Origin of the sequence: Bartonella sp. AA2SXKL, assembly GCF_042197205.1 — a bacterium.
Taxonomy (GTDB): Bacteria; Pseudomonadota; Alphaproteobacteria; order Rhizobiales; family Rhizobiaceae; genus Bartonella.
Genome location: NZ_JBHIRN010000005.1, coordinates 57,367 through 115,037, shown reverse-complemented (window position 1 = coordinate 115,037; position 57,671 = coordinate 57,367). Strand labels below are relative to the sequence as shown.

At 35.3% G+C, this 57,671-nt stretch carries 46 protein-coding genes and 1 pseudogene (1 of these 47 running past the window's edge); 30 read left to right on the top strand and 17 right to left on the bottom strand.

The annotated features are described in order from the left end of the window. Nucleotides 1–13: 13 nt before the first annotated feature. The 15 genes from nuoI (at nucleotide 14) to ACFINS_RS04865 (ending at nucleotide 19,543) form a co-directional block, all read left to right on the top strand. Nucleotides 14–505: an NADH-quinone oxidoreductase subunit NuoI gene (nuoI, locus tag ACFINS_RS04935; protein WP_273723184.1), complete on the top strand. Its 492-nt coding sequence runs from the start codon at nucleotides 14–16 to the stop codon at nucleotides 503–505. 94 nt (nucleotides 506–599) lie between these two features. Further along, nucleotides 600–1,220, top strand: coding sequence for an NADH-quinone oxidoreductase subunit J (locus tag ACFINS_RS04930; protein WP_375611880.1), 621 nt, complete (start codon nucleotides 600–602; stop codon nucleotides 1,218–1,220). 13 nt (nucleotides 1,221–1,233) lie between these two features. Further along, nucleotides 1,234–1,542, top strand: a complete 309-nt coding sequence (nuoK, locus tag ACFINS_RS04925) for an NADH-quinone oxidoreductase subunit NuoK (RefSeq protein WP_273791275.1) — start codon at nucleotides 1,234–1,236, stop codon at nucleotides 1,540–1,542. Nucleotides 1,543–1,548: 6 nt separating this feature from the next. Continuing rightward, a complete protein-coding gene (gene nuoL, locus ACFINS_RS04920; protein WP_375613453.1) occupies nucleotides 1,549–3,513 on the top strand; it encodes an NADH-quinone oxidoreductase subunit L in 1,965 nt (654 codons plus the stop codon). Next, nucleotides 3,513–4,982, top strand: coding sequence for an NADH-quinone oxidoreductase subunit M (locus ACFINS_RS04915; RefSeq protein ID WP_375611952.1), 1,470 nt, complete (start codon nucleotides 3,513–3,515; stop codon nucleotides 4,980–4,982). Before nuoL ends, ACFINS_RS04915 begins: the two co-directional genes overlap by 1 nt. A 17-nt stretch (nucleotides 4,983–4,999) precedes the next feature. Further along, the gene (nuoN, locus tag ACFINS_RS04910; RefSeq protein ID WP_375621227.1) at nucleotides 5,000–6,454 is read left to right on the top strand and encodes an NADH-quinone oxidoreductase subunit NuoN; all 1,455 of its coding nucleotides are present in this window, start codon (nucleotides 5,000–5,002) and stop codon (nucleotides 6,452–6,454) included. Then, on the top strand, nucleotides 6,454–7,263 hold the full coding sequence (locus ACFINS_RS04905) for a biotin--[acetyl-CoA-carboxylase] ligase (RefSeq protein WP_375705937.1): 810 nt from the start codon (nucleotides 6,454–6,456) through the stop codon (nucleotides 7,261–7,263). The genes nuoN and ACFINS_RS04905 overlap by 1 nt, the downstream gene beginning before the upstream one ends. Before the next feature lie 45 nt (nucleotides 7,264–7,308). Further along, nucleotides 7,309–8,985, top strand: coding sequence for a ribonuclease J (locus ACFINS_RS04900; RefSeq protein WP_375650226.1), 1,677 nt, complete (start codon nucleotides 7,309–7,311; stop codon nucleotides 8,983–8,985). A 203-nt stretch (nucleotides 8,986–9,188) separates the two neighbouring features. After that, the gene (gene proS, locus ACFINS_RS04895) at nucleotides 9,189–10,514 is read left to right on the top strand and encodes a proline--tRNA ligase (protein ID WP_375611884.1); all 1,326 of its coding nucleotides are present in this window, start codon (nucleotides 9,189–9,191) and stop codon (nucleotides 10,512–10,514) included. Nucleotides 10,515–10,525: 11 nt separating this feature from the next. Then, complete coding sequence (locus ACFINS_RS04890; RefSeq protein ID WP_375611885.1) at nucleotides 10,526–11,794, top strand: lipoprotein-releasing ABC transporter permease subunit; 1,269 nt, start codon at nucleotides 10,526–10,528, stop codon at nucleotides 11,792–11,794. Continuing rightward, nucleotides 11,794–12,474: an ABC transporter ATP-binding protein gene (locus tag ACFINS_RS04885; protein WP_375611886.1), complete on the top strand. Its 681-nt coding sequence runs from the start codon at nucleotides 11,794–11,796 to the stop codon at nucleotides 12,472–12,474. The genes ACFINS_RS04890 and ACFINS_RS04885 overlap by 1 nt, the downstream gene beginning before the upstream one ends. 65 nt (nucleotides 12,475–12,539) lie before the next feature. Further along, on the top strand, nucleotides 12,540–12,827 hold the full coding sequence (locus ACFINS_RS04880) for a succinate dehydrogenase assembly factor 2 (protein ID WP_375611887.1): 288 nt from the start codon (nucleotides 12,540–12,542) through the stop codon (nucleotides 12,825–12,827). A gap of 5 nt (nucleotides 12,828–12,832) precedes the next feature. Next, entirely contained in the window at nucleotides 12,833–16,321 is a 3,489-nt protein-coding gene (gene mfd / locus ACFINS_RS04875) for a transcription-repair coupling factor (RefSeq protein WP_375650233.1), read from the top strand. 242 nt (nucleotides 16,322–16,563) lie between these two features. Then, on the top strand, nucleotides 16,564–17,403 hold the full coding sequence (locus tag ACFINS_RS04870; protein WP_375611889.1) for a hypothetical protein: 840 nt from the start codon (nucleotides 16,564–16,566) through the stop codon (nucleotides 17,401–17,403). Between the two features lie 1,528 nt (nucleotides 17,404–18,931). Further along, nucleotides 18,932–19,543, top strand: coding sequence for an invasion associated locus B family protein (locus ACFINS_RS04865; RefSeq protein WP_273791265.1), 612 nt, complete (start codon nucleotides 18,932–18,934; stop codon nucleotides 19,541–19,543). 89 nt (nucleotides 19,544–19,632) lie between these two features. Here the strand turns inward: ACFINS_RS04865 and ACFINS_RS04860 are convergent, their stop codons facing one another. Beyond that, a complete protein-coding gene (locus ACFINS_RS04860) occupies nucleotides 19,633–22,263 on the bottom strand; it encodes a ribonuclease E/G (protein ID WP_375705936.1) in 2,631 nt (876 codons plus the stop codon). Between the two features lie 587 nt (nucleotides 22,264–22,850). Here ACFINS_RS04860 and ACFINS_RS04855 point away from each other — a divergent pair. The 3 genes from ACFINS_RS04855 to prfB all read left to right on the top strand — a co-directional run bounded on the left by ACFINS_RS04855 (nucleotide 22,851) and on the right by prfB (nucleotide 28,013). Continuing rightward, nucleotides 22,851–24,080: an N-acetylmuramoyl-L-alanine amidase gene (locus tag ACFINS_RS04855; RefSeq protein ID WP_375628086.1), complete on the top strand. Its 1,230-nt coding sequence runs from the start codon at nucleotides 22,851–22,853 to the stop codon at nucleotides 24,078–24,080. Nucleotides 24,081–24,248: 168 nt separating this feature from the next. Further along, the gene (locus ACFINS_RS04850; RefSeq protein WP_375650256.1) at nucleotides 24,249–26,714 is read left to right on the top strand and encodes a penicillin-binding protein 1A; all 2,466 of its coding nucleotides are present in this window, start codon (nucleotides 24,249–24,251) and stop codon (nucleotides 26,712–26,714) included. 170 nt (nucleotides 26,715–26,884) lie between these two features. Continuing rightward, nucleotides 26,885–28,013 (top strand): peptide chain release factor 2 gene (gene prfB, locus ACFINS_RS04845; RefSeq protein ID WP_375650261.1). Its coding sequence is split into 2 segments (ribosomal slippage): nucleotides 26,885–26,953 and nucleotides 26,955–28,013, totalling 1,128 coding nucleotides; the frame shifts between segments, so codons are not numbered across the junction. A gap of 338 nt (nucleotides 28,014–28,351) precedes the next feature. Here the strand turns inward: prfB and ACFINS_RS04840 are convergent. The 3 genes from ACFINS_RS04840 to ACFINS_RS04830 all read right to left on the bottom strand — a co-directional run bounded on the left by ACFINS_RS04840 (nucleotide 28,352) and on the right by ACFINS_RS04830 (nucleotide 31,285). Then, nucleotides 28,352–28,837 carry a peroxiredoxin gene (locus ACFINS_RS04840; RefSeq protein WP_375646714.1) on the bottom strand — a complete coding sequence of 162 codons (486 nt, stop codon included), beginning with the start codon at nucleotides 28,835–28,837 and terminating at the stop codon, nucleotides 28,352–28,354. 190 nt (nucleotides 28,838–29,027) lie between these two features. After that, nucleotides 29,028–30,281 (bottom strand): tyrosine--tRNA ligase, encoded by a 1,254-nt coding sequence (tyrS, locus tag ACFINS_RS04835; RefSeq protein WP_375650266.1) that lies wholly within the window; start codon nucleotides 30,279–30,281, stop codon nucleotides 29,028–29,030. A gap of 323 nt (nucleotides 30,282–30,604) precedes the next feature. After that, the gene (locus ACFINS_RS04830; RefSeq protein WP_375611896.1) at nucleotides 30,605–31,285 is read right to left on the bottom strand and encodes an alpha/beta hydrolase; all 681 of its coding nucleotides are present in this window, start codon (nucleotides 31,283–31,285) and stop codon (nucleotides 30,605–30,607) included. 160 nt (nucleotides 31,286–31,445) lie between these two features. Here ACFINS_RS04830 and ACFINS_RS04825 point away from each other — a divergent pair, with 160 nt between their 5' ends. The 9 genes from ACFINS_RS04825 (at nucleotide 31,446) to ACFINS_RS04785 (ending at nucleotide 43,927) form a co-directional block, all read left to right on the top strand. Continuing rightward, nucleotides 31,446–32,621 (top strand): cysteine desulfurase family protein, encoded by a 1,176-nt coding sequence (locus tag ACFINS_RS04825; protein ID WP_375611897.1) that lies wholly within the window; start codon nucleotides 31,446–31,448, stop codon nucleotides 32,619–32,621. A gap of 139 nt (nucleotides 32,622–32,760) precedes the next feature. Further along, nucleotides 32,761–34,272: a Fe-S cluster assembly protein SufB gene (gene sufB / locus ACFINS_RS04820; protein ID WP_375611898.1), complete on the top strand. Its 1,512-nt coding sequence runs from the start codon at nucleotides 32,761–32,763 to the stop codon at nucleotides 34,270–34,272. Nucleotides 34,273–34,431: 159 nt separating this feature from the next. Next, nucleotides 34,432–35,187, top strand: a complete 756-nt coding sequence (gene sufC, locus ACFINS_RS04815; protein WP_375611899.1) for a Fe-S cluster assembly ATPase SufC — start codon at nucleotides 34,432–34,434, stop codon at nucleotides 35,185–35,187. Between the two features lie 11 nt (nucleotides 35,188–35,198). Then, entirely contained in the window at nucleotides 35,199–36,461 is a 1,263-nt protein-coding gene (gene sufD / locus ACFINS_RS04810) for a Fe-S cluster assembly protein SufD (protein ID WP_375611953.1), read from the top strand. Between the two features lie 10 nt (nucleotides 36,462–36,471). Next, on the top strand, nucleotides 36,472–37,716 hold the full coding sequence (locus ACFINS_RS04805) for a cysteine desulfurase (RefSeq protein ID WP_375628099.1): 1,245 nt from the start codon (nucleotides 36,472–36,474) through the stop codon (nucleotides 37,714–37,716). Beyond that, nucleotides 37,709–38,110, top strand: a complete 402-nt coding sequence (locus ACFINS_RS04800; RefSeq protein ID WP_273787976.1) for an SUF system Fe-S cluster assembly protein — start codon at nucleotides 37,709–37,711, stop codon at nucleotides 38,108–38,110. Before ACFINS_RS04805 ends, ACFINS_RS04800 begins: the two co-directional genes overlap by 8 nt. 83 nt (nucleotides 38,111–38,193) lie before the next feature. Beyond that, on the top strand, nucleotides 38,194–39,834 hold the full coding sequence (locus tag ACFINS_RS04795) for a site-specific DNA-methyltransferase (protein WP_375650276.1): 1,641 nt from the start codon (nucleotides 38,194–38,196) through the stop codon (nucleotides 39,832–39,834). A 22-nt stretch (nucleotides 39,835–39,856) separates the two neighbouring features. Beyond that, complete coding sequence (locus ACFINS_RS04790; protein WP_375650280.1) at nucleotides 39,857–42,610, top strand: DEAD/DEAH box helicase; 2,754 nt, start codon at nucleotides 39,857–39,859, stop codon at nucleotides 42,608–42,610. A gap of 378 nt (nucleotides 42,611–42,988) precedes the next feature. Beyond that, complete coding sequence (locus ACFINS_RS04785; RefSeq protein ID WP_375650285.1) at nucleotides 42,989–43,927, top strand: COG2958 family protein; 939 nt, start codon at nucleotides 42,989–42,991, stop codon at nucleotides 43,925–43,927. A gap of 643 nt (nucleotides 43,928–44,570) precedes the next feature. Here the strand turns inward: ACFINS_RS04785 and sodC are convergent. The 4 genes from sodC to ACFINS_RS04765 form a co-directional block, all read right to left on the bottom strand. After that, a complete protein-coding gene (gene sodC, locus ACFINS_RS04780) occupies nucleotides 44,571–45,098 on the bottom strand; it encodes a superoxide dismutase [Cu-Zn] SodC (protein ID WP_375632234.1) in 528 nt (175 codons plus the stop codon). Nucleotides 45,099–45,552: 454 nt separating this feature from the next. Beyond that, complete coding sequence (locus tag ACFINS_RS04775) at nucleotides 45,553–45,861, bottom strand: hypothetical protein (protein ID WP_375611906.1); 309 nt, start codon at nucleotides 45,859–45,861, stop codon at nucleotides 45,553–45,555. Beyond that, nucleotides 45,854–46,198, bottom strand: coding sequence for a hypothetical protein (locus ACFINS_RS04770; RefSeq protein ID WP_375611907.1), 345 nt, complete (start codon nucleotides 46,196–46,198; stop codon nucleotides 45,854–45,856). The genes ACFINS_RS04775 and ACFINS_RS04770 overlap by 8 nt, the downstream gene beginning before the upstream one ends. A gap of 510 nt (nucleotides 46,199–46,708) precedes the next feature. Then, entirely contained in the window at nucleotides 46,709–47,935 is a 1,227-nt protein-coding gene (locus ACFINS_RS04765; protein ID WP_375705935.1) for a UbiH/UbiF family hydroxylase, read from the bottom strand. A gap of 185 nt (nucleotides 47,936–48,120) precedes the next feature. Between ACFINS_RS04765 and pcsA the strand changes: the two genes are divergently transcribed. Genes pcsA through ACFINS_RS04750 form a run of 3 tightly spaced genes read left to right on the top strand, consistent with a single transcriptional unit; the run spans nucleotide 48,121 to nucleotide 50,417 of the window. Next, nucleotides 48,121–48,939, top strand: coding sequence for a phosphatidylcholine synthase (gene pcsA / locus ACFINS_RS04760; protein ID WP_375650291.1), 819 nt, complete (start codon nucleotides 48,121–48,123; stop codon nucleotides 48,937–48,939). 21 nt (nucleotides 48,940–48,960) lie between these two features. After that, nucleotides 48,961–50,007: an enoyl-CoA hydratase/isomerase family protein gene (locus ACFINS_RS04755; RefSeq protein ID WP_375650295.1), complete on the top strand. Its 1,047-nt coding sequence runs from the start codon at nucleotides 48,961–48,963 to the stop codon at nucleotides 50,005–50,007. After that, on the top strand, nucleotides 50,004–50,417 hold the full coding sequence (locus tag ACFINS_RS04750; RefSeq protein WP_375611911.1) for a DUF6163 family protein: 414 nt from the start codon (nucleotides 50,004–50,006) through the stop codon (nucleotides 50,415–50,417). The genes ACFINS_RS04755 and ACFINS_RS04750 overlap by 4 nt, the downstream gene beginning before the upstream one ends. Before the next feature lie 314 nt (nucleotides 50,418–50,731). Here ACFINS_RS04750 and ACFINS_RS04745 read toward each other — a convergent pair whose 3' ends face one another. The 9 genes and pseudogenes from ACFINS_RS04745 to ACFINS_RS04705 all read right to left on the bottom strand — a co-directional run. Then, the gene (locus ACFINS_RS04745; protein WP_375618144.1) at nucleotides 50,732–51,094 is read right to left on the bottom strand and encodes a hypothetical protein; all 363 of its coding nucleotides are present in this window, start codon (nucleotides 51,092–51,094) and stop codon (nucleotides 50,732–50,734) included. Nucleotides 51,095–51,217: 123 nt separating this feature from the next. After that, nucleotides 51,218–51,346: pseudogene (locus ACFINS_RS04740) on the bottom strand (MBL fold metallo-hydrolase); the annotation flags it as partial. A 56-nt stretch (nucleotides 51,347–51,402) separates the two neighbouring features. Next, the gene (locus tag ACFINS_RS04735; RefSeq protein WP_375606871.1) at nucleotides 51,403–51,762 is read right to left on the bottom strand and encodes a hypothetical protein; all 360 of its coding nucleotides are present in this window, start codon (nucleotides 51,760–51,762) and stop codon (nucleotides 51,403–51,405) included. 109 nt (nucleotides 51,763–51,871) lie between these two features. Next, nucleotides 51,872–52,681 (bottom strand): MBL fold metallo-hydrolase, encoded by an 810-nt coding sequence (locus ACFINS_RS04730; protein ID WP_375638402.1) that lies wholly within the window; start codon nucleotides 52,679–52,681, stop codon nucleotides 51,872–51,874. A gap of 10 nt (nucleotides 52,682–52,691) precedes the next feature. Next, nucleotides 52,692–53,465 (bottom strand): TatD family hydrolase, encoded by a 774-nt coding sequence (locus tag ACFINS_RS04725; protein WP_375638403.1) that lies wholly within the window; start codon nucleotides 53,463–53,465, stop codon nucleotides 52,692–52,694. After that, the gene (metG, locus tag ACFINS_RS04720) at nucleotides 53,455–55,014 is read right to left on the bottom strand and encodes a methionine--tRNA ligase (RefSeq protein ID WP_375638404.1); all 1,560 of its coding nucleotides are present in this window, start codon (nucleotides 55,012–55,014) and stop codon (nucleotides 53,455–53,457) included. The genes ACFINS_RS04725 and metG overlap by 11 nt, the downstream gene beginning before the upstream one ends. Nucleotides 55,015–55,090: 76 nt before the next feature. Then, entirely contained in the window at nucleotides 55,091–56,134 is a 1,044-nt protein-coding gene (locus ACFINS_RS04715) for a DNA polymerase III subunit delta' (protein WP_375705934.1), read from the bottom strand. Then, entirely contained in the window at nucleotides 56,131–56,775 is a 645-nt protein-coding gene (gene tmk / locus ACFINS_RS04710) for a dTMP kinase (protein ID WP_375611916.1), read from the bottom strand. Before tmk ends, ACFINS_RS04715 begins: the two co-directional genes overlap by 4 nt. 28 nt (nucleotides 56,776–56,803) lie before the next feature. Beyond that, a protein-coding gene (locus ACFINS_RS04705) for a D-alanyl-D-alanine carboxypeptidase family protein (protein WP_375705933.1) crosses the window boundary here: on the bottom strand, nucleotides 56,804–57,671 show its 3' portion. 296 nt of this gene lie beyond the right edge of the window; 868 of the gene's 1,164 nt are visible here — the last part of the coding sequence; its start codon lies off the right edge, out of view; the stop codon is at nucleotides 56,804–56,806.

The following is a 57,671-nucleotide window of genomic DNA, read 5'->3' as shown; positions in this document are numbered from 1 at the left end:
AGGAGATTTTACGATGTCAGGTTTTATTCAGGCGGCAAAGTCACTTCTTCTATTGGAATTTGTGAGTGCTTTTTTCTTAGCTATGCGTCAATTTTTTTCACCAAAACCCACGATTAATTATCCTTATGAAAAAGGTTTTGTATCTCAGCGTTTTCGTGGTGAGCATGCATTGCGTCGCTATCCAAATGGTGAAGAACGGTGTATTGCTTGTAAATTATGTGAAGCGATTTGTCCTGCTCAAGCGATTACAATTGAAGCTGGTCCACGGCGCAATGATGGTACACGTAGAACTGTCCGTTATGATATAGACATGGTTAAATGTATCTACTGTGGTTTTTGTCAAGAAGCCTGTCCGGTTGAGGCTATTGTCGAAGGTCCAAATTTTGAGTTTGCGACGGAAACACGTGAAGAACTTTATTATGATAAAGAAAAACTTTTATTGAATGGAGATCGCTGGGAGCGAGAAATTGCTCGAAATATATTGATGGATGCGCCTTATCGTTAAGTGTATCGTTAAATGAGGTGTCGGATATTTTTCCGATAAATTGTAATCTGGTATGAAGTTTATACCAATTGTTTGAATAATTAAGGAGAAGCCTATGCTAACAGATCTAGCGGCGGCATTTTTCTATTTGTTTGCTTTTATTATGCTAACAAGTGCAGTTATTGTTATTACAGCACGCAATCCAGTGCATTCTGTTTTGTTTTTAATCCTCGCATTTTTTAATGCAGCAGCTTTGTTTTTACTTGCAGGAGCAGAGTTTTTAGGGCTTATTCTGCTTGTTGTGTATGTTGGAGCTGTCGCTGTTTTATTTTTATTTGTCGTTATGATGCTTGACGTTGATTTTGCTGAGTTAAAGAGTGGAACTCTTCGGTATGCTCCTATTGGAGCTCTTATTGGTGTTATTATCGCTGTAGAATTGATTGTTGTTTTTATGAGTAGCTATTTTTCTCCAGTCTTGAGAACGCATGTTACGCAACCAATGCCAGATTTAGCGCAGCGAACAAATACACAAGCATTAGGTGATATTCTCTATACGGATTATGTTTTCTATTTTCAAATTGCTGGAATGATTTTATTGGTTGCAATGATTGGAGCTATTGTTTTAACACTTCGTCATAAATTAGGAGTAAAGCGGCAATCTATTGCGGAGCAAGTTTCTAGAACGGTAGAAAGTGCCATTGAAATCAAACAAGTTGAATCAGGCAAAGGTATGTAAGGGGGCTATGCAGATGTATATTGATATTACACATTATCTCACTGTTTCTGCTTTGATGTTTACAATTGGTATTGCTGGAATTTTTCTCAACAGAAAAAATGTGATTATTATCTTGATGTCCATTGAGCTTATATTGCTTTCAGTTAATCTCAATTTTGTTGCATTTTCAGCATTTCTTCATGATCTCGTTGGTCAGGTATTCGCTTTATTTGTCTTAACCGTAGCAGCTGCTGAAGCTGCCATTGGTTTAGCAATTCTGGTCGTTTTTTTCCGTAATCGTGGTTCCATTGCGGTTGAAGATGTTAATGTAATGAAAGGCTAACCAGTGATGTATTATACGATTGTCTTTCTTCCGCTTTTGGGTTTTTTAATTGCTGCACTAGGTGGAAAAACGATAGGAGATCGTGCGAGTGAATTGATAACATGTAGCTTTATGGTTGTTGTTGCCATATTATCGTGGATAGCATTTTTCAGTACTGCACTTGGTCATATTCCAGCGATTGATGTATTGGTATTACATTGGATGACTGTTGGTGACTTAAGCTTTAATTGGGCTTTACATGTTGATGCATTAACAGCTGTCATGCTTATTGTTGTGAATAGTGTTTCGGCATTAGTGCATATTTATTCAATTGGTTATATGCACCATGACCCTTCAAGGTCTCGTTTTTTTTCTTATCTTTCTTTGTTTACATTTATGATGCTTATGTTGGTCACATCCAATAATTTGATTCAGATGTTTTTTGGATGGGAAGGTGTCGGACTTGCTTCTTATTTACTCATTGGTTTTTGGTTTCAGCGCGATTCTGCTAATAAGGCCGCAATGAAAGCTTTTGTAGTTAACCGTGTTGGAGACTTTGGTTTTCTCTTAGGAATCTTTAGTATTTTTGTTTTGTTCCAATCGGTTGATTTTGCCTCTATTTTTGCAAAAGCTGCCGACAAGAGCTTTATACAAAATATGACATTTTTAGATTGGCAATTTGATGGGCAGACGGCAATTACCATTACATGTCTTTTATTATTTATTGGTGCGATGGGAAAATCCGCACAATTTCTTTTACATACTTGGCTGCCTGATGCAATGGAAGGGCCAACCCCTGTATCAGCGCTTATTCATGCCGCTACAATGGTAACGGCTGGTGTTTTTATGATTGCGCGTATGTCGCCAATTTTTGAACTTTCTTCAACTGCTTTGACCGTGATTATTATTGTTGGTGCAACAACAGCGTTTTTTGCAGCAACTGTGGGGTTGGTGCAGAATGATATTAAGCGTGTTATTGCTTATTCTACATGCTCTCAACTTGGTTATATGTTTGTGGCATTAGGTGTTGGAGCTTATGGCGCTGCTGTCTTTCATCTTTTTACGCATGCTTTTTTTAAAGCCTTATTGTTTCTTGGTGCAGGTTCTGTGATTCATGCTGTATCTGATGAACAAGATATGCGAAAAATGGGTGGGTTACGCAAACATATAAAGGTCACCTATTGGATGATGATGGTCGGGACCATTGCCTTGACCGGTGTTGGAATTCCAGGAACACTTTTCGGGACTGCAGGTTTTTTCTCAAAAGATGCGATTATAGAGTCTGCTTTTGCATCTCATAATATTGCTTCAGGATATGCTTTTTATCTTCTTGTTTTTGCTGCCTTTTTAACAAGTTTCTATTCATGGCGACTTATCTTTATGACATTCCATGGTAAACCACGGGCAACAGTTGATGTGATGCATCATGTTCATGAATCGCCTCCAGTTATGTTGATTCCACTCTTTCTTTTATCTATTGGAGCAATATTTTCTGGTGTCGTTTTCCAACCTTACTTTTTTGGTGACTTGTATAATGCTTTTTGGAAGGGAGCATTATTTACAAGCAGCCATAATCATATTCTTCATGATGCTCACCATGTTTTTAATTGGGTAAAATGGTCGCCTTTTATAGCAATGATTCTTGGGTTTATGTTGGCTTATTTATTTTATATTGTGGCTCCCTCTCTTCCCAAGAAAATGGCGCGTATTATGCCAGGAGTGTATCACTTTCTTTACCAAAAGTGGTATTTCGATCAATTATATAACTTTTTATTTGTTCGTCCTACCTTTAGAATTGGTTCTTTTCTTTGGAAAGTGGGAGACGGTAAGATTATTGATGGTCTAGGTCCCAATGGTATTGCAGCGCGTGTTGTTGATATTACAAATAGAGTTGTTCGAATGCAAACAGGCTATCTTTACCACTATGCATTTGCAATGCTTATCGGCGTTGCATTGCTCATTACATGGATGATGATCGGGGGCGTAAACTAATGACCGATTGGCCTATTCTTTCTACGGTTACATTTTTGCCGCTTGTTGGTGTTCTTCTGATTTTGTTTATCAAAGATGATAGTGAAGTAGCACGCCATAATATACGTAATGTCGCATTTTTTACGACTCTATTTGTTTTTATTATTTCTTTAATTATTTGGATAGGATTTGATTCTAGCAACCAAAATTTTCAAATGGTTGAAAAATCCAGTTGGTTAGGGGGGGGTATTAGCTATCATATGGGGGTCGATGGTATTTCTATTCTTTTTGTTGTTCTCTCGGCTTTTCTTTTACCTTTCTGTATTTTAGCAAGTTGGGAGAATGTTAAAGAGAGATTAAAAGCCTATATGATTGCGTTTCTTCTTCTAGAAGTTGCGATTATTGGTGTTTTTTGTGCTCTTGATGCAATGCTATTCTATGTTTTTTTTGAAGGCAGCCTCATTCCAATGTTTATCATTATAGGTGTATGGGGAGGAGCACGTCGTGTTTATGCAAGTATAAAGTTTTTCTTATATACTTTACTTGGTTCAGTGCTTATGCTGGTTGCTCTTATGGTTATGTATTGGGAGGCTGGGACACTTGATATACCAACTTTACTCAATTATCAGTTTCCTGCTCATATGCAAATATGGCTATGGCTTGCATTTTTTGCTTCTTTCGCAGTTAAAATGCCAATGTGGCCAGTTCATACATGGCTCCCTGATGCTCACGTAGAAGCACCGACAGCGGGTTCTGTTATTTTAGCTGGTGTCTTACTTAAATTAGGTGGGTATGGTTTTCTTCGTTTTTCTTTGCCTATGTTTCCTATCGCTTCAGCAGATTTTGCGCCTTTTGTTTTCACATTATCGCTTATCGCTATTATTTATACATCACTGGTTGCACTTGTTCAAAGTGACATCAAAAAACTTATTGCATATTCCTCAATAGCGCATATGGGATATGTAACGATGGGTATTTTTGCTGCGAATGAACAGGGGATACAAGGGGCTATTTATCAGATGCTATCCCATGGAATTGTTTCAGCAGCATTGTTTCTTTGTGTTGGGGTTATCTATGATCGCTTGCATACACGTGAAATTTCAGCGTTTGGTGGTTTAGTGAATAATATGCCTAAATATGCTGTTGTTTTCTTAATTTTCACCATGGCAAATGTTGGTTTGCCTGGAAGCTCAGGATTTTTGGGTGAATTTTTAACCTTAATAGGTGTTTTTCAAGTAAATAAATTGGTTGTTGTTTTAGCAACAACAGGTGTTATCTTATCGGCAGCCTATGCCCTTTATCTTTATCGGCGTGTGGTTTTTGGTTCCTTGGATAAAGAGAATTTAAAAGTATTAATAGATCTTTCTTTAAGAGAAAAATTCCTCCTTTATCCATTGGTTATTCTTACAATATTCTTTGGTATCTATCCAACGCCTATTCTTAAGGCAACGGCGTTTTCCGTAGAAACCCTCATCAATAAACTGCACTAGATAAGGGAAGAATGCACATGCAAACTGAAATAATAGCGCAATTAGTCTTAATTCTTCCAGAGCTTTTAATTGCATTAGGAGCTGTCGTGCTGCTTATGATTGGTGTTTATTCCAATACACGTGCTTCTTTAACAGTGACAGGTTTAGCCATAGCAATTCTTGTGGCAACCATTATTATTCTTATAATTTTTCCGAAAAATGGTTCATTTCAAACCAATGCGCTCGTTATCGATTCCTTTAGTCGTTATATGAAAATTTTAATGCTTATTGGTGCACTCTTTTCTCTTATCATGTCTGTTGGTTTTGCCAATGCACAAAAGTTTAATATATTTGAGTTTCCAGTACTTGTTCTTTTAGCAACCCTTGGAATGATGTTTATGATTTCAGCGGGTAATATGCTGTCGCTTTATATGGGGTTAGAGCTGCAATCTTTAGCTTTATATGTTTTAGCAGCGATTAATCGTAATAATGTAAAATCTTCTGAAGCCGGTATAAAATACTTTGTTTTAGGAGCATTATCTTCAGGTTTGCTTCTTTATGGTATTTCTTTGCTTTATGGTTTTACCGGTCAAATTGGTTTTCACGAAATTGCTCTTGCTTTAAAAGGCAAAAATGTACAATTGGGGGTCATTTTTGGAATTGTCTTTATTTTAGCTGGTTTGGCTTTCAAAATTTCTGCTGTTCCGTTTCATATGTGGACACCTGATGTTTATGAAGGAGCGCCCACACCGATTACAGCATTTTTTGCTGGTGCCCCTAAAGTTGCTGCAATGGCTTTAATCATCCGTATTATTGTGGTGACCTTTATTCCCCTAGGGCGTGTTGATAACGTGATGCCTGCATGGCAACAAATTTTGGTGTTCATGGCGATTGCATCAATGATACTGGGTGCTTTTGCTGCAATCGGTCAGAATAATATTAAGCGCTTAATGGCTTATTCGTCGATCAGTCATATGGGTTATGCACTTGTTGGTTTATCTGCTGGAGATATGCTTGGGATAAAAAGCGTTATCCTTTATATGACTATTTATCTTGGAATGACGCTTGGTTCATTTGCCTTTATTCTTGGAATGCGCTCTCAGAATGGAAATGTTGAAAATATTTATGATCTTTCAGGGTTAGCAAAGACGAATCCGTTTATGGCTGTTGTGATGACAATACAGCTTTTCTCTTTAGCCAGTATACCACCTATGGCTGGTTTTTTTGGAAAGTGGTATACCTTTTCTGCTGCTGTCCACGCTGGACTTACGCCACTTGCTGTCGTTGGGATGATAGCGTCTGTCGTTGGGGCTTTTTACTATTTGCGAGTCATTAAAATTATGTGGTTTGATGATGCACAAGCGCATTTTGTTGCTTTATCGAAAGAGCTTCAATTTTGTCTTGGTCTTTCTGTATTCTTTATTTTATTTTACGCGCTTTTTGGAGTTTGGTTCGCTGAGCTAGCAGAAAAAGCAGCAACAGCATTGTTTTAATGAATATGGTTTATACTTTATCAGATTTTGCACAAAAACAGGGATACACTGTTGAAGCGTACGATAGTGTTGATTCAACAAATCTCATTGCGCAACGAAAAGCGCAAACTGGTCATCAAGGTAATCTTTGGATTGTTGCACAAGAACAATCACAGGGAAGAGCAAGAAGAGGGAGGACTTGGTCTAGTCCAAAAGGGAACCTTTATTCTAGTCTTTTATTAATTGATGATATTGTTCATCAAACTGCGGCTCAACTTGGTTTTGTTGCTGGAGTAAGTGTGGCAGAGGCAATAAAACAATTGATAAAAGAGGAAAAGCAGACAAACAATATTGTGAGCTTAAAATGGCCAAACGATATTTTGCTCAGAGGAGAAAAAAGCTCTGGAGTTTTGCTTGAGATTTTAAAATTGTCATCACAACAATATGCCTTGGTTATTGGTATTGGAATAAATGTGAAATATAATTATGAAGATGCGCCCTATTCCACTTCAAGCTTAAAGAATATCGGGTTGCGTATTGATGCAGAACAATTATTTACGGTTTTGACGGAGTGTTTTTCTAAAAATTACCTTCTTTGCAAACAACCAAAAGGATGTGAAATAATCCGAAAAAAATGGCTTTTATATTCCGCTCATCTTGGGAAACATGTCAAAGTGGTGAATGATGAAAAAGTCATTGAGGGTATTTTTGATGGTCTTGATAGTGATTTTAACTGCATCATAAAGCAAAAAGACGGTCAGACAGCCATTATAACAGCTGGGGATGTTCATTTTGGTTTGGCTGATTTTGTTAATGCAGGCCGTTATTGAAAAATTATTTTATCATCAGATACCTTAATGATTTGGGAGATGTTTATGGTTGCAGCCAATAGATGTGAATTTGTTTTTTTACCTCTGGGAGGTGTAGGTGAAATAGGGATGAATTTAGCTGCTTACGGATTTGGTCCCCAATATCTTCGTGAATGGCTGCTGGTTGATATGGGGATTAGTTTTGCTGGTTCTGAATTACCAGGTGTCGATCTTGTTTTGCCTGATATTCGTTTTCTAGAAAGTGAAAAACACAATATACGGGGTCTTGTTTTAACACATGCACATGAAGATCATTATGGGGCCGTTCTTGATTTATGTCCAAAGTTACAAGTGCCGATTTACTGTACGCCTTTTACGGCAGGATTATTAGAAAGTAAAAGGCAAGCAGATTTTGAATCTCAAAAAATTTTACTCAATATTTTTCAAGCTGGTGATTGTTTTCAGGTAGGTTCCTTTGCTGTAGAGGCTATAGCCGTTAACCATTCAATACCAGAATCTGTATCTTTAGCAATTACAACCTCTTTGGGGACTGTGATTCATACTGGTGATTGGAAAATTGATCATACCCCTTCACTCGGGGCTGTAACCGATGAAAAAAGATTTCGTGCTTTAGGCAAAAAAGGTGTTTTAGCATTACTTTGTGATTCCACAAATGCATGTCGGGATGGTATCTCTCCTTCAGAACAGCAAGTTCAAGCCAGTCTTTCAGAGATTATTTCTAAAGCTGAAGGGCGCGTTGCGATAGCAACTTTTTCTTCTAATATTGGTCGGATACGTTCTATTGCTCTTGCAGCTGAAGCTGCTGGACGTAAGGTGCTTGTCATTGGGCGTTCCCTTAAGCGAAGTATTATGGTTGCACAAGAGCTTGGTTATATGAATGGTTTAGCACCATTTGTAACGGAAGATGATTATGGGTACATCTCGCGAAAAGATCTTGTTTTAATTGTCACAGGGAGCCAAGGTGAGCCATGTGCTGCTTTGGCTAAACTGTCACGTGATGGAATGAAAAATATTGCACTTTCCGCTGGTGATACCGTTATTTATTCATCACGAAGTATTCCAGGAAACGAAAAAGCGATTATTGAGGTACAAAATCGTTTCATTGATTTGGGTATTAAAATTATTACGAATGAAGATGCACTTGTTCATGTTTCAGGTCATCCCCGTCGTTCAGAACTTTTACAGATGTATGATTGGATAAAGCCACAAATACTTGTCCCTGTACATGGGGAAGCAATGCATCTTAAGGCTCAGGCAACTTTAGCACGTCAAGCGGGTATTAAAACTGTTATGGATATCAGAAATGGCTATATGTTACGTCTTGCACCAGAGCCTGTAGAAGTTATTGATCAAGTTCCTGTTGGCCGCATCTATAAGGATGGTTGCTTAATTGGAGATGAAGATGAATTAGGGATTCGTGAACGCCGTAAACTAAGTTATGCTGGTCATGTTACTATTTCTCTCCATATAAATAGTAAGCATGAATTATTAGGGGATATAGGTCTAACAACATTCGGGTTACCTGAAAGTAATGGAAAGGGGGAAAGTTTAAAAGATATTCTTTTAGATATCGTAGAAAATACAGTTTATAATATCCCACGCATGAAACAGAAAAATAATGAACTTATTCGAGAGGCAACACGACGTGCAGTAAGAGCGGCTGTTCATGAAATTTGGCAAAAAAAACCTATCTGTACAGTTTTTTTACATCGGTCAAAATAAAAGAACTTTCCTATTACGTTATTTAAAAAGAGAAGAGCATTTTTATTTTATTGCTAAATAAGAAAAATAGAGAATAAAGCACAATAAATTTTTAAATGATAAGATCGTTATATTTGCAAGTATTCAGAATGCGGCTATAGATGAATAGAGGGTGTGATAAATTGTTCCGATATGATAGATCTGATTAGGAGTTAATTATTTCAATGCGTCTTTCTCAATATTTCCTTCCACTTTTAAAAGAGAATCCTAAAGAAGCAGAAATTGTTTCTCATCGCTTCATGTTGCGCGCTGGAATGATTCGACAACAAACATCAGGGATTTATTCTTGGCTTCCTTTGGGAAAAAAAGTGCTTGATAAAGTTTGTAAAATTATTCGTGAAGAGCAAGAACGTGCGGGTGCAATAGAAATATTGATGCCTACAATTCAGTCTGCTGATCTTTGGCGTGAAAGCGGTCGTTATGATGATTATGGTTTGGAAATGCTCCGCATTAAAGATCGTCAAAAGCGTGATTTACTTTACGGTCCAACCAATGAAGAGATGGTAACAGATATTTTTCGCTCTTATGTTCGTTCTTATAAAGATCTTCCGCTTAATTTATACCATATTCAATGGAAATTTCGTGATGAAATTCGTCCACGTTTTGGTGTGATGCGAGCACGAGAATTTTTAATGAAAGATGCTTATTCTTTTGATCTTGATTATGAAGGCTCTGAAACATCTTATAATCGTATGTTTGTTGCTTATTTACGCACTTTTTCTCGCCTTGGCTTAAAAGCAATTCCTATGCGTGCAGATACAGGTCCAATAGGGGGGGAACTCAGTCATGAATTTATCATTTTGGCTGAAACAGGAGAGAGTGCTATCTTCTGTGATAAACAATTTCTTGAACTTACCATTCCTGATAGTTCAATCGATTTTAGTGATAAAGCTGTTTTAGATGATATTGTTAAGCAATGGACATCTTTTTATGCAGCAACGGAAGAAATGCATAATGAAGAGGAGTGGGCTAAAGTTTCTGATCATAATCGTCTTTCAGCGCGTGGTATTGAAGTAGGGCATATTTTCCACTTTGGTACTAAATATTCTGCTCCAATGGGAGCAAAAGTTATGGGACAAGATGGAAAAGAGCATGTGGTCTCTATGGGATCTTATGGTATTGGGCCTTCGCGTCTTGTTGCGGCCGCTATTGAGGCTTCTCATGATGAAAATGGTATTATTTGGCCAAAGTCGATGGCACCGTTTGATTTTGGGATTATCAATATGAAGCCCGATGATGAAAAATGCACACAGGCATGTGAGTTTCTCTATCAGGGATTAAAGAAGGTTGGTTTTGATCCGTTATTAGATGATAGAAATGAACGCCCTGGATCAAAATTTGCAACAATGGATTTGATTGGTTTGCCAACGCAAATCATTGTTGGTCCTAACAGCATTGCACAAAATGAAGTTGAAATTAAAGATCGAAAAACAGGAATAAAAAAATCTCTAAAGGTTGAAGATGTGCTCAGCCAACTTTCTATAATTTAATAGGAAATATTATGAAGAGGCTGAAAAACAAATGCTTTTCATCTTATGAGTGGATGATCGCTTTTCGTTATATGATTCCCAATAAAAAACATGTCGTTGCATCTGTTATTTCAATTATTTCTCTTATTGGGATTATGTTGGGCGTATTTGCTCTGGTTGTTGTTATGGCGGTGATGAATGGCTTTCGTACAGAACTTCTCAATCGTATTCTTGGTATGAATGGGCATCTTATTATTCAAACAGTTGATTCTGGTTTTGCTGATTATAAGACTCTTATTTCTTCTTTAGAAACTACAAATGGCGTGAAGTTTGCTTTGCCTGTTATTGAAGGTCAAGCACTTGTTCAAGGTGAAGTTCAAGGTGGCTCTGGCGCGTTAGTTCGTGGTATGCGCAAACAAGATCTAGAAAAGCTTAAAACAGTCTCTCAAAACATTAAATTAGGATCGATTTCTCGGTTTGATCAAGAAGAAGGTGTTGCAATTGGAAGTGGCTTAGCAGAAAAATTAGGATTAACAGTTGGAAGAGATATTCGTATCATTACTCCAGATGGTGATGAGACTCCTTTTGGCGTTACGCCACGAGTGAAAGCTTATAAAGTCGTTGCTATTTTTGAAGTTGGTATGTCTGAATATGATTCAATATTTGTCTTTATGCCTCTTCATGAAGCACAAATGTTTTTTAATTTAGGCGATAAGGTTCAGTCTTTAGAGTTATTTTTAAATGATCCTGATGCAGTTGATCAAATAAAACCCGTTGTAGAAAAAGCAGTTGATCAACAGGTTTATTTAATTGATTGGCGTACACGTAATCAGGCTTTTTTTTCAGCTTTACAGATTGAACGAAATGTTATGTTTTTCATTCTTTCTCTGATCGTTCTTGTTGCTGCTTTAAATATTATTTCAGGACTGATTATGCTTGTAAAAGATAAAAGTCATGATATTGCAATTTTACGCACGATGGGTGCTCAACAAAGTGCGATTTTGCGTATATTTATCATTACAGGAATGATGATTGGTTTTATTGGAACGATATTGGGCTTAATTTTAGGTGTTATCGCGACCGCGAATATTAATCATATCCAAGATTTTATATCTTGGTTATTTAATGTCGACGTTTTTAATCCTCAACTTTATTTTTTAACAAAATTGCCTGCACAAATTGAGTGGAAACAGACCATCTTGGTTGCTATGATGGCTTTATTCTTGTCATTTCTTGCTGCTCTCATTCCGGCATGGCGTGCTGCTAAGCTAGATCCCGTACAAGCTTTGAGGTATGAATAATGACAGCTATTTTAGAGCTTGTAGAGATTGAAAGACGCTTTTTCGAGGGTCATAAGCCGCTCATTGTTTTAGATAAAGCGAATTTTACTCTTAATCGTGGAGAGCTTGTTGCACTTGTTGCACCATCTGGTGCTGGAAAATCAACACTTCTTCATATTGCTGGATTATTAGAAAAACCAACCGCTGGTGATGTGATGTTACGAGGTGTTTCTTGTGCAAAGCGCTCTGATAGTGAGCGAACAGCTATAAGACGAAATGATATTGGTTTTGTTTATCAATTTCATCATTTACTTCCAGAGTTTACGGCGTTAGAAAATGTCATGATACCGCAAATGATAGCAGGATTAAAAAAATCCATAGCAGAAGATCGTGCACGCAAATTATTGACGTATCTGCGTATTTCTCATCGTGCGAACCATCGTCCCTCAGAGTTATCGGGAGGAGAACAACAACGTGTTGCTATTGCACGTGCAGTAGCAAATGGCCCTTCGGTTCTTTTGGCTGATGAACCTACAGGAAATCTTGATCCAGTAACTTCAGCTTATGTCTTTCAAGCTTTATCTATCCTTGTTCGTCAGTCTGGTCTTTCTGCTCTTATTGCAACACATAATTACGCTTTAGCTAAGCAAATGCATCGTCGAATTACACTTAAAGAACAAAAGATTATAGAACTTCCTTAAAGCAAGGTAAAAATTTTATACGACTAATTGAATAGTTTATATTACTTTATTAAAGGAGATTTTTTATGACAGTTTTTGTCGTTGACAAAAATCAATTAGATGCTCGTCGTCGTCGATTGATTTTTCGTGCATGGCATCGCGGTATTCGTGAAATGGATCTCATTTTTGGACATTATGTCGATGCTCATATTACTGGGATGAATGATAAAACGCTCTCTGAGCTTGAGTATATTATGTCTTTTGATGATCGTGATTTACTCACATGGATTACTGGAGAAATTTTGCCCCCCTCTGAAGTTGATAGTCCACTTTTCCGTGATATTGCCAATTATCGTACTTGCTTAAGTTATTAATCCCGATGCCTATATTTAAAAAAATTGTTATTCCCAAAAATAATTCTGTTCGTATGATTTTAGATGGCGTTACTGATGGATTTGAAGCCTTTGCGCTTGCTAAATTAAGTTCAGAAATTGCACAAGGTAAACCGCTCATCTATGTTGTCCGTGACGGAACAAAAATTGCGCATTTACAACAAGTTTTAAATTTTATTGAACCCAATTTACCCGTACTTCAATTTCCTGCATGGGATTGTTTGCCTTATGATCGCGTATCACCAGGAATTGCTGTTATGGCACGTCGACTATCAACATTGGCACACATAGCAAATTTACGGAAAGATCCATATTCTGCAATTATATTAACAACAGCAAATGCAATTATGCAAAAGTTGCCTCCTCGTGAAATGATAGAAGCTCAGCTTATTCACGCACGTGTTGGCCAGCGCAATAACATGGGAAATCTTATTCAATTTCTAGAAACCAATGGTTTTGAACGCGTTACGGTTGTCCGTGATATTGGTGAGTTTGCTGTAAGAGGAGGAATACTTGATATCTTTTCTCCGATGGATGTTGAACCTTTACGCCTTGATTTTTTTGGAGATAACCTAGAAAGTATCCGCGTATTTGATCCAGAAAGTCAAAGGACAACAGGCCAAAAAACTGAACTTTTATTACAGGCAATGAGTGAGGTTGCTCTTACACCAGAACGTATCAGTCGTTTTAAAAGCAATTATACCCGTACATTTGGTGTATCACAAAAAAATAACATGCTTTATGAAGCAATTTCTCAAGGTCGGCGTTTTGCCGGTATGGAACATTGGCTTCCATTTTTTTATGAAAACCTTGATAGCTTTTTTGATCATTGTGGCAATTTACCGATAGTTTTTGAGCATCTCATAGAAGAAGTTTTCATTGAGCGCTATCGTCTTATTGAAGACTATTATAATGCGCGCAAAGAGCGCGAAAGTGATGAAAAAAATTCTACTTCTTATCATCCAATAGATCCTAGTCTTTTTTATTTAACGCCAGAGCGTGTTTTGGAAGGTGTGCAACAATCTTCACAGCGTATTGATTTTTCTCCTTTTAATGTTCCACAAAGTTTGGAACAAACTGTTATTCACACAAAAGTTAAACAAGGATATGATTTTGTAAAAGAGCGTAATGCGCAGGAAAAAAATGTTTTTTCAAGTGTTATTGATCATATCGCATCTTTACGCGCTGCTGGTAAAAAAGTGCTTTTAGCGTGTTGGAGTGAAGGATCTCTCAATCGTTTGTTACAAGTTCTCGATGAGCATGGATTGAAAAAAATAGATGTTGCAAAATCTTTGCAAACAGTCAAAGCAACACCTCGAGATCGCATATTAGCAGCTGTTATCATGATAGAACATGGTTTTGTGGCTGAAGATTTGGCTATTATAGCAGAGCAAGATATCCTTGGCGATCGTTTTATAAGATCGCCAAAGCGGCGTAAGAATAATACAAATTTTATTTCTGAAATTTCTGCTTTAAATTCTGGTGATATTATTGTGCATATCGACCACGGTATTGGCCAATTTGTTGGTCTTAAAACCATCAGAACCACTGGAATTTTACGAGACTGCCTTGAAATTAGATATGCTGGAGGTGATTTACTCTTTTTACCTGTTGAAAATATTGAGCTTCTCTCACGTTATGGCTCAGAAGGAACAGAGGTAACTTTAGATAAATTAGGAGGTGTTGCTTGGCAAGCACGTAAAGCTCGGCTAAAAAAACATTTATTGGAAATGGCAGGGCAATTAATCCGTATAGCTGCAGAGCGTATGACTCGTGCTGCGCCTGCTTTACTTCCACCAATTGGACCATTTGATGAGTTTGTTGCTTGCTTTCCCTATGAAGAAACGGAAGATCAAATGAATGCAATTGATGCTGTTTTGGACGATCTAGCCTCAGGCAAGCCGATGGATCGCTTGATATGCGGTGATGTTGGTTTTGGAAAAACTGAAGTAGCCATTCGAAGTGCTTTTGTTGCAGCATTAAATGGATATCAGGTTGCTGTTGTTGTACCGACAACTTTGCTTTCACGTCAACATTACAAAACATTTATTTCGCGTTTTCAAGGATTACCGGTTAAAATTGGACATGCTTCGAGGCTTGTAAAAGCGAAAGAACTTGCACGAGTAAAAAAAGGTGTTTCAGATGGTACAATCGATATTGTCATTGGAACCCATGCATTATTAAGTGATGCAGTTAATTTTTTACGGTTAGGTCTTCTTATCATTGATGAGGAACAGCATTTTGGTGTCAAACACAAAGAGCGTTTAAAAGAGCTTAAAAGTGATATTCATGTTCTCACACTGTCAGCAACTCCCATACCACGCACTTTAGGGTTAGCTTTATCGGGTGTACGTGAACTTTCATTGATAACAACCCCCCCCATTGATAGAATGGCGGTTCGTACTTTTATTTCACCCTTTGATGCACTTGTTATACGAGAGACCCTGCTTCGAGAATATTATCGTGGTGGACAAAGTTTCTATGTTTGTCCTCGTATTTCTGATCTGGCTTTTGTAGAAGAATATCTCAAAACACATGTGCCAGAACTGAAATTCGTTGTGGCTCATGGACAAATGCCGGCTGGACAACTTGATGATATCATGAATGCATTTTATGATGGACAATATGATGTGCTGCTCTCAACAACCATTATTGAATCAGGTCTTGATATTCCAACAGCCAATACCCTAATTGTGCATCGTGCTGAGATGTTTGGTCTTTCTGCCCTTTATCAGTTACGTGGTAGGGTAGGACGTTCAAAACAACGTGCGTATGCTCTCTTTACATTTCCTGCTGGTAAAGTTTTAACAATTGCTGCTGATCGCCGTCTTAAAGTGTTACAATCTCTTGACACCTTAGGGGCCGGTTTTCAATTGGCAAGCCATGACATGGATATCCGCGGTTCAGGCAATTTTTTAGGTGAAGAGCAATCGGGGCATATCAAAGAAGTTGGATTTGAACTCTATCAAAAAATGCTTGAAGAAGCTGTTGCTGAATTAAAAGATGGAGAGCTAAATGAAGATAAGCAATGGTCACCTCAAATTTCTCTTGGTACAACAGTGATGATACCAGAAAGTTTCGTGCCTGACTTATCATTACGTATGGGACTTTATCGTCGTTTAACAGAACTTGATGGTTTAGAACAAATTGATGAATTTGCAGCGGAGTTAATTGATCGCTTTGGTCCTTTGCCCCTTGAGGTTCAACATCTTCTTAAAGTCTTTCATATTAAAACATTGTGTCGAAAAGCACATGTAGAAAAATTAGATGTTGGACCAAAGGGGATTGTCATACAGTTTCGTAATAACTATTTCGCAAATAGTGTTGCTCTTGTTCAGTGGGTGGGAAAACAAGGTACAATGGCAAAAATTCGACCAGATCAAAGTATTGCTCTTATTCGTGATTGGTCCTCAGCGGATGAAAGGCTTGTTGGAGCAGCGAATATTATGACACAGCTTGTCGAAATGGCAGAATAACATTCTGTTTAAAAAATTTCTTTATTGTTTCAGAACTGTTACTCATTTTTATAAAATCATTCTGAATAAAATTTAAGTTTATAATAAAGAACCTTTTATATATTTATTTGGTTTTTATTATATACGTATTGATATAATGAAGAAAATAGATTAGACAGTTTAACTGCAATAAATAGCACTTTTAATATAATAAGCTAATAAGCTCCTGTAAATTTTTTAGAAAGAATTTAGGTAAAGATAGCATGCTTTCTTCATTACAAAAGTGTCTAACTATCGTTTTTTTGTTACTCACTTTAATATATGGCGTAAAAAACGCTTATGCTGAGTTATCTTCTGATGAACAATACCAACATTTAAAAAACAAAAGAAAGAATATTAAAGAGAGCATACAATTTATTGAAGAAAGTATATCTCATTTGGATATTTGGGAAAAAAATATTTCTAAAGCAGAATACTATGAGCGTTTACAGGAACGGAATAAGTTATATAAAAAACTGAAAACTCTGAAGGATGAATATTATAATCTTGGTTCGAAATTACAGGATCTAGCTGAAAAAAAACAAAAAATTATCTCTAGAATACATATAGCGAGAGAGTATGAAGTAGGGGAGTATGAAGAAAAGTTGATTAAAGCAAAAGATTATTTAAAAAAAACTCAAACGTTTAATGAATGGGGAATGAATGAGAAAAGTGGAGGTGATGATGAGATAATGAAAAATTATCTCATATTTATTATTGCTTGCAATACGTTAGCGGATATATTGCAAAGTGATATAGGTGCTATTTTGCGCAAAGATTTTGATTGGAAAGATAAAGATTTTAGTTGGGCTAAAGGCGCAAATAATTCAATAAGTCCTAGTTTAGTCAGGGATATTAAAGAATTATTAACAGATGGCTCTTATAGTTATGAAAAACAAATATTTGACGATATAAAAAATAGTCTTACAGAAGATAATTGGTTTGTAAAAAGTGTACCTAAGCTTTGTAATACCATTAAAGAAGTACATAATATAATGCTTCCAAACAAGAAAAAGAATATTATAGATCGTATACGTTTTCATGTTGAAGAATTATTCAATTAAAAATTTACTCATATAAATACAGAGAAATTAAGATTATATACTAAATAATAGTTAAAATATATTTTAATTTTTTGTTTTTAATTATTATTTATAATAAAGTAATTTTATGCACATAAGATATTATCTATTGTTCTTATCATATAAGATTTAATATATATATTAAATAATAAAATCATATATCTTTTTTATGTTTTCTTTTTATGCATAATTTTTTGTGCTTGTAGTTTTTTATTTTTATCTGTTTAATTATTTTAATGACGATACATCTCATATCATAAATCTTGTTTCATTAATATGATAAGAGAGATATTTTATAGCTCTAAGTTGTGTTATATAGAGAAACAAAATGATATTTTAATTCATTTTTTTCTTAAAACTTAAATCATTAACGATTTATATCTTTGATATTATGAAAGATGAAAAGAATTTATCATTTTAGTAGATTCTTTTATTTAAGAAATAACTTAAAAGAAATTGATAAAAGCTATATTTTTTATTCACGTTATAAAACTGAGAGATGATATTTGTACAGAAGTGCAATAATAGATGTTTAATATATGAGCATAAATTTATTATGGCTTTAGGCACGTGAGATGATTCATAGGGAGGGTTTCCTTTGTTCAGTAGTTTATCTATAAAACTAACTCCGCTTGTGATGTACAAGTGGATAAATTTTATTGATTCAACATAAGAGAGGTTTGCGCTATTAGGATCTTTCATACAATATAGAAATAGAAAAAAGATAAATTATTATTATAAATTAATATGTTATTATATTTTAAGAAAGTTTTTTATAAATAAAATATTTTCAGCAGTTATAGATTTTCTCTCTAAGAAAATGTGTTGTTTAATTAAGAAAAAAGCACTTCTTTAGTAGCGTATTTTTAAACTAAACTGTTTAGTTAAACGCTATGGAATATAAAATTTTTATTACAAAAGCGTATCACTATTATTTTGTAAACAAGGGCAGAAAATTGTTCATTAGCAAAAAGCTCTCTTACAATTATGCAGAAATTTTAGACAATCAGTGGTTTTAATTCATTAAATGTTTCAATAATATCGTAGATGATTTTGTTTTTGTGTATCACACAAGGAAAACAGTAAAATTTATCTGATATTTTAGAGCTTCATGCATTGCAACACCTGTTGCAAAGGTTCTATAAGCTTAACATGAAGAGTAATAAATGTAAAAATTTTAATTAGTAAGTTTTTTAGAGTAGTATCAGAGTTTATTTTAATTAATATTGCAATATTGATTCGTTTGTGTAATCTTAGTTTAAATGCACAGAGGTGTTTTATGGATAGATTGCATCAAATACCAATGTGATGAAGAGGGGAAATGATATGAGTGTATAAAAATTAGAATGGCTCGTCGTATTTTTTCTCTAAATTTGACTTTTTTTTTTATATTGAAGTAAAAATAGTAAAATTAATTGTTATTTCATTATAATTTAATAAATTAAGTTGGAATTATATTTAATATTTTTTTTAAGTTACTTAAGAGCGCGTTGAAAGGATTAACTTAATCATGTCGCATAAAAATGTTTATTCTGCTGTTTCAGTATTAGTTGGAGCCGCTGCCCTTTTTCTTATAGCTGGTATTTCTGCAAATGCGCAAACTTTATCACAAGGTTGGTACAAAGTTTGCAGTAAGCAGCATGATGTTGATATTTGTAATACAATGAATACTGTATTATCGAATACGGGACAACCTTTAACGGCTTTTAATCTTGTTGAAATAAAAGGGAAGCAAAATGAGAAACGTATAGGTATTCAAGTGCCTACAGGTCGTTTTTTGCCAGAAGGTGTTCACATTAAAATTGGTGACGAGTTCTCTAAAAAAATTCCTTATATTATTTGTAATGGACCAAGTTGTATTGCTAATGATGTCTTAGATGATAAGCTTATAGCAGCTATGAAAAGTGGTACAAAAATGGTTGTAACCACAGTTAATTTCCGTGGTTCAGCTAATCCTATTGAATTTTCTCTTAATGGGTTTACAGCAGCCTATACCGGTCCTGGTATGGAGGAAAAAGATTTCCAACAAGAACAAATAAAGCTGCAGCAAGCTATTCAATCAAAGCAAAAAGAAATTGAAGAGCGTATGCGGGCTGAGCAAGAAAAAGCGAAACAAAAGTAATAAAACCACACCATAAAAGTTGGTCAAAACGTTTTCTATAATTGTTTATTTGAACCGCCACAGTTTTCTGTGGCGGTTTTTTTTAATCCTTAATTTTTCGAAAGAATTCTGCGTTTCCACCAACCAATACGTTCAGTTTTGGAAGAATCATTAGGCGTTGATGAAATAACAACGGGTTGATTAATTGTTTCTTCAATTTGGGAAGGAGAGGTTTCGATAACTTTCTCCATCTCGATTACAGTTTCTTGCTCTAATATTTTTTGTATTTGCGTTGTCTCTTTAGAAGATGATTTTTTACGTGTTCCACGTGTTGATTTTTTACTCTTTTCAAGAGCTTTATCTTCTACCTCATGAATAGCTTTGTCTGCTTTTTTTGTTTTAGTTTTACGCACCGGACTGGTTGTAGGTTTTTTTTCAAGAGCTTTTTGTTCTGCAATATTTTGATCATTCTCTAAAGAAAGTTGATTTTCTACTACTTTTGAAGAACGTGTTTTACGTTTTTTAGGTTTAATACTTGTATCATTTTTTTCAGATTCACTCTGTTGTTGTATATCTAGAGTTTGTGTATTATTTTTTGTTTCTTCAAGTTCAAAAGATTTAGCAGGTGAAACACGACGTTTGCGATGCGCTGCTTTAATTTCTGCTAAAGCTTGCTTAGCAAAATCTCCCACTGGTTCTGCATAAGGAACGCGAATCTGATGAAAACTATTATCTTGATTGCGTCGACCACCACGACGTCCTCGACGACGTCCTCGACGATAAGAATCATCATTCAAGGTATCTTCTTTTTTATGAACGTTGGAGAGAGAATGATCAGTAATTTCACCGTGACGATTTTTGCGCCGACGCTTTTGATTTGTTTCAATGGGAGAAGGATTTTCAATAGATTCACTCTTTATGAAAACAGAATCTTCAATTTCTTGCTTATTGTCATCTTCCAATGAAGATTGAGAAATTCTCTCTGCTATTGAGCCTTTAGAAATAACAAGATGTTGTGTTCCAATACTATCATCTGCTTCAATACTAATATTAAGTTTAAAGCGAGCTTCTAAATTAACAAGAATATTGCGTTTATGATTTAATACATAAAGCGCTGTTGCTACGGGGGTGCGCACGATAATATTATGTTGCGAATTATGAAGAAGATATTCTTCAATTGAGCGCATGACATGTAACGCAATTGATGATTCAGAACGTATATTTCCTGTTCCTGCGCAATGTGGGCAGGGCTGTGTCGTACTTTCTAAAACCGATATGCGAATACGTTGACGACTCATTTCTAAAAGGCCGAAGTGTGAAATATGACCTACTTGAATACGAGCACGATCGTTTTTTAAACAATCTTTTAATTTTTTTTCGACCAGCTTCACATTGCGTTCTTCAAGCATATCAATAAAATCAATCACAATTAAACCAGCAAGGTCACGCAAGCGTAATTGACGCGCTACTTCTTCAGCAGCTTCAAGGTTAGTTTGTAAGGCTGTCTTTTCGACAGAGAATTCTTTCGTAGAGCGGCCAGAATTTACGTCAATAGCAACAAGTGCTTCTGTTTGATTAATAACAAGATAACCACCAGATTTTAAAGAAACCTGTGGTTGCAACATTTTATCAAGTTGAATTTCAATATTATTTCTTGCAAAAATGGGCGTAGGATCACGGTAAGGTTGCACAACTTTTGCATGACTTGGCATGAGCATACGCATAAAGTCTTTCGCTTCACGATAGCCTTGGTCTCCAGAGACAAGAATTTCACTAATGTTCTTATTATAAAGATCTCGTATAGAACGCTTGATGAGATTGCTTTCTTCATGGACAAGGTATGGTGCCGTTGACTCGAGTGTCAAAGTGCGAATAGTATCCCATAACCGCATAAGATATTCATAATCACGTTTAATTTCAGCTTTTGTTCTATTGGCACCAGCGGTTCGTAAGATAACGCCCATACCTTTTGGAACGGCTAATTCTTTTACGATTTCTTTAAGACGCTTACGGTCTTGTACGTTCGTAATTTTTCGTGAAATACCACCACCACGTGCTGTGTTGGGCATTAGAACAGAGTAACGACCAGCTAGAGATAGATATGTTGTAAGGGCAGCACCTTTATTACCACGCTCTTCTTTGATAACTTGTACCAACAAAATTTGACGTCGTTTAATGACTTCTTGAATTTTATACTGGCGCCCTTGTTTTCTTTGATAAATCGGGAGCTCTTCACGGATGTCCTCAGCACCGACCATTTCAATCTCATCATAAGAGATATTGGCATTTAATGCTTCTTCTGTATTATCAATTATTATCGCTTCAGATGTGATATCATTTTCAATATCGGCTGCTATAACATTGTTTTTTTCACTTTTTTTTGTTCTTCTGGAGCGTTTTTTATTTTTAGTTGCTTCTTCCGTAAAGGTATCTACAGAATTTTCTCCTACAGCTTCTTTTTCTTCTTCTTCAAGAAGAGCAAGGCGATCAGCAATAGGAATTTGATAATAATCAGGATGAATTTCAGAAAATGTTAAAAAACCATGTCGGTTTCCACCATATTCAACAAAAGCCGCTTGGAGAGACGGTTCTACACGCGTAATACGTGCGAGATAAATATTCCCCTTGAGCTGTTTTCTATGTTCTGATTCAAAATCAAGTTCTTCAATTTTGTTGCCGTGAACAACAACAACACGTGTTTCCTCCGGATGGGAGGCATCTATAAGCATTTTGTTTGACATAAGTTAATATCCTGAAGGCGACATGCACAATTTTATTCAAACGAATGCCATAACTATTCGTAAACATAAAAGGCTGTCTGCCATAAAAGGGAGGTACCAGAAAAACAGGACGAAACACCACGTGCAAAGGCATGACTGCATTTACACCATTTCTCATCATTATTTCCATCTGTTTTTTATGACTCATATTTTCTTAAAAGTCTCCGGTAAAATAATCTTTAAAACAGTTCGGATATCCGAACCAACGAATCTTAAGTAATGCAATCCTAATGTTACAACATAGAAATTTTTCATCCATAAAAAAGTCTCAACGCATAATAGACAAAAAACCTCTAAAGACAACTTAATATGAGTTACAGATAATTTAGATGACTATTATCAGCTAGGAAGCATAAATATTCTTTTATGTTGATATCATGCGTTTGGCAAGTAACAATGTAAATCATGTATAATTATAATATCTTTATGCCCTTAATTTCGTTTTGAGGTGTTTATTTAGCTTTTATTGAAAAATAGATAATAAATTGGTGTATCGTTTTATGTAACCAAGATAAATTATTACAAAGGTAATGTAGAGTATTTTGCTTATGATAAGAGTTTTTTTTACCAAAAAGCTGAAAACAGCTTATGGGGATGTTATTGTGCTCGTCACATACTTTTTATTATCTTTTTTGCTACTCCAAACTAGTGTTCAAGCCGCAGATCCTCTGAGACTTATTAATTTTCGAACCATTGGTGATAGTATTCATACGCGTATTATTGCGGTTTTTAATTCAAAACCAAATGTTCGTTTACAGATTTTTGACAGGCCCGCACGTTTGGTTATCAATTTACCTACAATTGACTTTTCGATGCAAAATACGCCTTTAAAGAAACGGAATACATTATCCGTTATGCTTTCAGATGTGCGTTATGCTTTCTCTGACATACAGACTTCACGCATTATTTTGACAAGTAAAACGGCTTTTGTGGTTGAAAAAAATGTCGTAAAAAAATTAAATAATGGTTTATGGCAGTTGCTGATTGATATTCGTAAAAGTACACAAGAAAAATTTGATGAGATATTAAAAAAACAGCAAAGAAGCAATTTTGATACAAAAACACAGTTAATGCCAGCATATAATTTCCGTGTTGTTCTTGATCCTGGTCATGGTGGTATTGATGGCGGTGCACGGGGTGTTACTGGAATTTTAGAAAAAGATGTGACTTTAGACTTTGCGCGTGCATTGCGAGACGAATTACAAAAGGATTCTCATATTACCGTTGCTTTAACACGAGATTCCAATATTTTTTTAAGACTAAGTGAAAGAGTTAAAAAAGCGCAAGAGTTTGATGCTGATCTTTTTATATCTATTCACGCAGATACGATTGATCTACATTCTCTTCGCGGTGCCACAGTGTATACCATATCAGATAAAGCCTCTGATGCCATTGCAAAATCTTTAGCTGAAAATGAAAATAAAGTTGATTTGCTTGATGGTTTGCCTGCAGATGAAACGCTCGAAGTTACAGATATTTTGATGGATCTTACACGACGTGAAACACATACATTTTCGGTTAATTTTGCAAATAGTGTTATTTCAAGTTTATCAAAGAATCATATTAACTTGATTAATAACCCACATCGGTATGCTAATTTTCAAGTTTTAAGAGCTTCAGATATACCCTCAGTCTTGATAGAGATAGGTTATTTATCCAATAAAGAGGATGAAAAGTTATTAAATGATCCTCATTGGAGAAAACAAATGGCAGCCTCTATTGCTCATTCTATTCGTCAATTTGCTGATTATAGGCAGAAAATGATACAGCCTCTTTAAATTTATGAGAAAATAGAGTATCAATATGGGCTTCTAGTGTACCCTAGTATAAATAAAAGATAGAAAACAATTTCTCTTGATCTCAATCTTGTGGTGATATCCACTTGGTGTGTTTGAAGTAACGTATTTTTTCTTTAATTAATTCTTAAGAAAGCGATAGCCGTTTTTATGATGATTTTTTTAAGATATCTTCTTCGTTTTTTTATTGCTATTGGACTTTATGGTGCAATAACGTGGGGTGTTATGACCAGTGGTCAAGCAAATGCACTCCCTGATTATGAAGTTCTTTCACTTTATGAGCCGCCGGTAATGACCCGTGTCCATGCTTCTGATGGCCGTCTTATGGCAGAGTTTGCAACAAAACATCGCCTCTATTTACCGATTCAATCAATACCAAAGCTTGTTATAAATGCTTTCATTTCGGCTGAAGACAAAAACTTTTATCATCATTTTGGTTTAGATCCTGAAGGACTTTCTCGAGCTTTGATCAATAATATTCGTAATATTGGTTCTGGAAGACGTCCAGAGGGTGCATCAACTATAACGCAACAAGTCGCTAAAAACTTCCTTTTAAGTTCAGAAACAACGTTAGAACGTAAATTTAAGGAAGCTATTTTAGCAATGCGTATTGAGAAAACTTATTCAAAAGATCATATTCTCGAACTTTATCTCAATGAAATTTATCTGGGTCGTGGCACTTATGGTATAGCAGCTGCTTCTTTGACTTATTTCAATAAATCCGTCAATGACCTGACGCTAGAACAATGTGCTTATTTGGCTGCTCTTCCAAAAGGACCAGCAAATTATGATCCATTTAAGAATACACAACGTGCTATTGATCGGCGTAATTGGGTTATAGACCGGATGATTGCAAATGGATATGTAACGCGTGAACAAGGTGAAAAAGCGAAAGCTAAACCTTTAGGAGCGACAATCCGTGGGAGTGATAGCTATGTTTTTGCAGCTGATTATTTTACTGAAGAAGTACGGCGTCGTTTAATACATCGCTATGGGGCTAAAACACTTTATGAAGGTGGGCTTTCCATTCGTACAACGCTTGATCCGCATTTACAACTTATTGCGCGACGTGCTTTGCACGATGGATTAATTAGATTTGATCATGCGCAAGGATGGCGTGGAGCTTATGCGCATATTGATGAGAAAGGTGATTGGGGGGCAGAACTTGCAGATATCATAGGGCTAAGTGATGTTCCTGAATGGCGTTTAGCTGTTGTTCTTTCTACTAATCCCAACAAAGTAGAGATTGGTTTACAGCCACAGCGCGAAGCTTCAGGTATATTATCAAAAAAACGGGAAATTGCTGTTTTATCTGAAGCTAATTCAAAATGGGCACTCCATGTTGTAAAAGAAAATGGTTATCGAAAAACTGTTCAGAATTTATCTCATGTTCTGCAAGTTGGGGATGTCATTTTTGTTGAAAAACTATCCAATACAAACAACACTTATCGTTTACAACAAATTCCAAAGGTTGAAGGTGCAATTGTTGCTATGGAACCTCATACAGGGCGCGTTCTTGCTATGGTGGGAGGATTTTCTTTTGCCGCATCTGAATTCAATCGTGCAACCCAAGCTTACCGCCAACCGGGGTCTGCTTTTAAGCCTTTTGTTTATGCAGCAGCTCTTGATAACGGATATACACCAGCATCCGTTGTTTTAGATGGCCCCATTGAAGTTCGTCAATATAATGGTGAAGTTTGGCAACCCAAAAATTATGGGGGTACCTTTGCAGGACCTTCAACGTTGCGTTATGGTATTGAGCGTTCTCGTAATCTTATGACAATACGGCTTGCCAATGATATGGGAATGCCTCTTGTCGCTGAATATGCAGAACGCTTTGGGATCGTAGATAAATTGCAGCCTTATCTTCCCATGGCTTTAGGGGCTGGCGAAACAACAGTATTACGAATGGTTACAGCTTATTCCGTTATTGCCAATGGCGGACGCTCTATTAAACCTTCTCTGATAGACAGAATTCAAGATCGTTATGGGAAGACAATTTATCGTCATGATGATCGTATTTGCGAAAATTGTAATACGAATTCATGGAATAATCAAAGTGAACCCACATTGATTGATGAGCGAGATCAAGTTCTTGACCCTATGACGGCTTATCAAATTACATCGATGATGGAAGGGGTTGTTCAGCGTGGTACTGCGGCACGTTTACGTTATCTTAATCGACATATTGCCGCTAAAACAGGAACAACCAATGACTCTAAGGATGTCTGGTTTATGGGATTTACTCCTGACATTGTCGTCGGTATTTTTGTCGGTTATGATCAACCAGCTCCGTTAGGATATAATGGAACAGGAAGTTCATTAGCTGCACCTATTTTTGGTGATTTTATGGCAGATGCTCTTAAAGGGAAGCCAGATGTTCCCTTTAAGATGCCAAAAGGTATGATTTTAATGCCAATTAATCGGAAAACAGGAATGCTTGCCGAAAGAGGAGATCAAGATGTCATTATAGAAGCATTTAAACCAGGGACTGGGCCTGCTGATATATATCAAGTTATTGGGAGTACAAATTCTTTTCAAGAAGGTGTTCCTGCAGTAACGACTTCTCCACAAGTCAACAAAGCACTTGAAAGTGGGACAGGTGGGCTGTATTAATCGACAAAATCTCCTTTTGCCATGAGTCATGGTTTTTATCTCTTTTTTACAATGTCGGTTCTATAAATAGAGTGATAGAATTGTACCATTTTCTGATAGCAGCTATTAAATTTGTATAAAATGCTAAGAGACACAACCAAAAAGAGTTTTTAAAAATACGGTGTTAAATTATGCGAGCAGAAATAGAAACATTAGTTGATGAAATCCAGAAAGCAATACAATTGCTAAGGGGGCATCTTTGACTGGGATCAATCACTAAAGCGTCTTGAATATCTTAATCAAAAAGCGGAAGATCCATCATTATGGGATGATGCACAACGAGCACAGGATATGATGCGTGAGCGTCAACGTCTCGATGATTCAATCAATGGTCTTTTATCATTTACAAAAACACTTGAAGAATGCATTGAGCTTATTGCGATGGGCGAAGAAGAAAGTGATGTGGAAATTATCGCTGATGCAGAAAGATCAATACGTAATCTTAAAAATGAGATAGATAAAAGGCAAATTGACGTACTTCTTTCAGGAGAGGCAGATCCGAATGATACCTATTTAGAAGTTCATGCTGGAGCAGGGGGAACAGAAAGCCAAGATTGGGCTTCTATGCTCTTACGTATGTATATGCGATGGGCTGAACAGCATGAAATGAAGGTTGAAATTTTAGAAGTTCATGATGGAGAAGAAGCAGGAATAAAGTCAGCGACTATTCTTGTAAAAGGGCATAATGCTTATGGAATGTTAAAAACAGAATCAGGCGTTCATCGCTTAGTGCGGATTTCTCCATTTGATTCGAATGCAAAGCGCCATACTTCTTTTGCGAGCATTTGGGTCTATCCAGTTATTGATGACAATATTGAAGTTGATGTTTCAGAGGCAGATGTGCGTATTGATACATATCGTGCATCTGGAGCAGGAGGACAACATGTTAACACAACAGATTCTGCTGTTCGCATCACACATATAAAAACGGGTATTGTTGTTCAATGTCAAACAGAGCGTTCTCAACATAAAAATCGCGCTACGGCTTGGTCGATGTTGCGTGCACGGCTTTATGAAGAAGAGCTTAAAAAAAGAGAAGAAGAAACCAATGCTGCTGAATCTTCTAAAACAGAAATCGGATGGGGACATCAAATTAGATCTTATGTTCTTCAACCCTATCAGCTTGTCAAAGATTTGCGTACAGGAATTGAAAATACGGATCCACAATCCGTACTTAATGGTAATTTAGATGCATTTATAGAGGCAGCACTCGCACGGCGCATTTATGGACAAGACAAAAAAATTGAGGATATTCGTTAATTATATATCCTTCCTTCAAGCCATATAGATTTTTTCTTAAGCTGTTCGTTTTATGGATGCTGTGATGTTATATAGCCTTTGATACTTTAAAGGTTTAAAGGGGGATTTTCTTGTTCCTTTCTTCAATTTTTTCTCACACGCTAATTCTGCTTATGATATTGCAAGTGATAGGAAGAATCTGAAATCAGAAAATTTTGCGATATTCGGGGGACTAATATAAATGTAAAACAATTCATTATCCTTATAAATCAATATATTGTAAAAATCGAATCCGTTGAAAAACTAAAATCAATTAGGGAGAATAACTTTTGCTTTTGAAGGTAAATCAAACACTCAATTTACAAGTTACCATTATGATATAAAAGTGTTGCAGTAGCTAAAACATTTTCAGCATGCCCAGATACGCTTACTTTGCGCCATTCTTCTGCTATTATTCCATTTGCATCAATTAAAAAAGTGCTCCGTTCAACTCCCATATATTTGCGTCCATACATGCTTTTCTCAACCCAAACACCATAAGCTTCGAGGGTCGTTTTTTCTTCATCAGAAACCAAGATGACATCAAGTTCATGTTTTATTTTAAATTTATCATGTTTTTTTACATTATCTGGAGAGATTCCAATAACAGCAACACCGATTTCATCAAATTTCATCTTTAATTTTGTGAAATCAAGTGCTTCACTTGTGCAACCACTGGTGTCATCTTTGGGATAAAAATATAAAACAACAGGCTTTCCTTTAAAGTCAGAAAGACACACTGTCTCTCCTCCATCGCGCGGCAAAGTAAAATCAGGAGCAAGAGCACCTTTCATTGGTCTTGTCATTGTTTTCATCTTTCTTTTTTGTGTAACAGGTATAAGATATCAGAGTACACAGAAGAAAAGAACTATTCAACTCTCTAGAATTTTATCGTTTTGAAGAGACTTTTATTTCCCTAACAAAATTCGCCCTATCACAACGATTGAATTGAAAGAACAAGCTCGACGTGAACAACATAAACAAAACAGCAAAAGATTATATTGGTTTCATCACAACATGTTTTTTCTTACCAAAAGAAAGTTTAATGGTTCCTTCTGCACTGACATCCCCTTCAATAATAAGATGTGTTTCATCCTTTATTATTTGATCATTTACACGGACACCTCCACCTTGAACGTGTCGGCGTGCCTCACTATTAGATCTAGCGAGTCCTGCTTGTACTAAAAGAGTGAGCAATCCAACACCTTTTTTTAATTCTGAGGCATTAATTTCAACAGTTGGAAGATTTTCTCCCAGAGTTTTTTCTTCAAACGTCTTGCGAGCCGTTTCTGCTGCTGCATCAGCAAGAACACGTCCATGCAACATTGCTGTAATTTCTGTTGCAAGAATTTTTTTTGCTTCGTTAATTTCAGTTCCTTGTAATAGAGAAAGTTTAAGAATCTCATCCATTGGCAATGGAGTATAGAGCTTTAGAAATCGTGTTACATCAGCATCTTCTGTATTGCGCCAGTATTGCCAAAATTGATAAGGTGAAAGTTTATCCGCATTTAGCCATACAGCCCCATTCAATGATTTACCCATTTTGGCACCGGAAGAGGTTGTCAGCAATGGTGATGTTAACGCATATAATTGCGGTGTTCCTAAACGATGTCCTAATTCGATTCCGTTAATAATGTTGCCCCACTGATCAGAGCCCCCCATTTGCATACGCAACCCATAACGTTTATAAAGTTCAACAAAGTCATAAGCTTGCAGAATCATATAATTAAACTCTAAGAATGACAAAGAGTGCTCACGCTCAAGTCTGAGTCTGACAGAATCAAATGACAACATACGGTTGACAGAAAAATGCTTTCCTACATCACGCAAAAATTCTAAGTAGTTTAAATTGCATAACCATTCAGCATTATTCACAATACAAGCATCGGTTTCTCGGTCACCGAATGTCAAATAGTTAGCAAATACCTTTTTAATACCATCAATATTTGTAGCAATATCATCTTGTGTCAGAAGACGTCGTGCTTCGTCTTTGAAGGAAGGATCACCAATCAATCCGGTCCCTCCGCCCATTAAAGCAATGGGGCGATGACCCGTTTTTTGTAACCAATAAAGCATCATAATCTGAAGAAGACTTCCAGCATGTAAACTCGATGCTGTTGGATCAAATCCAGTATAAGCGCTTACAGTTTCTTTTGAAAAAAGATCATCTAAGCCTTTTTCATCTGAAATTTGGTGGATAAAACCACGTTCGCTCATAATGTGTAAAAAATCAGATTTAAAGGCAAACACAGATTTAATTTCCTAATTTAAGAGTGCATTTATTGTATATAATAGGCGATTATATAACGAATTATTAATGCGTTATCTATCATAACTGACGCACACCTCACAAGAGAAAGAGACATATTGGTAATATAAAGATAATAATACAGGTATTATTATCTTTATACGCTAAAAAAGAGACTTCTTAGTAATAGAAAAAAGGTATGCTGTTATTCTCATTTCTATCCTGAAATAAAATTTAGAAAAGTTTTAAATGCAGACTAAAAAAATTACTTTGTTATGATCAGAGACAATTTTTGCTAATTTTTTTATAAATCTATCGTATTTTCCTAAGTTAGTGAAAGTATTTCAGGAGGAGGAGCGAGAAGTTCATTGGAGATATGGTTATCCAAATAGTGGGTACATCGCTCAATAAGTTTTTCATGACATCCACTGAAAAAGTGATTAGCTTCTTCCAATATTTCTTGTGTGATGATGATACCTTTTTGTGTTTTTAATTTATCGACAAGTATTTGAACATCTTTTGGAGGGGAAACTTTATCGATACCGCCATGAATGATAAGTCCAGAAGAGGGACAAGGTGCAAGAAATGAAAAGTCATAAACATTAGGCTGAGGGGCAACTGAGATAAATCCCTCAATTTCTGGTCGGCGCATTAAAAGCTGCATACCAATCCATGCTCCAAATGAGTATCCTGCTACCCAACAATTTTTAGAATCTGGATGTTGTGTTTGAACCCAATCGAGAGCAGCAGCAGCATCTGAAAGTTCTCCTATTCCATAATCAAATTCACCCTGACTACGACCAATACCACGAAAGTTAAAACGTAAAGTTGTAAAGCCACGTTGTTGGAACATATAAAAGAGGTCATAGACAATTTTATGATTCATAGTTCCACCAAATTGGGGATGAGGATGCAAAATGATCGCAATGGGTGCATTTTTTTGTTGTGAAGGTTGATAACGCCCTTCGAGCCGACCCGCGGGACCGTTAAAAATAATTTCTGGCATAAAATGCTCCTTAATGCAATAAAGGACTCTCTTTGACCCTAGTCGACTTTTACCATAGAATCTCTTAAATAATTATTAGATATTCTTTTTTTAGTGCACTTTTCAAGAAAAATGCGCTATTTTTTCAATCAATTCATAAGATTAATGATTGCGATGTAAAATGGTTATAAAACGCCGATATTTTGATCATAACGCAACAACACCGCTCAAAAAAGTGGCACGGATGGCGTTACTGGAATCTTTAGAGATATTTGGTAATCCATCATCGGTTCATAAGGAAGGGCGTGCCGCTAAAACTTTGTTGCAAAAGGCCCGTCGGCAAATCGCTGAAAATCTGAAAACAGATCCAGATCACGTGGTATTTACCTCTGGTGCGAGTGAAGCTGCAATGACTTTGTTAACACCCTTTTACAATATGGGGAAAGCAAAAGTTAAATTTTCTCACCTTTACCTTGGAGCGACTGAACATCCCTCTGTTGCAGAGGGAGGACGTTTTTCTAAAGAGTTGATAAGCGTCATTGATGTTGATCAAGATGGGCTCATACAACAAGATAAATTAACATCACTCTTAACGGTTCACGATAAAACAAAAGGTTTACCTCTTGTTGCTATTCAAGCTGCAAATAGTGAAACGGGTGTTATTCAACCGTTAACAGAAATCGCCGCTATTGTTCGGGATTTAGGAGGCACTCTTATAGTTGATTTAACACAATATGTAGATAAAAATTTTGTGGATATTCATCAGCTAGGAGGAGACTTTTTTATACTGTCTGCACATAAAGTTGGCGGTCCTAAAGGAATCGGTGCTTTTGTTTCATGTGGTAATCTTCTCATGCCACACCCTCTTATTATTGGGGGAGGACAAGAAAAAGGTCTCCGTGGAGGAACAGAAGCATTGCCCCTTATTGCTGCTTTTGGGGCAGCAATGACTGATTGCTTCACACAGGAGGAAATAAAACAGTTAATATATTTACGCAATAAATTAGAAGCTGGACTACAAAAAATAAGTAAAAATGTTGATATTTTTGGCAAAAGAGTTCAACGTTTGCCAAATACAACTTACTTTACCGTGAAAAATATAAAAGCTGAAACGATGCAAATTGCTTTTGATTTAGAAGGGTTTTCTTTATCATCCGGCTCTGCTTGTTCTTCAGGAAAAGTAAAACAAAGCAAAGTGTTGGAGGCAATGGGGTATCATGTTCCAAATGGTGCCATTCGCATTTCGCTAGGACGTGGCACAACTTCTGAAGATATTGATGATTTTCTGTCGTTTTTTTCTCAAATTATAAGCAGGAAAAAAGGGGAAGATTTATCATCAGAAAGTTATAAAAATTAGAATTATTTTAAAAATAAAATAAGTTTGATTGAAATTTTTGCGCTTTACCTATAGCCTAGGAGATAACTTGCTTACTTTAATCTTGTAAAAAACAAGACTTTAGTTACCGGTTTTTGACGCCAAAAAATGGAGAAAATTGATGCCGGCAGTACAAGAAACGATACGCCAAGTACGTGAAATAGATGTTGACCAATATAAATATGGTTTTGAAACCAATATTGAAACCGATAAAGCTCCAAAAGGCTTAAATGAGGATATTATTAAATTTATTTCCGCTAAAAAAAATGAGCCTGAATGGATGCTAACATGGCGCTTAAAAGCTTACCGCCGTTGGCTGACAATGCAAGAGCCTCATTGGGCGCGTCTTGAATATCCTAAAATTGATTTTCAGGAGCTTTATTATTATGCTGCTCCCAAAAATCATACAGGACCAAAATCTTTGGATGAAGTGGATCCTGAGTTATTAGCAACGTACGAAAAACTTGGCATTCCCCTTAAAGAACAAGAGATTTTGGCAGGAGTAAGAAAACAGTCTGATCCCTCCACTTTTGATGACAGTATGTCTGTATCGGGGCAGGTGGCTGTTGATGCAGTCTTTGATTCTGTTTCTGTTGTAACAACATTCAAAAAAGAGCTGGCACGCGCCGGTGTGATTTTTTGTTCTATTTCAGAGGCGATTATTGAACATTCTGAGCTTATTAAAGAATATTTAGGAACAGTTGTACCTATAAGTGATAATTATTATGCGGCCTTAAATGCTGCTGTCTTTACAGATGGTTCATTTGTTTATATTCCCAAAGGGGTTCGTTGTCCTATGGAGCTTTCAACTTATTTTAGGATTAATGAACGCAACACTGGCCAATTTGAACGAACATTGATTATTGCCGCTGAAGATTCCTATGTTTCTTATCTTGAAGGGTGTACAGCACCCCAACGTGATGAAAACCAACTTCATGCTGCTGTTGTTGAGCTTATTGCCCTTGAAAATGCAGAGATTAAATATTCTACAGTACAAAACTGGTATCCTGGCGATAAAGATGGCAAGGGCGGTATTTATAATTTTGTGACGAAGCGTGGAGATTGTCGAGGTGATAGCTCTAAAATTTCATGGACACAAGTTGAAACCGGTTCTGCGATTACTTGGAAATATCCATCCTGCTTACTCCGTGGTAATAATGCGCGTGGAGAATTTTATTCTATTGCTGTTGCAAACGGTTATCAACAAATTGATTCTGGTACAAAAATGATTCATTTGGGAGAGAATACATCCAGTCGCATTATTTCCAAAGGTATTTCTGCAGGTTTTTCAAATAACACTTATCGGGGACAAGTCACAGCGCATCGAAAAGCACAAAATGCGCGTAACTTTACGCAATGTGATAGTTTGTTAATCGGAAATGATTGTGGTGCGCATACAGTTCCTTATATTGAAGCAAAAAATGCAACAGCTCAGTTTGAACATGAAGCCACAACATCAAAAATTTCTGATGACCAACTTTTTTATGTTATGCAAAGAGGAATTCCGGAAGAAGAAGCTATCGCATTAATTGTAAATGGTTTTGTAAAAGAGGTCATTCAAAAACTTCCCATGGAATTTGCTGTCGAAGCACAAAAGCTTATTAGTATTAGCCTTGAAGGTAGTGTTGGATAATTTTATTTAATTAGATAAATAGAAGACTTTATGTAAAAAGGCTGTAACGGTAGCACATAATGCTAAAAATGACCTCTATGGTAATTACAAAAGTAGATGGATGCTAAGATAAAATAATACGCATTGATATCTGAAAAACAGCCAAAACAGGATTAAATTATGTTAGAGATCAAAAATTTGTACGCCCGTATTGCTGAAACCGATACAGAAATTATTCGTGGTTTAAACTTGACAGTTCAAGATGGAGAAGTTGCCGCTATCATGGGACAAAATGGAGCCGGAAAATCAACTTTATCTTATTTGCTTGCTGGTCGTGATGATTATGAAATAACAGAAGGAGATATTCTCTATAATGGACAATCACTTTTAGAAATGGATCCAGCAGAACGTGCTGCATATGGTGTTTTTCTTGCATTTCAATATCCAATGGAAATACCAGGGGTAGCAACAATGGAATTTTTAAAAGTTGCGATGAATTCTCAACGCAAAGCGCGAGGTGACGAAGAACTTAAAATTCCTGAATTTATAAAATGTGTTAAAGAAGTTTCAGCCAAACTTGAAATAGATATGGATATGCTAAAGCGTCCATTAAATGTAGGTTTTTCAGGTGGAGAAAAAAAACGCGCTGAAATTTTACAAATGGCACTTCTTGAACCTACACTATGCATTTTAGATGAAACGGATTCTGGCTTAGATATTGATGCACTAAAAATTGTTGCAGATGGTGTTAATAAACTTCGGGATTCAAAACGTTCATTTTTGGTGATTACCCATTATCAACGGCTGCTTAATTATATTATTCCTGATACGGTACATGTTCTTTATAAAGGACAAATTATCAAAAGCGGTGATAAATCCTTAGCGCTTTATTTAGAGGAAAATGGGTATGCTGATCTTATTAGGGAAGCGGTTTGAGGTTATTAAATATGAATGCACAGCAAAACTTGTTAGCGGTTGAAGAAAATATACTCAGTAATTTTAATCAGTATGTAAACCACTTACCTGGTGATAAAGCTGTACAGGAAATCCGCAAGAAAACTATTGAGCAGTTTCAAACGACACGGCTTCCTTCCCGTAAAATCGAAAGTTGGCATTATACCAATCTGCGTACCTTACTGAAGTCTATTAGCAATTTTTCAAAAGTTCAAGACAATCAATTGGTTGATGCATTGCTTTCAGAAAGTGCTGTTTTCTCCATAAACAATGGAAAAACATCGATAGAGTCAAAGGTAGACAACATTGCAGTAAAACGCCTTTCAGACGCATTAGAAGATAATTCTGTACAGATAAATCAAAACATTTCTGATGAAGATTTTATTGGACAGTTAAATACAGCATTTGTTACAGATGGTTGGCTTTTTCACATCCCTGAAAATACAAAGTTAAATATCCCCATTGAATTACAAAATATACAAATGGGGGGACAATCTCATATTTTTTCGGATATAAAAGTTGATAAAAATAGTCAAGTTATGTTTATTGAACATCAGGTTGGCAATGATAAAGATACCTTTGTCAGTTCAATATTTTCATTAAATGTTGCTGCTGATAGTGATGTTACGTGGATTCTCATTCGCAATCGTGATTTTAATTCTACACAATTTGGTCGATTTTGTGCTGTTCTTGATCAAAGAGCGAAGTTATCACTTTATGTCATTAATATAGGGAGTCAATTAAATCGCCAAGAAATCGATATTGAATTACAGGGAGAAGAATCTGATTTTCAATTACGCGTCATAAATTTATTATCAGGACAAACACATAGTGATCTTACAATGACTGTTCGTCACGTGGAAGAAAAATCAACATCAACCGAAATTATACGCAATGTGGTTACAGATAAGGCTGTTGGTGTTTTCCAAGGAATAATACGTGTTTCTCAAAAAGCGCAAAAAACAGATGCACGCATGGCTTGTAATAGCCTTATTCTTTCAGATGATGCAGAATTTAATGCAAAGCCTGAACTGGAGATTTTTGCTGATGATGTTGCATGTGGTCATGGTGCAACAGTTGCTAATATTAATCATGATTATCTTTTTTATCTTATGACACGTGGTATCCCATTTAAAACGGCGCGAGCACTTTTGATTAAAGGATTTATCTCTGAGCTCATTGATGACATCAAGCAAGATAATATTCAAATCGTTTTGGAGAATATCATTAGTAAATGGCTTGAAAAAAATGTTTAAGGTAGAAAAAATGGAAAATAACGTACAAACATTTACTTATAATGTCGAAGAAATTCGGCGTGATTTTCCTATTTTGCACCATCAAGTTTATGGAAAGCGATTAGCATATCTTGATAGTAGTGCTTCTGCCCAAAAACCAATGTCAGTACTCAATGCAATGAATAATTATTATCACTATAGTTATGCTAATGTGCATAGGGGAATGTATTTTTTAGCCAATATAGCAACACAATCCTATGAAAATTCTCGTGAAACCGTTCGTGTTTTTCTAAATGCTCAAAAAGCTGAAGAAATTGTTTTTACGAAAAATGCAACAGAAGCTATTAATACTGTTGCTTATGGTTGGGCGATGCCAAAACTCAAGGAAGGTGATGAGATTGTTCTAACGATCATGGAACATCATTCAAATATTATTCCTTGGCATTTTCTCCGTGAACAAAAAGGTGTTAAACTTATTTTTGTTCCTGTCGATGAAAATGGTGTTCTGCACATTGAAGATTTCCAAAAGGCTTTAAGCGAAAAAACGCGGCTTGTTGCTATAACGCATATGTCCAATATATTAGGAACTGTGCCTCCTGTTAAAGAGATTATTAAACTAGCACATCAAAATTCTATTCCTGTTCTTGTTGATGGTTCTCAAGGAGCAGTACATTTAACCGTTGATGTGCAAGATCTCAATTGTGATTGGTATGTCTTTACAGGTCATAAGCTTTATGGACCCACTGGTATTGGTGTTTTGTATGGTAAAGAAGATAGGTTAGAAGAAATGCGTCCTTTTCAAGGGGGAGGGGAAATGATCGAGGAGGTAACAACCGATAAGGTTTTTTATAATGCTCCTCCTTACCGTTTTGAAGCAGGCACTCCTCCTATCGTTGAAGCTATTGGATTAACTGCGGCTATTGATTATATACAAGAGAAAGGTCGTAGCACGATTCATGCCCATGAGAGATCCCTTTTAGCTTATGCGCAGGAAAAACTTAAAATGGTTGAGTCATTGCGTATTTATGGTCATTCTCCCAATAAAGGAGCTATTATATCATTTACAATTGAAGGGATTCACGCCCATGATATCGCTATGTTTATTGATAGAAAAGGGGTTGCGATACGTGCGGGAACTCATTGTGCACAGCCTTTATTACAGCGCTTTGGTCTAACATCTATTTGCCGCGCATCGTTAGCCATGTATAACACTCAAGAGGATATAGATCAATTAGTAGAAGCATTGCAAGAAACAAGGACATTTTTTAATGGCTGAATCAATTGAAGAGCGTCATTCTACAGAATCCGTTGAAACTGTAAGCGAAAATAAAAAATCTTACATATCAGCAATTCCAGCAGACGAAATTGATCGTATGACAAATGATATTATTGCTGCTCTCAAAACAGTTTATGACCCAGAGATTCCTGCTGATATTTATGAGCTAGGACTGATTTATCGTATTGATATTGAAGATGATCGTTCAGTAAAAATTGAAATGACTCTTACAGCACCGGGATGTCCTGTTGCAGGTGAAATGCCGGGGTGGGTAGAAAATGCAGTCAGTGCAGTTGAAGGGGTTTCGTATGTTGAAGTCACTATGACTTTTGATCCACCATGGACACCTGATTGTATGTCAGAAGAAGCTCAAATTGCTGTCGGATGGTACTAAAAGTATTGTTAAGAGACTCTAATTTAGCCATTCATGAATAAGCTGTTTACTTTTCACAAGCATTTGAATTTAAGGACGATCGCATGAGTTATAATAAACAAAAACTAGAACTCATTTGGATTGGAAAAGAAAAACGCCCAAAACTAGAGCCTCGTATCTTATTAGAAGATCTTGAAAAATCTTATCACGCTTCGCATCAAATATCATCCCAAGATATTTTTGATAATAAACTTATTTTTGGTGATAATTTGCTCGCGCTCAAAGCGCTTGAGAAAGAATATACGGGGAAGGTAAAATGTATCTATATCGATCCACCTTATAATACAGGCAATGCTTTTGAACATTATGAAGATGGTTTAGAGCATTCCATATGGCTAAGTCTTATGAGAGATAGGCTAGAATTGTTACATCATTTACTGGCGGATGATGGAAGTATCTGGATTTCCATTGATGATGATGAACAAGCTTATCTTAAAGTGATGATGGATGAAATTTTTGGTCGCCAAAATTTCATCAACAACATTATTTGGCAAAAAAAATTTGCTCCGCAGAATGATGCAAAGTGGCTTTCAGACAATCATGATTTCGTGATAGTTTATGCCAAAGATAAAACGATTTGGCGCCCTCAATTGCTTCCTCGTTCAAGCGATATGGATGCGCGCTATAAAAATCCTGATAATGATCCGCGTGGGTTATGGCAGTCTGGAGATTTGTCCGTAAAAAGAGTAACGCCTAAGGATATTTATGAAATCATCACACCTTCTGGACGCAAGGTGATGCCTCCTAATGGTAGAAGTTGGGCTATAAATGAAAAAAAATTCTTTGAATTATTGAAAGATAATCGTATTTGGTTTGGAACAGATAATAATGGAGTGCCACGTATTAAGCGTTTTTTATCAGAAGTAAAAAATGGTATGGTTTCAATGACGATTTGGCCCTACACAGAAGTGGGACACAACCAAGATGCCAAAAGAGAAGTCAAAATTTTTAATTCTGATAGTGTCTTTACAACTCCTAAACCGGAACGTTTAATGGAACGCATTATTCAACTTGCCACTAATCCCGGTGATCTTGTACTGGATTCTTTTGCTGGTTCTGGCACAACCGGTGCTGTTGCCCATAAAATGGGAAGGAAGTGGATTATGATTGAACTTGGTGAGCATTGTCACACCCACATTATCCCTCGTTTAAAACAAGTCATTGATGGAACTGATCAAGGGGGAATTTCCAAAAGTGTCAATTGGCAAGGTGGCGGTGGATTCCGTTATTATCGCCTTGCACCTTCTCTGTTGCAAAAGGATCCATGGGGACAATGGATTATTAGTCGCGAATATAATGCTGCGATGCTTTCAGAAGCAATGTGCAAACATATGGGATTTACCTATGCACCTGATGAAAATCATTATTGGATGCAAGGGTATTCAACCGAAACAGATTATATTTATGTCACAACAAGCGCTATGACCCATGAACAACTCCGTATAATGAGTGAAGAGGTAGGCTCTCATCGCACGTTGCTGATTTGTGGTACAGCCTTTGATACAAAATCAGCATCCTTTGAAAATCTGACACTCACTAAAATCCCCCGTGCAATATTAGAAAAATGCGAATGGGGAAGGGACGATTACAGTTTAAATGTAGCCAATCTTGAACCAGTGATTGTGGTAAAAGAAAACAGCAAAAATAAAGATATTGCGCAAGCAGAATTAGATTTATTTGAATAATATATAAAAAGCGGAGTTTTTCATGAACACTGTTGAACAAAGGATTTCTGCTCGCTTATCGTTGCGTGATCCTCAACGTGAATCTTTAAATATTTTGGTAAAAATCTTAGAAAATATAGAGCTTTCTAAAAATGCTGATTTGGTTGCAGAGTTAGAAGTGATAAAAAATCTTTATCCTTCTGTACAAGATTTTGAACGAAATTTTCCCTCTTTTTGTTTTGCCTTAGCAACGGGTGTTGGGAAAACGCGACTTATGGGGGCTTTTATCAGCTATCTTTATTTAACAGGTCATAGTCGCCATTTTTTTGTTTTAGCGCCAAATTTGACTATTTATGAAAAGTTAAAACAGGATTTTAGTCCCCAAAGTCCGAAGTATGTTTTCAGTGGAATGAGTGAATTTATTGCCAATAGACCCGTTATTATTACAGGTGAAGATTATGAAAGTGGTAAAGGTATTCGCGTTGATGAACACCATATTCAAGGACAAAAGCGTTTGTTTGAGAATAGAGATACGGCCTTTATCAATATTTTTAATATTTCTAAAATTAATACAACGGATAATAAAAAAGGCGCACTAAAATCTAGTATTCCGCGAATTAAACGCTTACAAGAAACGATTGGTGAAAGTTATTTTGATTATCTCGCAAATCTTCCTGATTTAGTTTTGTTAATGGATGAAGCACATCGTTATCGAGCTTCTGCTGGTGCGGCAGCAATTAATGAGTTAAAACCTGTTTTAGGAATAGAGCTTACAGCGACACCAAAAACAATAGGTGCAAAACCCGTAGATTTTAAAAATGTTGTCTATAGTTATTCACTTGCAGAGGCTATGAGAGATGGTTTTGTAAAAGAGCCTGCTGTTGCTACACGTAAAGATTTTCAACCTCAAAATTATACATCTGAACAATTAGAACATATCAAATTACAAGATGCAATTCATGCCCATGAAAACGTGAAAGCAGATTTAATTGTCTATGCAAAAGATTATAACAAAAAGTTCGTTAAGCCTTTTATTTTAGTTGTCGCTCAAGATACAAATCATGCACAGAAATTGCGTGATTTATTGGAATCAGATGATTTTTTTGCAGGAGCTTATAAGGGAAAAGTTATAGAGATTCATACAAAACAGTCGAATATAGAAGAAGATCAAAATATTCAAAAGCTGATTGCAATTGAAGATTCTCATGACCCAACAGAAATTGTTATTCACGTTAATAAATTAAAGGAGGGGTGGGATGTTACGAATCTCTATACTATTGTACCGTTGCGTGCATCGGCTTCAGAAATTTTAACAGAGCAAACAATTGGGCGTGGATTGCGTTTGCCTTATGGGTATAGAACAGGCGTGGAAGCTATTGATCGTTTAACAATTATTGCGCATGATCGTTTTCAAGATATTATTGATCGTGCAAACGATCCAAACTCAATTATAAAAAAGCATATTGAGATTGGAACAGGAGGGAATATCCCCTTTGAAAAGACCGATATAGTGACAGTTCCAAGTCAAGTAGAAGCTTTATTGATGCAAACGATGGTAATACGTAATTCCGATATAAATGGAGCATCTTCTGATTTACAAGGTATCATATTACGTCATACAGATTCCCCTACATTAACACCTGAAGAGCAAGATATTGCAGCGATCGCGTGGGATCTTATCAAAGAGAATGATAAATTGCCAAGTTCTCAAATGCTTTGTTCTGCACAGATACAAGAAAAAATTGCTAATAAAGTTATGAATATTAAGCCTTCATCACAAAAGTCTCTTGTATCAAAAGTGGTGACAATTCTGACAAAACAATTAACAGAACTGATAATAGATATTCCAAATATTATACTCATTCCTTCGCGTGATGTTACTTATGGTTTTTATGATTTTGATTTGGAAAATTTAGAAAACTTAAATTTTCAACCTGTTAGTAAAGAACTTTTAATTCGAGAATTGCGTACCCATAAAAGCATTTTTCTCACATCTAAGAATGAATATGTCAAAGAGCCTTATCTTGAAAACTACATCATTCGTGGTTTGATTGATAATGACTTTGTCGATTATGATAACCATACGCTCTTATTACGAAAATTAGCTAGTCAGATAGTAGAACATTTCCGATCTTATTTACCCAATGATACAGCTGTTGAGAACGTATTAATTCACTATCAGCACAAGCTTACTAGTTTTATTGTTGCGCAATTAAGAGAACATCAATGGGAAACGCAAAAAGATTATGCGGTTAAAGTTACACGAGGTTTTACAACTTTACAACCTATCCATTATGTGTTGCCGCAAGGGACGTCTCCTCTTGACTTTCGTAATATTCCTGCCATTAAAAGCGATATTAAAAAACTTGTATTCAGCGGCTTTAGAAAATGCTGTTATCCTTTACAAAAGTTTGATTCAGTAGAAGGGGAATTACGATTTGCTCAAATATTAGAGGATGATGCACAAGTCTTGAAATGGATGAAACCCGCTCGAGGTTTTTTCAGAATAGAATATGATAAAGGATCAATCTATGAACCAGACTTTGTTGTAGAAACGAAGGATGCCAAATATCTTTGTGAGCCTAAAAAAGCCTCTGAAATGCAAAATCCTATTGTTTTAAAAAAGAGAGAAGCTGCAGTTCAATGGTGTTGTCATGCAACGCGCTATGCGGCGACTTATGGCGATAAAAAATGGTATTATGTTCTTATTCCCCATGATGCTATTAAAGCAAATAGTAGTTTTGAAGGTTTGTGTGCAGAGTTTACCATTTCAGAATCTATACTTGAGAGCTTATAACTTTTTGCTTCAAAAATAAAACACATAAGTTTTTTAATTGACGGGTGTGAGGTTTAATCAAATGTTTGAATAATTATTTTTAACTTTTTTCTAACGACGTTAAAATAAAAAGAAAAATGTATAGAAAAGTTATACAAGATTATGCTTTTGTATGGGGATTTGTAGCACATTTACACTTTTTTATAAAAGTACAATCTTATTTTCATTATGTAAAAAAATCTTTGAGTTTATAGTCATAAATTAAAAAAAATATTTTAATTTTATTGAGTAATTTGATAAATGTTCTTTTTTTAAAAAACTTAAACAGTTTATTGTTCTTTCATTTAAAACGCCTGAATATAATGAAATACCCAGAGGATAAAAGGGGGAGTTTTTCATATGACTTTAAATTTAACAAACACTGTTTTTAATTTTTTAAAGAAAAACCCGACAAAAAAGTTTACAGCTCGAGAAATTGCTCAATGGATATTTGAAAATTACCCAGAAAAATGCCGTCAAAAACAAAAGAATTCAACGGCAATAATCACTCCCCTTAATAGTGATGCGGCTCTTATTCAGCAAATTGTTGCTGAAATAGGGGCAAAACGCCCTCAGTTACAAAAGCGTTATTCAGAAATTAAAACCACTGAAGGACGACCGAGACAATATTATTTTACTGAACAAACAGATAGTGCTGAAATTGATGCAATAGAGGACAATGCAAAGAGTAGAACAGAAGATGGCTCTGTTAAAGAGCATGATCTTTATCCATTATTATCTAAATTTTTATGGTCAGAGCTTGCAGTTTATAGAAAGCGCATTAATGAGAAATGTTCTCGTAATAAACATGGTGCAGGCGGAAATAAATGGCTTTATCCAGATCTCGTAGGGATGCAAGATTTAAGCAAGGAATGGAATCGTGAAATCAAAGCCTGTATTTTGCAATATTTTGATAAAAAGACAAAGCTTTGGTCTTTTGAAGTAAAAATTCTCATCAATCGTTCAAATTTACGAAAAGCATTTTTTCAAACAGTTAGTAATTCTTCATGGGCTAATTTGAGTTATTTAGTTGCTAGTGAAATTGAAGGAGTTGATACATTAAAAGAGCTTCGGATGCTTTCAAGTTTGCATGGAATTGGATTTATAAGACTTAATAAGGAAAACTCTTCCGAGAGTGAGATCTTAATTCCTGCCAAAGAACGTAGTGATATTGATTGGGATACTGCTAATAGATTAGTGGAGGAAAACGAAGATTTTCTTGATTATATTAAGCTCATTCGTCAATTTTATCAAACTGGTGAGATGCGTCCTCTAGATTGGGATCATATGTATCTATGAGGGGTATTTTTTAAAAGACTCTATTGTTTAAAAGCTTTTTTTCAGAATGATGAAAATTACTCTAACTATTTTATTTGTCTTATTATATTGGTATAATGTGTTGATTTACTAATGATAATTAGTCTTTAAACTTAAATGAGGGGAATGAATATCCTAGTATTCAATCCTTTCAAACCATCTCATATTGATATTGTATCAATTAAAATTTTTCTCACGTACCTCATGAGTAGGGTTGAGTAGGGGAAGAGTAAAAATTCTGTTTTAAGCCTGTTCTATTTTGTGCATTGAGCGTGATTCCATTAAATACTAGACTTAATGATTATAATTTATTATAAATTTGCTATTATAGAGGGTGAAATTCGACTTTTTTGCTTTGTTTACATCAAGCATGGAAAATATTACTTCCTCATATTGAAGTCTTCTTACGGAGAATTTACACTACTATTTCTTTAATTTCCATTGCTGTTCGTTTTGATGATTACTAAGCTTTTTGTTATCCGAAGTAAACATTCAAAAAAACATTAATTTTATAAAATATTCACACAGTTTACTCAATTTCTTGAAATAGATTTAAAAAATAAATTTCTCTCACACCTTATGGTAAAGGGAGTGTGTACTGTCGCAGTCTGCCACAATACACTCTTTATTTTTCAATAATACCGCACGCTAAACGTGCACCACCTCCGCCAAGCGGTAATGGTTTATCTGATTGATTATCAGCCCCTAAATGAATGACTAAAGAGCGCCCTTTAATTTCAGAGATTTTTTTTAATCGTGGAGCAAGAACGCTCATTATGGCATATCCCTGCTTATCAACATAAAGTGCTGGTAAATCACCAAGATGACCATTGACATTATAAGGTCCTAAATGTTTTCCGGTATGTTCCGGATCATAATGTCCACCTGCGCTTCCACCAATTATGCCATCTTTTGTATCACATGAAGGATTTACATGTACATGAAAACCATGCATTCCTTCTGATAAAGTAGATAAATTAGGGATGAAAATCAAACCGTATGTGGTTTCTTCAATTTTAATGCTACCAATAGCCTTTTTGGAATTGTTATATTCTAATTTATAAATATTTACTTGTTTTGATAGTGCTAATGCAGAATTTTTATGAATTAAAAATGCCATAAAAAACAATAATGATAATAATATTTTTTTCATAAAATACCTTTATACTTATATTTTAATATATTGTTGTCTATAAATAACAATCTATATTAATGATATATTATATAAATGTCTTAAATTTAACTTTAAGAAAAATAATTTACATAGAAATATTCTGTTATTAGAAAGAGCAAATAAATTAAAGTGTGTTTATATATATTTCTGAACATAACTTTTATTTTTTGATCTATAAAAAATACAGCTTTTATGGATGGATAATTATATCTCACTTACATTTCTTCAAGAGATGCTTTTAAAAAATCTACTTTTTGAGGTATAATAAGAAATTAAATAAGGAATTTTAGTAAGTTAGCTATTATTTCATTTACAATATGATGATCGTTTCATCAAAAAAAGAACATATAATTTGTTGATGATTTAATTGTTTTTCATAGAAAAAATGACGAGAAATTTCTATTCATTATGAAATTTATAAGAGAAAAAATTATTATGATTCATATAAATTTCCCAATAAAATACAGCATATACCGACACTCCCTCCCATTCCTGATCCTATCAGTGCTCCTATTATTATTCCGGAAGAAAGTGCTACTCCTATACCCATTGCGATAACTGGACCAAATCCTGGAAGAGCAATATAACCATAAGCTGCAAGAGTTGCCGCGATAGCTCCTGATATGCTACCATTTAAACCGCCAATGAAAGAAAATTCTTTAATAGAATGGCAGTACTTTTTTAATTTTTTTTTCTTACAGCTGTGAAAAGAAACGTTGCTGTAAGTTTTTAAATCAATCATATTCTTTTCTTTCATTTTGAATGCTAACTGTTCCTGAATAGTCAACGGATACGAAAAAATGGGACTTTTTAAATTTTACTAAAGCACGCCAGATACCATTGTCATCTAAGCGCAATCGTTTAATATTCTCAAAACCATTTTGCATAAGACAATTTTTAACTTGTGAAGCAGTAAATGAGTTCTGACCTATTTTAGTGACCTTTTGAGTAGAGCTATAGGTAAAGGTTTGACAATAAGGAAGGTGAAAAACTTCACTTATTGAAGTCGTGACTATCAACGAGACACATGCAATCATTATAAAAAAAGTACTTAATTTCAAAAAATTATTTAGTGTCATCTTGTTACCATTTGTTGAAACAACACTTCATTAACCTCTGTGTTACTAACAGGTTCCAAAGATGATTTTATTTTTAATATTATACTTAACAATAAAAATTTTTGAAAATATATTGATTAAATAAAACTGTTTTTATTTATTTTCTTATTAAAATTAATTTAATAAAATAAATTTTTCAAAACGGTATTATTTTTCATTTTATTTATATTTCTAAATTTAACAGCTATGATTTAGCAAGATATCTTTATAATTTAATTTGTAGTCTATAATTCAGTTTTCTCTTATTTCATATCAACATACTAAATAATATAATAATTTTTAATAAAAAATAATTTACAATTATATTAATTAAACATGTTATTATTATAAATAAATCAATAAATATAATTAATTATTTTAATATAATTTGTTACTTCTTAGAAAGAACAAAAATATTTTTTTACATCAGTAATAGATATGATTCAAAATACAATTTATTATTTTTTATCTTACGTTATTATTCATTATTGCTTAGTAGAGCTGTTTTGATGATTTTGTTGGAAATATTTGCATAATTTCCTTGAATCCATAACCGGGATACATTCCTTCGCGCATAAATAAATTACGTAATGGTGGGAAACTATGCAACAAACCAAGCCCAATGCTTCGTATGATATGAACAGGCAACATATGAGAAAGTAGAGCAGAGTTCAGTGTATGAACAGCTCCACTTCGGATTAATATATCTGGTTTGCGGCATTTGTTATAATGTGCAACAATCATTTCAGAGTTAGAATTGGATATTTTATTGGGTAAAATATCAATTAAAGTTTGGACATCACGGAATCCTAAATTCAATCCCTGTGCCCCAATAGGGGGAAAAACATGAGCGGCTTCACCCACTAAAATTGTTCGATTAGCAGCAAAATGATGAGAAAGAAGTCCGAAAAGCGGCCATGCTTGAATTGATGTTTCTAAGCTTAGCTTTCCAAGCATTGATTGCATTTGGTTTTCGATCATTTTTGCAATTGTTTTTGGTTCTATATTTAATAATTCCTCAGCGCGGGAAGGATGAACAACCCATACAAGACTAGATCTTCGTCCTGGTAGTGGAACCTGTGTAAATGGACCGTGTTCTGTATGAAATTCAGTTGATGTATTTTGATGAGAAAACTCATGAGAAAAGTTGAGAACAAGTGCTTTTTGTGGATAATTCCACTGTTTCACACTTATCCCTGCTGCGGCACGTGTAAGAGAGTGACGTCCATCAGCTGCAACAACAAGTGGTGCTTGAATAATTCTATGATCAGCAAGAGTAATGCATACATGGTTTTTTGTGTGATGAACAGATTTGGCTGCAGAAACAAATCTTGTAATATTGGGCGTATGTGTAACAGCGTCGACTAAAGCACTGTTCAATTTTACATTAGGTATATTATAGCCAAAAGCTTTTTCGCCAATTTCAGTAGAAGAAAAATGCACCGTAGGAGCATGCACAATTCTAGAAGTTATATCTATAATTCTCATGGACGATAAAGCAGCTGCATGTTTTTGAAGATTATCCCAAATATTGAGTTTTTGAAGCGTGCGTATTGCGGGCATCATAAGAGCCGTTGTCCGTAACTCATCTGTATGAGCAGGGGGTCCAACAAGAAAAACAGAAAGCCCCTTCTGTGCAAGACTCAGCGCGGCTAACATTCCGACAGGACCTGCACCAATAACAGCAATATCTTTATGCTCTTCCTTTTCAAATATCACAACGATTTGAACCTTTATTCATTGAGAAAATATTTTAACATTTCCAAATGATCTCTCTCTTTTTATTATATGAAGCTCTTCTATTATTATAGTATGTAATAAATAATGCGATATAAAAAAGTAACCTTTTTATGATTTTTTTAAATGCTGAGTTATATCATCGTTAAAAAATGGCGTATTGATAGATGGTTGAAGACTTTAAAAACGAGGATAAGAAAACCTTGAAACGTAAATTAACAAAGAAAATCAAAACAAATGCTAAATTATTACGCCATAAAAAAGTAACAATGCCACAAGCAAAGGCCTTTTCCGTTCATTTACTAACAGCTTCGGGATCATTTTTAGCGTTTCTTTCTCTTATATCAGCCTCTCAAAAAGAATGGACAGCTATGTTCTGTTGGCTTGGGCTTGCTCTTCTCGTTGATGGTATAGATGGACCAATTGCACGCAAACTTGATGTTAAGTACGTTCTTCCAACATGGTCTGGAGAGCTGTTAGATAATATTATTGATTACGTGACTTATGTCTTAATTCCTGCCTTTGCACTCTATCAAAGTGGTTTCATGGGGGTAGGGTTATCATTTTCATTGAGTGCAATTATTGTTATTTCATCTGCTATTTATTATGCAGATACTAGTATGAAAACCAAAGAAAACTTTTTTAAAGGATTTCCTGTTGTTTGGAATATGATGATTTTTACGCTTTTTGTCGTCAGACCAGGAGAGTGGATTACTTTTATCATTATTGTTCTATCGGCGATTATATCTTTTTTGCCAATTTATTTTATTCATCCAGTAAGAGTACTTCGTTTACGTAGAATTAATTTTCCCATTTTTCTCTTATGGTGTTTTTTTGGTGTTTCTGCCTTCTTTTATCAACTAGAGGCTCCCTATTGGGTTAAAATAGGAATTTCGGTAACAGGAATTTATATATATTGTATTGGCGCAATCATGCAAATATTTCCTAAACTTGGGGCAAAAAGTATAAAAAAAACAATGAAATAATTGTTTTAAGAAGGGTGTGAGATGCAAATTAATTTTGGAGCAGATGATGATATTTCTTTTACGAAAGAAGGGCGTGCTGGTATTATAAAGCTCACACGTCCTTCAGCATTAAACGCTCTTAATCAACGAATGGTTTCAGCTTTAAAAAAAGCTCTCAGAACATGGGAAACAGATGATAATGTTTCTTGTGTCTTAATTGAAGGGGAAGGGCGTGCTTTTTGTGCTGGTGGAGATGTTGTAGAAATCTATCATATGGGGAAAAGTGCTGCTGCTTGTCAATACTTTAGAAATGAATATAGTTTAAATGCTTATATCAAACATTTTTCAAAGCCCTACATTTCTTTCTTAAACGGTATTTGGATGGGAGGAGGGGTAGGTATTTCTCTCTATGGCTCGCATCGAATTGTTACAGAAAATACAGTTTTTGCTATGCCAGAAGGTGCGATTGGATTTTTCCCAGATGTAGGTGCAAGTTTTTTCTTACCATCTCTTCCCAATCATTTTGGTATCTATCTTGCATTAACGGGCGCACGTATAAAGTGGGGAGATTGCTTAAATTTAGGATTAGCAACACACGCCGTTGCTGAAACTGAATTCGATATGATTAGAAAAGCTGTTATTGAGCAAGGAGATCCTACTTTAGCTTTAAACGAGCGAGCAATTACAAAAGACTATGAAACAAGTCATGAAATACGTTGTATTATTAACACTTGTTTTAGTGCCCATACCTTAGAAGAATGTCTTGAGTTGCTACATAAAAAAAGCAATGAAGATGTTTTATTTGCTAAAGAATGTTATGATATTTTGCAGTCACGTTCTCCGACAAGTTTAAAAGTTATCTGGAAACAAATGAAACAAAATTCATCTCAAACGTTGGAAGATTGTATGAAAATTGAAAACCGCATAGCGTATCATATGATTCATTCACATGATTTTTATGAAGGTATACGTGCTATGTTAATCGATAAGGATAAAAGACCTCAATGGCAACCAGATAAACTTTCAAATGTGACAGATGAAATGGTAGATTCTTACTTCCAACCTGTTGAACAAGAGTTATTATTGTGAAAAATAATTCTCACAAACAGATTTCAAAAATCAATTTAATCTATAACTGTTACTTACGGTTTTTGGCACTTATTTGCTTAGTTCTAGGTATTTGTTATTGGATACGTCTTGTTGGTGTTTTTCCAGGTATTCTATGGCGTTTTGATCTTATGCCTTGGCAGTGGCAATTTGCATCAGCTATATTGGCTATTCTCTATCCTATTGCCTTAGTTGGACTTTGGATGTATTCACTATGGGGTATCATTGTGTGGTGTATTGCAGCATTGATTGAAGCAATAACAATATATTATTCCGATTTTATTTATCAGCCATTTGTACCATTATTTCATGGAATATTGTTTTTAGCTTTTATAGTACTACAAATTGTAATTATTTTTTTTAAAAGAGTAAAAAATAAAAAAACATTGTGATTGAAATTTTCGAGCCAGAATAACAGGCTCGATTTTCGATCTTAGCTAACTTAAGTAGCTCATTTTAAAGCTTCGTTCCTCAAAACGCTGATGCTAGCTATACTTTTCCATAAAGTTCCATAATATATATTATGCGATAATATGATGCAGAAGATAAATCCTTTATCCAAAAAGAAAACCCTCCTTTAAAACATCATCATATTTATATCATACAATTTACTTTTAAAATAAAATTTGGTCTTTAAAGTACATTCCTTAAAGACCAAAAATAGTGATAGTGATAATGAAATTACGTATAATAAAACTAAGAAAAATTATTGTGCTATTTGACAACGTTTCGTACGTGCAAGATCACTCAAAACAGCATTACGGTTATTTAAAGCTGAAATTTCATTACTTTCACTGGATTTAGGATCTATAAAAAACAAAGCAGGAAGAAATACAAGACTTGTTGCTGCTAAAGCCGCATTTTTATTTCTTGCTTTATAACGCTCTCTAATTGTAGCATCGATTTGGCGCTTATTAGCAAAAAATTCCCGTTGAATATCAGAACAACTCATTGTTCCATCATGTAATGTGGTAACTGGAATATTTTTTTCTAAACGCCCCCCACATGCTGTCAAAAAAAACGCTAAAACGACAATACATACACCCCATTTAAAATTTTCTTTATACATAAAAACCTCACTTTTAACACAAAATGTTTTTAATGAGATTTAAATAGAGCAAAAGTAAGATTAAAATTTTAACAAATATACTATCAACAAAAATATATTTCGTTAATAAGTTCACGCATCTGTTTAAAAAGTAAGACCTTGATATGCAGGTTTTACATAGGATGGGACGTAATTTACGACCACATTGTAATTATGTGTGAATAGAGCTTCAATGATGAGAACATCCAAATCCATTAATTTCGATTTGGTCTTTAAGGTATATTCCTTAAAGACCAAAAAATGAAATTACATATGATAAATAAGAAAAATTACTGTACTATTTTACAACGTTTCATACGTGCAAGATCACTCAAAACAGCATTACGATTATTTAAAGCCGAAATTTCATTGCTTTCACTGGATTTAGGATCCATAAAAAACAGAGCAGGTAAAAATACAACACCTGCCGCTGCTAAAGCTACATTTTTATTTCTTGCTGTAGAACGCTCTCTAATTGTATCATTAATCTGTCGTTTATTAGCAAAAAACTCCCGTTGAATATCGGTGCAACTCATTGATCCATCATGTAATGTTGTCGTTGCAATATTTTTTTCTAAACGCCCCCCACATGCTGTCAAGGAAACTGCTAAAACGGCAATACATACACCCCGCTTAAAATTCTTATACATAAAAACCTCATTTTAAACATAAAAAAGTGATATTTATGTCAAAAATAAAACAAAATAAAGGATAATCTTCAAAAAACTTTATTTAACGTAAAATATTGTATGAATAAGCTTATGCAGTTGTTTCGAAAGTAAGGCCCTGATACGCAGGTTTTACATAGGATGGAACGTAATTTACGACTGCATTATAATCCAGCGATCTATCCATATGTGTGAGTATTGCTTGTTTTGGCTTTAAATATTTTATCCATTGTAATGCTTGATCAACAGAAAAATGACTTGGGTGAGATTTAAATTGAAGGGCTTCGATGATGAGAACATCCAAACCCATTAATTTGGATAATGTTTTTTCAGGAAATTCACTAACATCCGTACAATAGGCAACGTTCCCAATCCGAAAACCTAAGGAATGAATGTTTCCGTGGTGTTGTAAATGTGTATTGACGCTTATTTCTCCGCCCTGCCCCTGAATAATAAATTGGCTATCTTCATTGATAAGATGCTCTTTTAAAATGGGAGAATAAGATGAATCTTTTGGAGTTTGAAAACAATATCCGAAAGCACTTTTGAGATGCTCTAGTGTAAATCTGTCGGCATAGATATCTATTAAACATTTTTGTGCAAGTGCATAGCTGCGTAAATCATCAATACCGTGGATATGGTCTGCATGAGAATGCGTGTAAAGAGCAGCATCAAGATGGCTTACACGCGCATCGATCATTTGTGAGCGAAAATCTGGACCTGTATCAATAACGATCGTTGTTTTGCCTCCTGAAGGTTTAATACGTTCAACTAATAAAGAACTTCTGTAGCGTTTATTTTTAGGGTTATTCGGATCACATGTTCCCCAATCACCATTAGGTCTTGGCACTCCTGGAGAAGGACCACAACCTAATATTGTAAATCGGTATTGATCACACATATCTTTTGCCTTATTTCATTTTGCTAAATAAACGAAAAGCATTACGCGTTGTTATTTGAGCTGTTTCTTCAATGCTTAAGCCAATTGTTTCAGCCAAAACAGCTGCTGTATAACATACAAAAGATGGTTCATTTGTTTTGCCCCGATGGGGACTAGGTGCTAAAAATGGAGCATCTGTTTCCACTAACAAATGCTCATGGGGCACAATTTTTGCTATTTCACGGATTTCAAGTGCGTTTTTAAAAGTAAGAATACCCGAAAAAGAAATATAACCACCAAGTTCAATTCCAGCACGAGCAAGTTGCATTCCAGACGAATAACAATGAAGGATAAAGGGAAAAGCTCCTTCTTTTATCTGTTCACGTAATATTTTCTCCATATCGATATCGGCATTGCGTGAATGTATAACAAGAGGAATCTGTGTTTCTCGAGAAGCAATGATATGTTCTTGAAAAACTTTCTTTTGCTCTTCTGGTGTAGAGTAATCATAATGATAATCAAGGCCCCCTTCCCCAAACGCAACAATTTTAGGATGATTCGAGAGCTGTATAAGCTCTTCCGCTGTAATATTTTGTTCTTCATGCGCGTGATTGGGGTGTGTTCCAACGGAACAAAAGACTTGATCATAGCTTTGCGCAATGGCTAACAGTTTATCTAACTTATGAACATGGGTTGAAATTGTTATCATACGTTTAACGTCAGCATCTAAAGCCCGTTGGATAACATTATCCAAATCTTGTGAAAAGTCTTCAAAATCAAGATGACAATGTGTATCAATCAACATGATGAGTGTCTTCTTTCTTCAAGATATAACGAGGAAAAATTGGTTCTGGTGGTGGAAGATCAAGCCCTTCTTGAATTTTTGAATGACTTATATGATACAATAACCGATCATCTTCAGCAACCGCAAGGCTATCAAGAAGTTTCGTTGCTGATTGGGGTATGAAAGGCAAAAGCATAATTCCTATTCTCCGCAAGATTTCTACAGTTATATAAAGAACTGTAGAAAATCGTTCTCGATCGTTTTTACGTAAACTCCAAGGTTGTTCGTTGGCAAAATAGCGATTGGCATCTGCTACAATTGAAAAAATAGCTGAAAGTGCTAAATGCATACTATAAGAAGACATAGCTTGGTGTACAGTTTCAAGTACTTGAAGAGATTGTTCTAAAAGCTGTTTATCTTGAGCTAAAAATAAAGCTGGTTTCGGGACTTGTGCATTACAATTTTTGGCAATCATAGACAAACAGCGCTGTGCTAAATTACCAAGATCGTTAGCAAGATCAGCATTAATACGGTTCACAAGGCTTTCATGACTATAACTACCATCTTGTCCGAATGGCACTTCACGGAGAAGGAAATAACGGACCTGATCAAGACCATAATGATCAACCATTTCAAAAGGATCAACGACATTTCCAATAGATTTTGACATTTTTGCACCACGATTAAGTAAAAAACCATGTGCAAAAATATTTTTAGGCAATTCAATTCCAGCAGACATTAAAAATGCCGGCCAATAGACTGCATGAAAACGAATAATATCCTTACCAATAATATGCGTATTTGCAGGCCAAAAATCACGTTTTTTTGAATTTTCATTGAAAAAACCTATTGCTGATAGATAATTTGTAAGCGCATCAACCCAGACATACATCACGTGCTTTGGATTCTCAGGAACAGCAATTCCCCAGTTAAAACTTGTGCGTGAAATAGAGATATCTTTTAATCCCGATTTGATAAAACTTATAATTTCATTACGCCGCTCAAGTGGCAAAATAAAATCAGGATATTTTTCATAATATTCAAGAAGAGCCTTTTCATAACCAGAAAGTCTAAAAAAATAACTTTCTTCTTCATTCCATTCAACTGGAGAGCCTAATTCCTTCTCGCGACGGATGTTGTCTGCTCCAACTTCTGTATCTTTCTCTTCATAATACGCTTCTTGGCGAACCGAATACCACCCCGTATAACGACCGAGATAAATATCGCCATTTGCTTCCATCTTTTTCCAAATTTCTTGACAAGCTTGATAATGGCGTTCTTCTGTCGTACGGATAAAATCATCATTAGAACAATTTAATACTGCAAGCATTTTTTGAAACACCGCACTATTACGATCTGCAAGTTGCTGAGGTGTCATGCCTAATGCAGCTGCGGTTTGTTGCATCTTGAGACCATGCTCATCTGTACCAGAAAGAAAAAATACATTTTTTCCGTTTAACCGTTGAAAGCGGGCTAAAACATCGCTTGTAATGGCACTATAAGCATGTCCAATATGTGGAGCAGCATTAGGATAAAAAATGGGAGTTGTTATGTAATATGTGTCACGCATGTCATACTCGTTGTAAAACGCTATAAATAGAAGATATAATGACATAACGCTTGTTCATCGCATTGTCACGGAAAAACTAATTCTCATGAATGATCTTATGAACTTTAAAAAGTAAGTTAATAACAAACTGCTTTTTATCGAGATTAAACAGTTGTATTTCCTCTATTTCTTGATGAATCTCCTGCCATTTTTCCGCATATTTTTTTGAGAGAAATAAGTCTCCCTTTTCAACGAGCATGATAGCTTTTTTTTGAATTTTATTAAGAATTTCATCACAAAATTGTTGAAATTGGAATGTAGAAGAAGCAGATGAAAATGTTTGTGCAAGAGTATGTACAATCGTTGCATTACAAACAGGTTTCTCTAGGAGAGCATCAATTGTTTTAATAACTTCAAGACCGCCATGGCAAATAAGTAAAGCGGCTTTTCGAGGACTTCCTTTAGATTTTTTAATAATCATTTCAATTGTTTTTTCATCAGGTAAATCCTGATCGGCGAAAATATGTATAATAACTTTTTTCATTTCATCGTTATTCAACGGACGAAAAGAAATTTTTTGACACCGTGAATGGATTGTTGGAAGCAATTTTCCTGAAGAATGTGCGATAATAACAAATAACGTTTTTGTAGGTGGTTCTTCAAGTATTTTGAGAATTGCATTTGCTGCATTTCTATTCATATCATCTGCAGAATCAATAATAACAATACGCCATCCATTATCTTGCGATGTTCGACTTAAAAAATGCATAATATCACGGATATCATCAACGAGTATTCCTGTTTTAAACTTTTGTGTTTTCACATCAAATCGACGTGAAATATACAAAAGACCAGGGTGACTTCCTTGTGTAATTTGGCGCCATGGGGTAGAATAAGGATCGGGTTTCAAGAAAGAACTCTGTTGAAAACTTAAAATGTTCCAAGCAAGATGAAAGGCTAATGTAGCCTTTCCAATCCCGTATTCTCCTTCAAATAATAATGCATGATGCAAACGCTCTTCTTTAAGCATTTGTGTCAAAAAATGACGCACATCCTCATGACCAAAGATAACATTGTTCTGGGATGGTGATAAAATTGTATCAATATCATCATATTGGCGTAAGGTATTTACATTACTCATGAAAGCTGATCCAACAATACCTGATGACAAATATTTTTTATTTGATGAGCAATGGCTTCCACTGAGCCAGTGGCATCAATAACTCGAAATCTATGGGGTTCCTGTTTGGCCAATTGAAGAAAAGCCTGACGCCTTTGTTCTTGAATTTCCAACTGATCTTTTTCAAAATAATCAATTTCTTCTGTTTTTTTTCTTCGCAAATTTGCACGCTTCATACCACACATTGCAGGCATATCTAATAAAAATGTTAAATGAGGCAAAATACCATTGAGCGCAATACACTCTAAAACAGAAAGAAGAGAAGAACTGACGCTATCATTGAGTCCTTGATAAACGCGTGTAGAATCAATAAAGCGGTCACATAAAACGATTTTACCTTTTTGCAAAGAAGGTGCGATAACCTCAGTAACATGGTCGACACGTGCAGCTGTAAACAAAACAGCTTCAATCAACGGTCCATACTGTCGCGCCTGCCCCGACAACAAAATATGCCGGATTGCTTCTGCTCCTGGTGTTCCTCCTGGTTCTCGTGTTGTGACAACATCATAACCTTGGTGTGAGAGAGACTCAGCAAGTAAAGAAATCTGCACCGTTTTCCCTACCCCGTCCCCTCCTTCGAATGTAATAAAATAACCTGACACGTATGATCTTAACCTTATTAGCGCGTAACTATAAATATTTTCGTAACCATCCAATTGTTATTTCATAGAATGCATTTTTTACTTTTGCAAAGAAACTTCCTTCCTGAACATTCATTCCGGCAAAAACTGGTTTTTCCAGAAGAACCTTTTTATCTTCTAAAATTTGAATAACGCCAACTGATTTCCCAGAAACGATGGGAGCTTTCAATGGACCATGATATTTAATTTTTGCTTTAACATTTACTTTTTTTTCATTCGAAAGCATAAAACTTATTGGTGTTTTAACAATGAGTGGAACAAAATTTTGCGTACCACCATAAACAGAAGCACGACCAACCGTTTCTTCTTTTGTAAAAATCGTTTTGAGATCAAAAGCCGTCATTCCCCATTGAAGAATGCGTTCTATTTCTTTTGTATATTTTTTACCATCTTGCAAACCATTGATTGCTAAAAAAAGACGTCGATGATTTTTAGAAATGGTGGCAACCATTGAAAAACCTTCTTTTTCACTGTAGCCAAAACCAAATCCTTCTACACCAATTTCCTTAGAAATAAGAGGATTTTTATTACGTTGAAAAATATTATTCCATGTAAAATGAGGCTCACAATAAAGTGCGTAATAGTCCGGATATTCCTGAACAATATGACGTGCTAATATAATCATATCACGCACAGTTACAAATTGTCCCTCTTCGGGTAACCCTGTTGCATTAACAAAATGACTCTGAGATAACCCGATTATTTTTGCGCGCTGATTCATCAGTTTTACAAAATGATCTTCATGTCCTGATATTCCTTCAGCAAGAATAATAGCAGCATCATTTCCATTCACAATAATTAAACCACGTAAAAGATCAGAAACACTGATTTCTGTCTTTATCTTTGCAAACATAGTG

Excerpts from the sequence above, each read along its gene's own strand:
- nuoI (WP_273723184.1), top strand. The coding sequence starts at position 14 with ATGTCAGGTTTTATTCAGGCGGCAAAGTCACTTCTTCTATTGGAATTT.
- ACFINS_RS04930 (WP_375611880.1), top strand. The coding sequence starts at position 600 with ATGCTAACAGATCTAGCGGCGGCATTTTTCTATTTGTTTGCTTTTATT.
- nuoK (WP_273791275.1), top strand. The coding sequence starts at position 1,234 with ATGTATATTGATATTACACATTATCTCACTGTTTCTGCTTTGATGTTT.
- nuoL (WP_375613453.1), top strand. The coding sequence starts at position 1,549 with ATGTATTATACGATTGTCTTTCTTCCGCTTTTGGGTTTTTTAATTGCT.
- ACFINS_RS04915 (WP_375611952.1), top strand. The coding sequence starts at position 3,513 with ATGACCGATTGGCCTATTCTTTCTACGGTTACATTTTTGCCGCTTGTT.
- nuoN (WP_375621227.1), top strand. The coding sequence starts at position 5,000 with ATGCAAACTGAAATAATAGCGCAATTAGTCTTAATTCTTCCAGAGCTT.
- ACFINS_RS04905 (WP_375705937.1), top strand. The coding sequence starts at position 6,454 with ATGAATATGGTTTATACTTTATCAGATTTTGCACAAAAACAGGGATAC.
- ACFINS_RS04900 (WP_375650226.1), top strand. The coding sequence starts at position 7,309 with ATGGTTGCAGCCAATAGATGTGAATTTGTTTTTTTACCTCTGGGAGGT.
- proS (WP_375611884.1), top strand. The coding sequence starts at position 9,189 with ATGCGTCTTTCTCAATATTTCCTTCCACTTTTAAAAGAGAATCCTAAA.
- ACFINS_RS04890 (WP_375611885.1), top strand. The coding sequence starts at position 10,526 with ATGAAGAGGCTGAAAAACAAATGCTTTTCATCTTATGAGTGGATGATC.
- ACFINS_RS04885 (WP_375611886.1), top strand. The coding sequence starts at position 11,794 with ATGACAGCTATTTTAGAGCTTGTAGAGATTGAAAGACGCTTTTTCGAG.
- ACFINS_RS04880 (WP_375611887.1), top strand. The coding sequence starts at position 12,540 with ATGACAGTTTTTGTCGTTGACAAAAATCAATTAGATGCTCGTCGTCGT.
- mfd (WP_375650233.1), top strand. The coding sequence starts at position 12,833 with ATGCCTATATTTAAAAAAATTGTTATTCCCAAAAATAATTCTGTTCGT.
- ACFINS_RS04870 (WP_375611889.1), top strand. The coding sequence starts at position 16,564 with ATGCTTTCTTCATTACAAAAGTGTCTAACTATCGTTTTTTTGTTACTC.
- ACFINS_RS04865 (WP_273791265.1), top strand. The coding sequence starts at position 18,932 with ATGTCGCATAAAAATGTTTATTCTGCTGTTTCAGTATTAGTTGGAGCC.
- ACFINS_RS04860 (WP_375705936.1), bottom strand. The coding sequence starts at position 22,263 with ATGTCAAACAAAATGCTTATAGATGCCTCCCATCCGGAGGAAACACGT.
- ACFINS_RS04855 (WP_375628086.1), top strand. The coding sequence starts at position 22,851 with ATGATAAGAGTTTTTTTTACCAAAAAGCTGAAAACAGCTTATGGGGAT.
- ACFINS_RS04850 (WP_375650256.1), top strand. The coding sequence starts at position 24,249 with ATGATGATTTTTTTAAGATATCTTCTTCGTTTTTTTATTGCTATTGGA.
- ACFINS_RS04840 (WP_375646714.1), bottom strand. The coding sequence starts at position 28,837 with ATGACAAGACCAATGAAAGGTGCTCTTGCTCCTGATTTTACTTTGCCG.
- ACFINS_RS04830 (WP_375611896.1), bottom strand. The coding sequence starts at position 31,285 with ATGCCAGAAATTATTTTTAACGGTCCCGCGGGTCGGCTCGAAGGGCGT.
- ACFINS_RS04825 (WP_375611897.1), top strand. The coding sequence starts at position 31,446 with ATGGTTATAAAACGCCGATATTTTGATCATAACGCAACAACACCGCTC.
- sufB (WP_375611898.1), top strand. The coding sequence starts at position 32,761 with ATGCCGGCAGTACAAGAAACGATACGCCAAGTACGTGAAATAGATGTT.
- sufC (WP_375611899.1), top strand. The coding sequence starts at position 34,432 with ATGTTAGAGATCAAAAATTTGTACGCCCGTATTGCTGAAACCGATACA.
- sufD (WP_375611953.1), top strand. The coding sequence starts at position 35,199 with ATGAATGCACAGCAAAACTTGTTAGCGGTTGAAGAAAATATACTCAGT.
- ACFINS_RS04805 (WP_375628099.1), top strand. The coding sequence starts at position 36,472 with ATGGAAAATAACGTACAAACATTTACTTATAATGTCGAAGAAATTCGG.
- ACFINS_RS04800 (WP_273787976.1), top strand. The coding sequence starts at position 37,709 with ATGGCTGAATCAATTGAAGAGCGTCATTCTACAGAATCCGTTGAAACT.
- ACFINS_RS04795 (WP_375650276.1), top strand. The coding sequence starts at position 38,194 with ATGAGTTATAATAAACAAAAACTAGAACTCATTTGGATTGGAAAAGAA.
- ACFINS_RS04790 (WP_375650280.1), top strand. The coding sequence starts at position 39,857 with ATGAACACTGTTGAACAAAGGATTTCTGCTCGCTTATCGTTGCGTGAT.
- ACFINS_RS04785 (WP_375650285.1), top strand. The coding sequence starts at position 42,989 with ATGACTTTAAATTTAACAAACACTGTTTTTAATTTTTTAAAGAAAAAC.
- sodC (WP_375632234.1), bottom strand. The coding sequence starts at position 45,098 with ATGAAAAAAATATTATTATCATTATTGTTTTTTATGGCATTTTTAATT.
- ACFINS_RS04775 (WP_375611906.1), bottom strand. The coding sequence starts at position 45,861 with ATGATTGATTTAAAAACTTACAGCAACGTTTCTTTTCACAGCTGTAAG.
- ACFINS_RS04770 (WP_375611907.1), bottom strand. The coding sequence starts at position 46,198 with ATGACACTAAATAATTTTTTGAAATTAAGTACTTTTTTTATAATGATT.
- pcsA (WP_375650291.1), top strand. The coding sequence starts at position 48,121 with ATGGTTGAAGACTTTAAAAACGAGGATAAGAAAACCTTGAAACGTAAA.
- ACFINS_RS04755 (WP_375650295.1), top strand. The coding sequence starts at position 48,961 with ATGCAAATTAATTTTGGAGCAGATGATGATATTTCTTTTACGAAAGAA.
- ACFINS_RS04745 (WP_375618144.1), bottom strand. The coding sequence starts at position 51,094 with ATGTATAAAGAAAATTTTAAATGGGGTGTATGTATTGTCGTTTTAGCG.
- ACFINS_RS04735 (WP_375606871.1), bottom strand. The coding sequence starts at position 51,762 with ATGTATAAGAATTTTAAGCGGGGTGTATGTATTGCCGTTTTAGCAGTT.
- ACFINS_RS04730 (WP_375638402.1), bottom strand. The coding sequence starts at position 52,681 with ATGTGTGATCAATACCGATTTACAATATTAGGTTGTGGTCCTTCTCCA.
- ACFINS_RS04725 (WP_375638403.1), bottom strand. The coding sequence starts at position 53,465 with ATGTTGATTGATACACATTGTCATCTTGATTTTGAAGACTTTTCACAA.
- metG (WP_375638404.1), bottom strand. The coding sequence starts at position 55,014 with ATGCGTGACACATATTACATAACAACTCCCATTTTTTATCCTAATGCT.
- ACFINS_RS04715 (WP_375705934.1), bottom strand. The coding sequence starts at position 56,134 with ATGAGTAATGTAAATACCTTACGCCAATATGATGATATTGATACAATT.